The 53,018-nt window shown below is 56.5% G+C and carries 47 protein-coding genes and 1 pseudogene; 30 read left to right on the top strand and 18 right to left on the bottom strand.

Going from position 1 to position 53,018, the window contains the following annotated elements; genetic code table 11:
• Positions 1 to 125: 125 nt before the first annotated feature.
• The 5 genes from B5F76_RS09550 to rpsB form a co-directional block, all read right to left on the bottom strand.
• Complete coding sequence (locus B5F76_RS09550) at positions 126 to 659, bottom strand: helix-turn-helix domain-containing protein (RefSeq protein ID WP_087353736.1); 534 nt, start codon at positions 657 to 659, stop codon at positions 126 to 128.
• 38 nt (positions 660 to 697) lie between these two features.
• Positions 698 to 3,274: an ATP-binding protein gene (locus tag B5F76_RS09545; protein ID WP_087353733.1), complete on the bottom strand. Its 2,577-nt coding sequence runs from the start codon at positions 3,272 to 3,274 to the stop codon at positions 698 to 700.
• Positions 3,275 to 3,315: 41 nt separating this feature from the next.
• Complete coding sequence (locus B5F76_RS09540) at positions 3,316 to 3,684, bottom strand: Hpt domain-containing protein (RefSeq protein ID WP_087353730.1); 369 nt, start codon at positions 3,682 to 3,684, stop codon at positions 3,316 to 3,318.
• A 164-nt stretch (positions 3,685 to 3,848) separates the two neighbouring features.
• Positions 3,849 to 4,730, bottom strand: a complete 882-nt coding sequence (gene tsf, locus B5F76_RS09535) for a translation elongation factor Ts (protein WP_087353728.1) — start codon at positions 4,728 to 4,730, stop codon at positions 3,849 to 3,851.
• Between the two features lie 96 nt (positions 4,731 to 4,826).
• Positions 4,827 to 5,570 (bottom strand): 30S ribosomal protein S2, encoded by a 744-nt coding sequence (rpsB, locus tag B5F76_RS09530; protein ID WP_087353725.1) that lies wholly within the window; start codon positions 5,568 to 5,570, stop codon positions 4,827 to 4,829.
• Between the two features lie 228 nt (positions 5,571 to 5,798).
• Here rpsB and B5F76_RS09525 point away from each other — a divergent pair, with 228 nt between their 5' ends.
• On the top strand, positions 5,799 to 6,077 hold the full coding sequence (locus B5F76_RS09525) for a metal-sensing transcriptional repressor (protein ID WP_087353723.1): 279 nt from the start codon (positions 5,799 to 5,801) through the stop codon (positions 6,075 to 6,077).
• 23 nt (positions 6,078 to 6,100) lie between these two features.
• Here B5F76_RS09525 and B5F76_RS15360 read toward each other — a convergent pair whose 3' ends face one another.
• The 3 genes and pseudogenes from B5F76_RS15360 to B5F76_RS09515 form a co-directional block, all read right to left on the bottom strand.
• Positions 6,101 to 6,889 carry a type II toxin-antitoxin system HipA family toxin gene (locus B5F76_RS15360; protein WP_239407013.1) on the bottom strand — a complete coding sequence of 263 codons (789 nt, stop codon included), beginning with the start codon at positions 6,887 to 6,889 and terminating at the stop codon, positions 6,101 to 6,103.
• A 198-nt stretch (positions 6,890 to 7,087) separates the two neighbouring features.
• Positions 7,088 to 7,342 (bottom strand): annotated as a pseudogene (locus B5F76_RS15590) (HipA N-terminal domain-containing protein); the annotation flags it as partial.
• Positions 7,339 to 7,650 (bottom strand): helix-turn-helix domain-containing protein, encoded by a 312-nt coding sequence (locus B5F76_RS09515; RefSeq protein WP_087353716.1) that lies wholly within the window; start codon positions 7,648 to 7,650, stop codon positions 7,339 to 7,341. The pseudogene B5F76_RS15590 and the gene B5F76_RS09515, both read right to left, overlap by 4 nt.
• Positions 7,651 to 7,869: 219 nt before the next feature.
• Between B5F76_RS09515 and B5F76_RS09510 the strand changes: the two genes are divergently transcribed.
• The 4 genes from B5F76_RS09510 (at position 7,870) to B5F76_RS14550 (ending at position 11,741) form a co-directional block, all read left to right on the top strand.
• The gene (locus B5F76_RS09510) at positions 7,870 to 9,780 is read left to right on the top strand and encodes a heavy metal translocating P-type ATPase (protein WP_087353713.1); all 1,911 of its coding nucleotides are present in this window, start codon (positions 7,870 to 7,872) and stop codon (positions 9,778 to 9,780) included.
• Between the two features lie 198 nt (positions 9,781 to 9,978).
• Positions 9,979 to 10,488, top strand: a complete 510-nt coding sequence (locus B5F76_RS09505; RefSeq protein ID WP_087353710.1) for a hypothetical protein — start codon at positions 9,979 to 9,981, stop codon at positions 10,486 to 10,488.
• A gap of 1 nt (position 10,489) precedes the next feature.
• Positions 10,490 to 11,119, top strand: a complete 630-nt coding sequence (locus B5F76_RS09500) for a GDSL-type esterase/lipase family protein (protein ID WP_087353708.1) — start codon at positions 10,490 to 10,492, stop codon at positions 11,117 to 11,119.
• A gap of 94 nt (positions 11,120 to 11,213) precedes the next feature.
• Positions 11,214 to 11,741, top strand: coding sequence for a hypothetical protein (locus tag B5F76_RS14550; protein ID WP_144268452.1), 528 nt, complete (start codon positions 11,214 to 11,216; stop codon positions 11,739 to 11,741).
• Between the two features lie 157 nt (positions 11,742 to 11,898).
• On the opposite strand, the gene rdgB is transcribed toward B5F76_RS14550, so the two are convergent.
• Positions 11,899 to 12,543, bottom strand: a complete 645-nt coding sequence (gene rdgB, locus B5F76_RS09490; RefSeq protein ID WP_087353757.1) for an RdgB/HAM1 family non-canonical purine NTP pyrophosphatase — start codon at positions 12,541 to 12,543, stop codon at positions 11,899 to 11,901.
• Between the two features lie 256 nt (positions 12,544 to 12,799).
• Here rdgB and B5F76_RS09485 point away from each other — a divergent pair, with 256 nt between their 5' ends.
• The 4 genes from B5F76_RS09485 (at position 12,800) to B5F76_RS09470 (ending at position 18,278) form a co-directional block, all read left to right on the top strand.
• Positions 12,800 to 13,861, top strand: a complete 1,062-nt coding sequence (locus B5F76_RS09485) for an N-acetylneuraminate synthase family protein (protein ID WP_087353754.1) — start codon at positions 12,800 to 12,802, stop codon at positions 13,859 to 13,861.
• 107 nt (positions 13,862 to 13,968) lie between these two features.
• On the top strand, positions 13,969 to 15,681 hold the full coding sequence (locus tag B5F76_RS09480; protein WP_087353703.1) for an LIC12162 family transferase: 1,713 nt from the start codon (positions 13,969 to 13,971) through the stop codon (positions 15,679 to 15,681).
• A gap of 74 nt (positions 15,682 to 15,755) precedes the next feature.
• Entirely contained in the window at positions 15,756 to 17,162 is a 1,407-nt protein-coding gene (locus B5F76_RS09475; RefSeq protein ID WP_087353699.1) for a hypothetical protein, read from the top strand.
• A 57-nt stretch (positions 17,163 to 17,219) separates the two neighbouring features.
• Entirely contained in the window at positions 17,220 to 18,278 is a 1,059-nt protein-coding gene (locus tag B5F76_RS09470; protein ID WP_087353696.1) for a tetratricopeptide repeat protein, read from the top strand.
• A 3-nt stretch (positions 18,279 to 18,281) separates the two neighbouring features.
• Here B5F76_RS09470 and aroE read toward each other — a convergent pair whose 3' ends face one another.
• Complete coding sequence (gene aroE / locus B5F76_RS09465; RefSeq protein WP_162608791.1) at positions 18,282 to 19,097, bottom strand: shikimate dehydrogenase; 816 nt, start codon at positions 19,095 to 19,097, stop codon at positions 18,282 to 18,284.
• Between the two features lie 261 nt (positions 19,098 to 19,358).
• Here aroE and B5F76_RS09460 point away from each other — a divergent pair, with 261 nt between their 5' ends.
• Together B5F76_RS09460 and B5F76_RS09455 are read left to right on the top strand one after the other, a co-directional pair.
• Complete coding sequence (locus B5F76_RS09460) at positions 19,359 to 20,111, top strand: AzlC family ABC transporter permease (protein WP_162608790.1); 753 nt, start codon at positions 19,359 to 19,361, stop codon at positions 20,109 to 20,111.
• Positions 20,108 to 20,449, top strand: a complete 342-nt coding sequence (locus B5F76_RS09455) for an AzlD domain-containing protein (RefSeq protein ID WP_087353691.1) — start codon at positions 20,108 to 20,110, stop codon at positions 20,447 to 20,449. The genes B5F76_RS09460 and B5F76_RS09455 overlap by 4 nt, the downstream gene beginning before the upstream one ends.
• 88 nt (positions 20,450 to 20,537) lie before the next feature.
• On the opposite strand, the gene B5F76_RS14545 is transcribed toward B5F76_RS09455, so the two are convergent.
• From B5F76_RS14545 to hisI, 7 genes are all read right to left on the bottom strand, one after another.
• The gene (locus B5F76_RS14545) at positions 20,538 to 21,251 is read right to left on the bottom strand and encodes a hypothetical protein (protein ID WP_144268450.1); all 714 of its coding nucleotides are present in this window, start codon (positions 21,249 to 21,251) and stop codon (positions 20,538 to 20,540) included.
• Positions 21,235 to 22,533, bottom strand: a complete 1,299-nt coding sequence (locus B5F76_RS09450) for an AAA family ATPase (RefSeq protein ID WP_087353688.1) — start codon at positions 22,531 to 22,533, stop codon at positions 21,235 to 21,237. Before B5F76_RS09450 ends, B5F76_RS14545 begins: the two co-directional genes overlap by 17 nt.
• A 79-nt stretch (positions 22,534 to 22,612) precedes the next feature.
• Positions 22,613 to 23,824, bottom strand: coding sequence for a histidine phosphatase family protein (locus B5F76_RS09445; protein WP_087353686.1), 1,212 nt, complete (start codon positions 23,822 to 23,824; stop codon positions 22,613 to 22,615).
• 111 nt (positions 23,825 to 23,935) lie between these two features.
• A complete protein-coding gene (tyrS, locus tag B5F76_RS09440; RefSeq protein WP_087353683.1) occupies positions 23,936 to 25,129 on the bottom strand; it encodes a tyrosine--tRNA ligase in 1,194 nt (397 codons plus the stop codon).
• Between the two features lie 234 nt (positions 25,130 to 25,363).
• Complete coding sequence (locus tag B5F76_RS09435) at positions 25,364 to 26,161, bottom strand: YkgJ family cysteine cluster protein (protein ID WP_087353679.1); 798 nt, start codon at positions 26,159 to 26,161, stop codon at positions 25,364 to 25,366.
• 140 nt (positions 26,162 to 26,301) lie between these two features.
• Positions 26,302 to 27,192 (bottom strand): ATP phosphoribosyltransferase, encoded by an 891-nt coding sequence (gene hisG, locus B5F76_RS09430; RefSeq protein ID WP_087353748.1) that lies wholly within the window; start codon positions 27,190 to 27,192, stop codon positions 26,302 to 26,304.
• Between the two features lie 103 nt (positions 27,193 to 27,295).
• A complete protein-coding gene (hisI, locus tag B5F76_RS09425) occupies positions 27,296 to 27,679 on the bottom strand; it encodes a phosphoribosyl-AMP cyclohydrolase (protein ID WP_087353675.1) in 384 nt (127 codons plus the stop codon).
• 319 nt (positions 27,680 to 27,998) lie between these two features.
• Between hisI and B5F76_RS09420 the strand changes: the two genes are divergently transcribed.
• From B5F76_RS09420 to tsaB, 10 genes are all read left to right on the top strand, one after another.
• Positions 27,999 to 29,825 carry a DEAD/DEAH box helicase gene (locus tag B5F76_RS09420; protein ID WP_087353669.1) on the top strand — a complete coding sequence of 609 codons (1,827 nt, stop codon included), beginning with the start codon at positions 27,999 to 28,001 and terminating at the stop codon, positions 29,823 to 29,825.
• Positions 29,826 to 29,866: 41 nt separating this feature from the next.
• Positions 29,867 to 30,841: a bifunctional riboflavin kinase/FAD synthetase gene (locus B5F76_RS09415; protein ID WP_239407012.1), complete on the top strand. Its 975-nt coding sequence runs from the start codon at positions 29,867 to 29,869 to the stop codon at positions 30,839 to 30,841.
• 99 nt (positions 30,842 to 30,940) lie between these two features.
• Complete coding sequence (locus B5F76_RS09410) at positions 30,941 to 32,506, top strand: TerC family protein (protein ID WP_087353663.1); 1,566 nt, start codon at positions 30,941 to 30,943, stop codon at positions 32,504 to 32,506.
• Positions 32,507 to 32,750: 244 nt separating this feature from the next.
• Positions 32,751 to 33,464, top strand: a complete 714-nt coding sequence (gene pyrH / locus B5F76_RS09405) for a UMP kinase (RefSeq protein WP_087353661.1) — start codon at positions 32,751 to 32,753, stop codon at positions 33,462 to 33,464.
• A 134-nt stretch (positions 33,465 to 33,598) separates the two neighbouring features.
• Complete coding sequence (frr, locus tag B5F76_RS09400; protein ID WP_446717633.1) at positions 33,599 to 34,120, top strand: ribosome recycling factor; 522 nt, start codon at positions 33,599 to 33,601, stop codon at positions 34,118 to 34,120.
• Between the two features lie 97 nt (positions 34,121 to 34,217).
• Positions 34,218 to 34,970, top strand: a complete 753-nt coding sequence (locus B5F76_RS09395) for an isoprenyl transferase (RefSeq protein WP_087353741.1) — start codon at positions 34,218 to 34,220, stop codon at positions 34,968 to 34,970.
• 9 nt (positions 34,971 to 34,979) lie between these two features.
• The gene (locus tag B5F76_RS09390) at positions 34,980 to 35,783 is read left to right on the top strand and encodes a phosphatidate cytidylyltransferase (protein WP_087353654.1); all 804 of its coding nucleotides are present in this window, start codon (positions 34,980 to 34,982) and stop codon (positions 35,781 to 35,783) included.
• A gap of 41 nt (positions 35,784 to 35,824) precedes the next feature.
• The gene (gene dxr / locus B5F76_RS09385) at positions 35,825 to 37,147 is read left to right on the top strand and encodes a 1-deoxy-D-xylulose-5-phosphate reductoisomerase (protein WP_087353650.1); all 1,323 of its coding nucleotides are present in this window, start codon (positions 35,825 to 35,827) and stop codon (positions 37,145 to 37,147) included.
• A gap of 48 nt (positions 37,148 to 37,195) precedes the next feature.
• Positions 37,196 to 38,281, top strand: a complete 1,086-nt coding sequence (gene rseP / locus B5F76_RS09380) for an RIP metalloprotease RseP (RefSeq protein ID WP_087353647.1) — start codon at positions 37,196 to 37,198, stop codon at positions 38,279 to 38,281.
• A 573-nt stretch (positions 38,282 to 38,854) separates the two neighbouring features.
• Entirely contained in the window at positions 38,855 to 39,703 is an 849-nt protein-coding gene (gene tsaB / locus B5F76_RS09375; RefSeq protein ID WP_087353643.1) for a tRNA (adenosine(37)-N6)-threonylcarbamoyltransferase complex dimerization subunit type 1 TsaB, read from the top strand.
• Positions 39,704 to 39,784: 81 nt separating this feature from the next.
• Here the strand turns inward: tsaB and B5F76_RS09370 are convergent, their stop codons facing one another.
• Entirely contained in the window at positions 39,785 to 40,801 is a 1,017-nt protein-coding gene (locus tag B5F76_RS09370; protein WP_087353640.1) for a TerC/Alx family metal homeostasis membrane protein, read from the bottom strand.
• Between the two features lie 1,127 nt (positions 40,802 to 41,928).
• Between B5F76_RS09370 and B5F76_RS09360 the strand changes: the two genes are divergently transcribed.
• From B5F76_RS09360 to B5F76_RS09320, 9 genes are all read left to right on the top strand, one after another.
• Positions 41,929 to 44,832: an insulinase family protein gene (locus B5F76_RS09360; RefSeq protein ID WP_342633807.1), complete on the top strand. Its 2,904-nt coding sequence runs from the start codon at positions 41,929 to 41,931 to the stop codon at positions 44,830 to 44,832.
• A gap of 85 nt (positions 44,833 to 44,917) precedes the next feature.
• Positions 44,918 to 45,697: a cobamide remodeling phosphodiesterase CbiR gene (gene cbiR, locus B5F76_RS09355; RefSeq protein ID WP_144268449.1), complete on the top strand. Its 780-nt coding sequence runs from the start codon at positions 44,918 to 44,920 to the stop codon at positions 45,695 to 45,697.
• Between the two features lie 82 nt (positions 45,698 to 45,779).
• A complete protein-coding gene (locus tag B5F76_RS09350) occupies positions 45,780 to 46,790 on the top strand; it encodes a DHH family phosphoesterase (protein WP_087353630.1) in 1,011 nt (336 codons plus the stop codon).
• Positions 46,791 to 47,169: 379 nt separating this feature from the next.
• Positions 47,170 to 47,967 carry a 2-amino-3,7-dideoxy-D-threo-hept-6-ulosonate synthase gene (locus B5F76_RS09345; protein WP_087353627.1) on the top strand — a complete coding sequence of 266 codons (798 nt, stop codon included), beginning with the start codon at positions 47,170 to 47,172 and terminating at the stop codon, positions 47,965 to 47,967.
• A gap of 5 nt (positions 47,968 to 47,972) precedes the next feature.
• Positions 47,973 to 48,953 (top strand): 3-dehydroquinate synthase II family protein, encoded by a 981-nt coding sequence (locus tag B5F76_RS09340; protein WP_087353625.1) that lies wholly within the window; start codon positions 47,973 to 47,975, stop codon positions 48,951 to 48,953.
• A 4-nt stretch (positions 48,954 to 48,957) separates the two neighbouring features.
• The gene (gene pheA / locus B5F76_RS09335; RefSeq protein WP_087353623.1) at positions 48,958 to 50,139 is read left to right on the top strand and encodes a prephenate dehydratase; all 1,182 of its coding nucleotides are present in this window, start codon (positions 48,958 to 48,960) and stop codon (positions 50,137 to 50,139) included.
• Between the two features lie 146 nt (positions 50,140 to 50,285).
• Positions 50,286 to 51,668, top strand: a complete 1,383-nt coding sequence (locus tag B5F76_RS09330) for a 3-phosphoshikimate 1-carboxyvinyltransferase (RefSeq protein ID WP_087353620.1) — start codon at positions 50,286 to 50,288, stop codon at positions 51,666 to 51,668.
• Positions 51,661 to 52,455 carry a prephenate dehydrogenase/arogenate dehydrogenase family protein gene (locus B5F76_RS09325; protein WP_087353617.1) on the top strand — a complete coding sequence of 265 codons (795 nt, stop codon included), beginning with the start codon at positions 51,661 to 51,663 and terminating at the stop codon, positions 52,453 to 52,455. The genes B5F76_RS09330 and B5F76_RS09325 overlap by 8 nt, the downstream gene beginning before the upstream one ends.
• Before the next feature lie 263 nt (positions 52,456 to 52,718).
• Positions 52,719 to 52,931, top strand: a complete 213-nt coding sequence (locus B5F76_RS09320) for a DUF3737 family protein (RefSeq protein WP_087353614.1) — start codon at positions 52,719 to 52,721, stop codon at positions 52,929 to 52,931.
• Positions 52,932 to 53,018: the final 87 nt, after the last annotated feature.

The raw sequence follows: 53,018 nt of genomic DNA, 5'->3' as shown, positions 1-53,018 counted from the left end.
GTGCCTCAGAGCCAAGAAAGCCTTGTTTAGTTGAACCGCCGTGATACGTGACCCGTACGTCCGGTGGTGTGGGAGGTTGGGGCGAGCGATCGCCCCCGCCTACCCGATTGTGCTCGAAGGAAAGGCTACCTGTAGCCCAGCAGGGGCTGGTCGTATTCAAGCAGGGCCTCGTTGATTTGCACAACATCGTAGATGCCTCTCTCGATGAAAAAACGCACTATGATGTCGAAGTCCCTGCTGTTGGAAAGCGTATAGCCAGCCGCCTTCAGAAGCTCGGCTGTCTCCTCCAGATCCAGCTCAAGGGCAACGCAAAAGGCCAGCACAGTTTCCCTGGAGGGCTTGTACTCTGGATTGGAGCGGATCTTGGAGAAGAGCTTTCTGTCTACGAGGGCCCTTTTGTAGCACTCCGTCTGGCTCATCCCCTTCTCGTCTATGGTGCGCAAAAGAAGCTGCGAAAAGGACAGATCCTTTTGTTTGAGAAACTTGGCCAAAAGGCAGCGCGTTACCGAGGCTGTGGCTGCAGCCCCGCCAAGGCACTCCCCATAGACTATTCCAGCACCAACTCCTGCCCCGAACTTGTGGACTTCAGCAATGTAGCCTTGCAGATCCCTGAAAAGTTCCGGGTATTTCCTGGAAAACGCGTGCTTGTCCGTTTCCATGCCAAAACTCCTTTTCAGACCGGCACAAAAGCTCTTTCCTATTTTCCTCCGACAAGCTGGGCAAGGAGGCGTAACAGCTGCCCAAAGTCCAGGGGCTTAGAGACATGGCCGTTCATGCCGGCCTCGGTCGAGGCAAGGATATCTTCTGCAAAGGCGTTGGCAGTCACAGCCACAATGGGAACAGAGGCGTCCTCGCGCTTCAGTTCGCGTATGGCTCTGGCAGCTTCGCAGCCGTCCATGACAGGCATTCTCATATCCATCAGGATGATGGCGTAGTGGAAGGGGTTGCTCTGGGCAAAGAGATCCACTGCCTCTTTGCCGTTCCAGGCCTGGGTCACATGCATGTCCTGCATGGTCAAAACCTCGGTCACAAGCTCCATGTTTATGGCATTGTCCTCGGCAACCAGCACATGCAGGCCAGAAAGCACAGAAAGGTCGAAACCATCCTTCTTCTGGCTCTCTACGGAGCAAGACTCTTCAACCGCCTGTCCCGCATCGTCCTCCTGGACCAGGGCAAAGGGCAAAACCACGGTAAAGGTCGTGCCCGCACCCTCCTCGCTCTGCACGCTGATCTCGCCGTTCATCTGCTCCACAAGATGTCTTGTGATGGGCATGCCAAGGCCTGTGCCGACTGTCTTTCTGGCAGCAAAGCTGGTGTCGCGGCTGTAGGGAGTAAAGACCAGGGGCAGAAAGTCCTTGGACATGCCTGCCCCGTTGTCGCTGACAGCAATGCGGTACTTTGCCACACCCTCCTGAGGAAGACGCTCCACCTCGACCCTGATGGTTCCACCCTCGTCCGTAAACTTGAAGGCATTGGAAATCAGGTTGTTCATGACCTGGGCTATGCGCAGAGGATCCCCCAAGACTGTCTCCCTACTCTTCTCCATCTTGAAAAGAAAGGTCTTTTTTTCCGAAGTTGCCTGGAGAAAATAGGGTGCAAGGGCATCATTGAGGCACTGCCAGAGATTCAGGGGTTCGTTGTTCAGGGAAAACTTGCCCTGTTCCATGCGCGAAATCTCAAGGATGTCATCGATGAGATTCTTCATCTGCCGCCCGGAAAAACGGATTTGTTCAATGCAGTGGCGCAGTTTGTCCATGCTCTCGTCGGAGTTCTTCCCGTCGGCACTCCTGTCGTTGCGACTTTCTTCCCACTGTCCCAGCCTTTTCAGGGCAAGCTCGCTCATGCCTATGATGGCATTGAGCGGAGTCCGCATCTCGTGGGAGACATTGCTGAAGAAGTTCTGCTTGGACTTTTCGCTCTGCCGGGACATCTCCAGGCTGTCCTGCAAAAGCTTCCTCTCCCGCTGCTCCTTCTGCTTCTCGTCCTCTATGTCACGGAAGCACAGAACAACCTCTCCTGGAGCCAGAGAGTCGTCAAAGAGCAGGTATACGCTGGTCCAGCGGTAGACACCATCGCACATGCGCTGGAAGTCCCCCACAAAGTTGCGAACCTTCTGTTCCACCAGCTTGCGCATATTGGCAACCGAAAAGTTTTCCAGGAAAAGTTCCACGCCCTTGGGCTCGAAGTAGCCAACCACCACGTTGCGCAGATCGTCGTAGCTGCCGTTTTTCTCCAGTCTGGCCCGGGCGTAGGGCGTGCCCTTGATCATTTCGTAGGTATTTTTTTCGTAGTTGATGCGGTAAATGGCGGCGTAGTGATTGCCGAGCACGCCAATGGTAGCAATGGAGCGCTCCATGAGCCCCCTGGCACGCAATTCTCGCCAGGAAAAAAAGATAATGGCACTCATGAACAACAGTATGGCTATGCCCAGTATGCCATAGAGCAGATTGACATCCCTGACAATGTTTGACTGGGGCACTGTCATGATGCTGTACCAGCCGTTGTCGAGCCTTGTGTAGTAGACTGCCCTGCGCCTTCCGTCAAAATCGATCAGAAACGAATCATACGGATCGAATTTTCCTGCCTTGATTCCCTTTATGATCCAGCGCACATAATTCTTGAGAGCTTCTTCGTTCAGAGTAAGCGACGTACAGGCGTATAAGAGCCCCCCACTGCTGTCACTGAAGAAGAAGGATTCCCCGCTGCGCAGCATGGTCCTGTCGAAATAGAGGTCATAGATATCCGTGTACACGTCAAAGGCAATGACGTGATTGGAGTGACTGAACTTTTTGGCAATGGTAATGACTGGCCTGGAAGTTGCCTGCTCCCTGTAGACATCCGTGTAGCAAATCTCTCCACCCCGTGCGATTGTGTCCGCGTACCAGGCCTTTTTGGACATATCCTGACTGGTCATGGGATACTGCTCGCCAGATGACACGATGACACGGCCATCCTCTCCCACTATGTAGGGGGTCATGCTGCTGTCCAGCACTTTGCGTGCCTGGTCCATGAAGGGTCTCGCGATTTTTTCCACATGCTCCCGGCCCATGCCGACTTCTCCCTCCAGCAGGGCAACCCCGAATTTGAGCTGGCTTTCCATGATCATGAAGTTCCGGTGCACCTCTGCCGCAAAGTTGCTCGTGCTGACCATACCCACCTTCTGGGCGTTTTGCAGCGTGTTCTCCCGCAACACATGAACGGCAAGCACGCAGAAGATGGTGATGAGCAGAAAAACTGCAAATCTGAGGAAAATTTTGAGGGTACTGTTCTTCACGGGAACCTCGCAGAACAAAATCGGGTTATCGGGACCGTAGACTAGCCAATGGGGCCCAAAAGAGAGGGCAGGGCAAGCCGTGTTTCGGTATAGACAGCGCTTGCCTCGCCCAAAAGCTCCCTGGCTGCGGCAACATCCCCTCCACGCAAAAGGGTGAGCTCAGTCTCGAACAAAGTCTGCAGCCTTTTCATGGAGAGGTTGCCACACATGCCCTTGAGCGCGTGGGCAGCCGCTATGGCCTTTTCCGTATCGTTGACTGCCAGGGCATCGGTCAGGCTATCGTAATTCCTATCATCCACAAATTTGAGCAGCAGACGGCAGGCGAGCTTCTCGTTGCCCATGCAGCGTTCGAGAAGCTCTTCAGCGTCAATGCCGATCTCATGCAGGCGCAAAAGCGTTGTCTGGTCCATCTTGCCTCCATTGTGCTTTTAAAAGAGAGAAAAACAGTGCTGCTATCATAGAAAAAAAGCATTGCCCGGACAACGTGGGCCAGGAGAGGCTTCCCTTTTGCAGGGCAAAAAAAAAGAGAGGGATCCCGAAGGACCCCTCCCGAAAAATATGCCTTTGGGAAAGACTACTCGGCAGCTTCTGCCGGAGCTTCCTCCGCGACGAGCTCGATGCGCTCGAAGGACTTCACGGTAATGGTGTCGCCCACTGCCTTGCCGGTCTCCCTGACGAAATCGGAGATGCTCTTCTTGTCGTCACGAATGTAGGGCTGGTCGAGGAGGCAGACTTCCTTGCAGAACTTCACCACTGCGCCTTCGGCGATCTTCTCGATGATCTGCTCGGGCTTGCCGTCGTTGCGGGCCTTCTCGCGGTACACGTTGCGCTCGCGCTCGATGACTTCGGGAGCGAGGCTTGCGCGATCGAGGGCCATGGGACGCAGGGCAGCGACCTGCATGGCGATTTCGCGGGCAAGGTTCTGCACCTGCTCGTTGGCAGCGGTCTCGGGCTTGCCAACCTCAAGCACAACCATGACGCCCAGCTTGCCGCTGGCGGTGTGCAGGTACTGACCCACAACCTCATTGGCAGCGCGGTCGTACACGTAGAATTTGCCAAGGCGCATGTTCTCGCCAATCTTGGCAATGAGGTTGTTCACATCCTCGCCAACCAGGCCCTGCAGGGCTTCGGCGTCGGCGGGCTTGTTCTCGAGAACTGCGTTCACGACACGGGCAGCGAGATCCTTGAAGTCGTCACCGCGGGACACGAAGTCGGTCTCGCACTGCAGGGAAGCCATGGCAACCCTGGTGGCGTCGGCATTCTCGGCAAAGACCACCAGACCTTCGCTGGTGGCGCGGCCGGCCTTCTTGGCGGCCTTGGCCATGCCCTTCTCGCGCAGGTAGTCGACGGCCTTTTCCATATCGCCGCCCACTTCCACGAGGGCCTTCTTGCAATCCATCATGCCAGCGCCAGTTCTTTCACGCAGGTCTTTCACCATTGCAGCAGTAATGGCCATTGAGATCTCCTTGAATTTTCAAACAAAGGCAGCATCGTCCTTGGAAGACAATACTGCCTTTATGTGTCGGTTGTATGACTGTCGTCTAATCAGAAACTACTGGGCAGCTTCTTCTGCGCCCTTCTCCATGGCCTCTTCCTCGCTGCCCTTGTCGGCAGCTGCGGCCTCGCCCTCGAGGCAGGCTTCTGCAAAGGCACCCACGAAGAGCTTGATGGCGCGGATGGCGTCGTCGTTGCCGGGGATGATGTAGTCGATGAGGTCGGGATCGCAGTTGGTGTCGGTCACGGCCACAATCGGGATGCCCAGCTTGCGGCATTCCTTGACGGCAATGTCTTCTCTGTTGGGGTCGATGATGAAGGCCAGCTGGGGCAGGTGATCCATGTTCTTGATGCCGCCGAGAGCCTGTTCGAGCTTCTGCATTTCGCGCTCGTGGAGAAGGATTTCCTTCTTTTGGTAACGGTTGATGGAACCGTCGGCGAACATGGTCTCGAGCTTCTTCAGACGATCAATGCTCTTCTGAATAGTCACGAAGTTGGTCAGGGTGCCGCCCATCCAGCGGTTGCTGACGTAGAACTGGTTGGCACGGGTGGCTTCGGTAGCAATGGCTTCCTGGGCCTGACGCTTGGTGCCGATGAACAGGACCTTGCCGCCCTTGGCAACTGTGTCCACGACCTTGTCGTAGGCAACGCGGAACAGCTTCACGGTCTGCTGCAGGTCGATGATATGGATGCCGTTGCGGTCACCAAAGATGTAGGGACGCATCTTGGGGTTCCAGCGACGGGTCTGGTGGCCGAAGTGGACGCCGGTTTCCAGCATCTGCTTCATGGTAACGTATGCCATGATAAAACCTCCTGGGTTCATCTTCCATCGAGGCCCTAGCCCTTCTACCCTGGCTTTTGCCGGGCACCCCAGGCTGCTGCCCCGATGTGCTTACTTGATGTGGAGGGCCTGCATATCTTATTGTCGCGCGCAAGGCAAGCAAAAAGTTGCCCTTGTCCCCTTCATTCCTTGTCCGCACCTTTTTTTGCATGGTCACGGACCCGAAACACAACCCACAAAGGATTTCTCATGAAGCAGTGCATGGATGCGCCCAATCTCCACAGGCGCCTCAAAAAGATTCTGGGCCAGATAGAGGCCATAGACCGCATGGTCGACAAGGACGTGCCCTGTGAAGACGTCCTCGCCCAGATCAATGCTGCCAAATCCGCCCTGCACAGGGTGGGCCAGGTAGTGCTGGAAGGGCACATCCGTCACTGCGTGCGCGACGGCATTGAGCACGGGGACGCGGAGCAGACCATAGCCAGTTTCACCAAGGCAGTGGAGCGCTTTGCCAACATGAAGGGCTAGGACTTGACGGTCTGGGACCTGTGTCACAGGCTGTACTCGTAGGCTTCCTTCATGATCGCCATTTCCGCAGGCCTCGCGTTCACCCTCACTGCCTCCTGTCTCCAGAAGGAAACAGCCCTGCGTATCTCGGCAAGGCGCTCCTTTGCCTCGCTTGCTCGCAATCGGAAAAACTCTGCAATTTCCAGAGCAGTGTTCACATCGAGGACACTTTCCTCATCGATCATGCAGGTGTGCAGCATGGCCGCCTTTTCCCCGGGATATGAGTTTTCGAGGTCGTAGACAGGAGACAAGCGCCAGCCCTGTGCCTCGCGCAAAAAGCCGTGATTCCTGAGATGGTCGTCCACGTTGTAGACACAGATATTGAAAACCATCCGCGACCAGAGTTCACGCAAATCGTTGAATGGGGATGCGCCTTCCTCTTGTATTGCTGCAGCTATCTCCGCATAGCTTGAGTGCTCTCCATCTTTTGCCTGCAGGAGGCTCATGGCGGAGAGAAAGGGGATGCGTCCAAGATTCTGCCTGTCGCCTCCCTGTTCACAAACTCTGTCAAAGCGCTGTACGAGCAGGATACTTTTGTTAGCAATGCGTTGCAGCTGTACATCGGGAGTATTTAGACCTGCTCTGCGCGCAAGCTGAAAGGTTACGTATTCCCAGAGAGGAATGTCCCGTTCATCATCGGGCTTGGGAAACTTGGCGAGGAAAAGTTCCCCATTGACACCAAGGACAGACGCCTTTGGCCTGGCACCGCCGAGGGAAGCTCCTGGAGCAACCAAGAGCTGCAAATCAGCATCGCTGTCTGTCTGTTGGCTCACATGTTGCGCGGCACGAAGAAGTTTTGGCAAAGATACAAGGGGAGGGACTGATTCCGGGCCGGATTCCGCCAAAAAACTCTTTCCTTCATCTGCAGAAATACGTAAGGCGCCCTGCCGTGTACAGTCCTGAACGCGCAACAAATAATCTGATATAAGCAAAGCGTGTGGCTTGCGAGCTTCCCTGCGTGCATGCTGCCTTTCCTGGCGCTGGAGCAGAACCCTGCCCCAGCGATCGGGTGAGCAATCCTGAAAACATAAGAAGAGCTCTTTGCACGTCTTGGGATACTGATTGAGTGGAAGGTCTGGACTCAAGGCAAAAGCACCTGGCGTCCCGAGCCAATAAGCATCATCGGTGAAGGCCGAGGAGATATGTCCTCTTGTGTTACGTAGCCACAGAGTTCCGACCAATTCCAGCTTTCTGCGCTGGAGATAGATGCTATACCGTTCGCTCATGCAAAAGGCTCCTTTCTGGAAAGACGAGCCCGTTTGGGAAGGCGCCCTTCGTCAAGCAGAAGTCCGAAATTGTCGTTTTTCTGATCCAGGATGTCCGAAAAGGGTGTCCCCATGCCGAGTGCAGCGATAACTGCAGCCACATGGCCAATACTCACCCCTGTTTCGCCCTTTTCAAGGCTGCTCAGTGTCTTTACGGATATTCCGGCACGCTCGGCTACCAGGGACATGGGTAGTCTGCGACGAAGACGTGCGGATCTGATGTCTCTGCCAAGCTTTCGGATGGAGCGGATAACGACCAAATTGGGCATAATTTAACCGGAAATATTTTATCTGTTAATTAAATTTATCTGGAAATATACTTCCTTTTATTGGGCAACAAAAACAGGATAGCTAAAGTCATGAGTCCTGACAAGACAGCGCAAAGATTAGCCCTTGTCTTTTATCTAACTCATGGAACAGGACAATTTTCCTTGACCCATTCCTCTCCCTGCAATATACCTATACCCCCATAGGTATAGGAGACCACAATGAATCCTCTTGAAAAACTTCTCGAGCTTGGCGGGACCAAAAGGGACATCGTCTTTCTGGTCATTTCTGGGCTTGCCCTGATTGTCAGCGGCTTCGATCTTTTTTCCCTCCCCTTTGACGCTGCCTGGATAGCCATCATCCTCTGCGGTGTACCAATTATCCTGGCAGCCATAAACGGCCTTGTTACTGCCTTCGATATCAAGGCGGACGTTCTTGTTTCCATGGCACTTGTCGCGGCCGTCATAGTGGGCGAGGACTTTGCTGCAGGTGAAGTGGCCTTCATCATGCAGCTGGGCGCCCTTCTGGAAGAGCTGACTGTTGCCAAGGCCAGGGCAGGCATCGAGCGCCTTGTGCATCTCACACCCAGGACTGCCCGCATCGTGCATACGGATGGGACAGAACATGTTGTGGCAGCCGAAGAGGCAAGGGTAAACGATCTCATCCGAGTTTTGCCAGGCGAGACCATTCCCGTAGACGGCGTTGTCGTGACAGGCTCCACCTCCATCAATCAGGCTGTCATGACTGGCGAATCCCTGCCAGTGGACAAGCACCCCGGGGACACTGTCTTCTCCGGAACTGTCAATCAGTTCGGCGCCTTTGACATGCGCGCCCTCAAGGTAGGCGAGGACAGCTCCCTGCAGCGCATGATACGTCTGGTCCAGTCCGCGGACGCAAGTAAGGCCAAGATTGTGGGCCTTGCCGATCGCTGGGCAACCTGGGTCGTGGTCATTGCCCTCGTGTCCGCAATCCTCTGCTGGTTTGTCACAGGCGAAATCCTGCGCTCCGTGACCATCCTTGTGGTCTTCTGCCCCTGCGCCCTTGTCCTTGCTACGCCCACGGCCATCATGGCTGCCATTGGCAATGCCACAAGGCACCGGTTTCTTGTGCGCGAGGGAGATGCCCTGGAGCGCCTTGCCACAGTGAAGCACGTAGCCTTTGACAAGACCGGCACCCTGACACTGGGAACCCCTTCGGTCACGGACGTGAAAAGCCTTGTCTCCGACCTTTCGAAGGAAGATGTCCTGCGCCTTGCGGCAGCTGTGGAGCTGCGCTCCGAGCATCCCCTTGGCAAGGCTGTTGTCTCACACTGGCGCAAAACGAACAAAAATGCCGAGCCTGCCCTGGAAGATTTTGTCATGACTCCGGGCAAAGGTGTCTCGGCAACTGTCGAGGGGCACAGAGTGAGCGCTGGCAACAGGGATCTTGTGGAAAGTCTTGACCTGGCCCTTTCTCCCGAAGCGGAGAAACTCGCAGCCAGGCTCATTGACGAGGGCAAGAGTGTCATCCATGTGTGCGTGGACAATCATCTTTCCGGCCTCATTGCCCTTGCCGACACCATGCGCGAGGACGCACCATCCCTCATGCGCAGCCTCAAAAACGTGGGGGTTACACCAGTGCTTTTGACTGGCGACCACGCAAGCGCTGCCCGCACTGTTGCCGCAAGGGCCGGCATGGACGAGGTTCACCCGGACTGTCTGCCGGAAGATAAACTCTCCTTCATAGCTTCCCATGAAAATCAGGGCCATCCCGTGTGCATGATAGGCGACGGCATTAACGACGCCCCTGCGCTCAAGCGGGCAAGAGTTGGCATAGCCATGGGCGGCATAGGAAGCGACATTGCCATCGACGCCGCGGACATAGTCCTTGTGAACGACGACATCCGCATGCTGCCCCATCTTTTTGCACTCTCGAAGCGCACCATGCGAACCATCAAGGCCAATCTGGCCTTCTCCATGGTTCTCAACTTCGTTGCTATCATCCTTGCCATGACCGCTGTGCTCAATCCCGTCACAGGCGCCCTTGTGCACAACGCAGGCTCGGTCTTTGTCATTGTGAATTCCATCTTCCTGCTCAACTGGAAGAGTTCACACTCGGCCCTTGTTCCTGCTCAAACAGAACAGAAGGTCTAGCGGACACAACAGAGCAAGCCCTTTTCAGGCATCTCCTTCCTGTACAAAAGGCCCCGCAAGGGGTCTTTTGCGTTTTGCGAAACCCCGCATGCAATTGCACTGGCGTGTCGGGCAGGAGTCGGCTAGTATATGCGCCCTCATGGGACCTTCCCCCTCGACAATACCAAATCGGCAACGCCAATTCATCCGGAGCCATACATGCAAGTTATTCGCTCTCTTTTTATCCTGCTGCTTCTTCTTGGCTTCCTCATCCTGCCTGCCAGTAGCTGGGCTCGGACATCCTTTACCTGCGACTACTACGACATTATCGACATGCCCGATCAGTGGGACGTGTCCATGGCCCCTGGCCTCAATACCATAAAGAACTCCCTCGGCTACTACGTGAACAAGGAGAAGAACGTCTCGGTCCTTGTACAGGTGGGCGAAACAGAAGAGTATACAACCCTCGAGGAGGAAACCGAGAGCCTTTTGAAGCGCCTTGAGAAACAAGGTGTCACCATTCTCTCGGCTCCTGTACGCGAGGGCTATCTCATGCGCATCGAGGCCACGGCCACAGGTGCTCCGACCACCATCTGGGTGGGCACCAATGGCGATATTATTGCCCTAACCTTTGCCGCAGGCAACAAGGAAGACGCCTTCTCCTTCTTCGACTATATGCGCAACCAGGATCCCATGCTTTTGCCTTCAGCTTCCACCATAAGGCGCTAACATGGACGCGTTTGCCCGATTCCTTGTCTATGGAGATTCGAACACATGGGGCTATCAGCCAGGTGGCGGGCGCCTGCCATTGGATGCCATCTTCCCGTCAGTTGCCATGACTGTGCCAGGCTGCCCGACACTTGTGGCAGACGGCATGAACGGCAGAGCCTCGGTCTGGGAACACGAGCTCTTTCCCGGGGAGTTGCACGGCGGGGCAACCTTTGCCGGCATTCTTGAGAGCAATCTTCCCCTGCAGGGCCTAGTGCTCATGCTAGGCACAAACGACGTCATGGCACCCCTCAATCTTGCAGGCTCATCGATCGCGGACAACCTCATCCGCATGGCAAGGCTTGCCAAAAAGCGCTGCGGAGCGGACACGAAGGTTGTTTTCCTGAGCCCCCCGCCCCTTGCGCCTCACGGAATCTCAGATCTGTGCGCCACAGGCTACGGCAGTGCGGACATCCTTGGCCAAAACCTTGCCCACGACTTCAAGCTTGCTGCTCTTGAGGAGGGCTTCCTCTTCCTTGACGGATCGAAGGCTCTTGCCCACATGGACGCCATGGACGGCTACCATATGTCACAGGAAGGCCACAGGGCTCTTGGAGAACTCCTGGGACATTTTCTTGCAAGTCTCCAATAACACAGAAATAGCGTTTTTTCTTGGCTCAAAAACTATTTTCTTATGCAGTTTTTGTGCCAGCAAAACTTGTAATAGGTGATTATGGAGGTGGACAATGAAAAAACTTCCCAGAATCTCCCTTTTTCTCTTTTTACCATTTTTGCTATTAATTTTTTTATATGTAGGTTCAAACAAGACTTATGCAGCTGAACCAGTTTATGCAACCAATGTTTCTTCTCAAGCTGCAATGGATAGAATTCAATTAGGAAACTGGCATGTTGCAAATAAATTTGTATGTATTCCTGAAGATGGCAGTAAAAATACATTTCTTACATGTACTGAAAATGGAAAAACTGAAACAAGTCAAAATTATTCAGTAAGAACTAATATATTTGCCGTTTTTATAAACAATAAAGGAATTCCAAACAAGATGGAGTTTACACTAGCTTTTGTTGATGAACGTTTGCTCAACGATACAAAGTTAAACACACAAAATATCGTAGTTAGAATAGACAAGGGAAATCTGTATACAATCAAGAAATTCAAAAAAAGAGTAAATGGACCGACAATAACCTTTGAATGGGATACGAAAATTGCAAATATAATTTCTCAAGCCCAAAAAGGAAAAAAGCTCCATGTATGAATAGTTGTAAGCGGTATATTTTTACATTGCACGTATGATCTAAAAGATTTTAGTGGAGTATTGAACGCTGCTACATCCAGTAGGTAATCTCCAACACACCAGTTGAAAAGGCCGGGTGAAAACACCCGGCCTTTTCAATACGAAAAATTCCTGTCTGCTATTTGAGGGAGGCAAGCCACTTGGGCCACCAGGAGACAAGGGAGCGCACGGCAGCCCCCCTGTGGCTTCTTGCCATCTTCTCTTCCCGGGTAAGCTGGGCAGCGCTTCTGCCAAGCACAATGTCCGCGAAAACAGGATCGTAGCCAAAGCCGTTCTCTCCCATGGGTTCGTTCAGGATGCGGCCCTCCCAGGTTCCCTGCACCACAAGTGTTTCGTCGTCCTCGTAGTGTCCTGGCGCCACACAGGCCATGCAGCAGACAAAGCGGGCCTGACGGCGCTCGTAGGGCACGTCCTTGAGTTCGAAGAGCAGCTTTCTGTTGTTGCGCTGATCCCTTGTCTCGCCTTCCAGGGGAAGCTCGGAGTCCGCATAGCGCGCAGAATAGATGCCTGGGCGACCGTCCAATGCGTCCACTTCGAGGCCGCTGTCGTCGGCAATGGCAATAAGGCCTGTTGCCTCTGCCACTGTGTACGCCTTGATGAGCGCGTTTTCGGCGAAGGTCGCGCCATCCTCGACTATCTCGCCCACCTGCGGAAAGCCATCGAGGCCAACCAATTCCACGCCGAGAGCGGCCAAAGGCTCGGCCAGCTCGCGCACCTTGCCCTGATTGTGTGTTGCCAAAACGACCCTGAGAGGCTCAGCCATATCCGTCACTCCTTGATGTATTGCGCCTGCGAGCGCGAAGGCCTCTATACCCCGTGCGCGGACAAATTGCCAGACAGGGGCTTTTCCCCTTTTTTCAGCCATTGGCCCCCTGTTTCGGCCAGCATGCTCCCTTTGTGCTCTTTTGCCTTTCGGTTCTTTGTATGCTAGCAAGCCTTCTCGAAGGGCTGGGGCAATTGCGCGCCCTTCGTGACATACCCGTTTTGCAAAAGCACGCTACGTGAAGGACAAGACCATCATGCGCGACATACACGATTTTCTCACTCTTCCTGCCCAGGAAAAGTCCATTCCCATGCCCTACATCATCGCCGAGGCAGGCGTGAACCACGAGGGCAGCATGGACCTTGCAAAGCGCCTCATCTGCGAGGCCAAGGAAGGTGGTGCTGACGCCATCAAGTTCCAGAGCTACAAGGCCGGAACCCTTGCCTCCAAGGACAGCCCTGCCTACTGGGACACCAGCAAGGAACCCACTTTAAGCCAGTACGAGCTTTTCAAAAAGCACGACAGCTTCTGGAAAAACGAGTTCGAGCAGCTCAAGCGCTGGTGTGACGATGAGGACATTGCCTTCATGTCCACGCCCTTTGACGTGGAAAGCGCCAATTTCCTCAATCCCCTGATGGATGTGTACAAGATTTCCTCCTCGGACATCACCAACAAGCCCTTCATCGAATACATGTGCGGCTTTGGCAAACCCATCATCCTCTCCACCGGCGCCTCGGATCTGCACGAGGTGGCTGAGGCAGTGGAGTGGATAGGCGCAAAAGGCAATCCCCTGGCCCTTCTGCACTGCGTCCTCAACTACCCCACCATGGACGAGAACGCAGGCCTTGGCATGATCGTGGGCCTGAAGCGCCACTTCCCGGACCTTGTCATAGGCTACAGCGACCACACCCTGCCCATGGATATGCACACCCTGGTCACGGCAACCCTGCTCGGCGCCCGCATTCTTGAAAAGCACTTTACCTTTGACAAGACTCTGCCCGGCAACGATCACTACCATGCCATGGACAAGGAGGATCTCAAGCTCTTCAGGGAGAAGATGTCCCATCTCATCACCATGGTTGGCGACTTCAAAGTGCGCTCCTACGCCTCCGAAGCACCCGCAAGGTCCAATGCCAGGCGCTCCCTGGTTGCTGCGCGCAACATTGCCAGGGGAAGCCAGATCACGCCCGAGGATCTCACCTGGAAGCGCCCTGCCCACGGCATAAGCCCCCGCAACTTTGACGAGGTGCTCACCATGCGCGCTCGCAGGGACATCCCCGAGGACACTGTTCTCTCCTGGGCAGACCTCGATCGCTAGGCTGTGTTTTGGGGCAAAGTGCCCAAACCCAATCTTTCTCTCACTCATTCTTCTGGTCGCTGCTCTCCTCCAAGGGGGCAGCGACAATATTTCCCAAAGCCAAAAAAATGAAAAAGCTTGTGCTTGGCCCCATGGCCGTGCCTTCAGACGGAACAGACATCATAGCCGCTGGCCCCTGGTGCTTTGCGGCAGAGGAAGACTTCTTCCCCTACTGGGAGGAACATTTCGAGATAGCCCCTGAGCCCTTCACAGATCGTGAGCTGCAAAAAAGGGCCATTGGCGAAGCCTTTGCCCTGGCAACGGACATGATCCCGCCCCTTGCCCACCACCTTGCTCCAAAGGTAGCCCTTCCCGACGTCTACTGGGAAACCCTGCTTGCGCCCTACTGCATCAATGTTGCCAAGATTCTGGTCGAGTTGACGTACAGGGTCCGGGCCATGGTGGACACCTATGGCGCAAGCTCAATCTCGGTTGCCCTTCTTCCGGACAACTGTTCCTTTGACATGGGCTGCGATCAGGATGTGGTCCTGCACGGCTGCCTCAATCCCGTCTGCCTGCACTGGCTGTGCTCGCTGCTTTTGCGCCCCATGCTACCAGGGGCCTGGCATGTGGTGGAAGCTGACGCCGTGAGGGAGGACTACCCCCTGCACAAGCCCGAGAGTTTCGGGGAAAGGATGCGCGAAAATTTGCGCAATCTCGCCCTCTCCCTGCCCTGCCCACCCCTTAGGGGCATGTCCATGGCAAGGGCCATGCGCTACTCCCTGGCCCTCTTGCACAAGAGCAGGGGCGAGGATCACTCGCGCAGCCTTCGCGACCACTACTCATCCAAAGTCACCGGGGCGCACATTGATCTGCCCCTTGACCCCATGCCCATCTTCCTGGCCCTTTTGCCCAAGAGCATACGCTCCCTCAAACACCCAAAGCATGCGCCAGGCCCGAAGCACAAGACTCGCGTGGCTCACATTCTCATGTACGAGGACGCGCACTACAGGCAAAAGCTTGCCCTCTGGCGCGCCAGGGGCGGAAGGCTTGCCTGCGTTCAGCACGGCGGAAACTACGGCATGATGCGCCACATCTGCGCCATGGAGCTTGTGGAGTATACCCAGCACGCCTTCATCACCTGGGGCTGGAAGCATCAGGAATCGGCTGTGGAAGGAAAGTGCGGCAAGGCCAACTTCCTGCCCCTGCCCCCGGCCCAGCTTGCCAATGTCTCCAACTGCTGGCGGGGTGGCTCAAACAACCTCATTTTGGTTGGCACGGAGATGCCCACAGTGGGCTACCAGCTGGACTGCCATCCCACACCCATGCAAAACCTCCAGTACAGGGAGGACAAGCAGTGGTTTGTGGAATCTTTGGGACACAAGATACAGTCCCAGACGCTGTACAGGCCCTACTTCCCTGTTCCGGGAACGCTGGACGACGCACCCTGGCTGCTTTCGCGCTTTCCCCGCCTGCGTTTGTGCACAGGCCCCCTCATGCCACAGCTTTTGCACTGCCGCCTGCTGGTCCTCGATCACCACGGAACCACCATGCTTGAAGCCATGGCAGCTAACATTCCCACCATCTGCTACTGGGATCCCACCTGCTGGCCCATCGACGACGACTTCCACGCCATGCTACTGAAACTGGGGGAGGCCGGCATCTGGCACTCGAGCGCAGAGGATGCGGCAGTCCATGTTGTCCGCGTCTGGGACGATCCTTCAAGCTGGTGGCGCGACAAAAAGACGCAGGCTGCCAGGGAAGCATTCATGGATGCCTACGCCTGGGTTGCTCCCCGCCACAGGGATGCGCTTTGGACTGGCACATTGCGCCGCCTGTAGCGGATTTTGTCAGTTCAAAATTTTGAACTATAGATAGTTCAAAAAGGTACAAAATTTTTCGGAGAATTTGTCCCATGGGTGTTCCTCAGGACATACGAGCAGTTCCAAGGCCCAAGAATACCGTAGTGATCGACACGGGTGGCAAGGGGCCATTGCGCTATTGCGTGCGCGCAAGGACCAAGGCCGTTCGCACGGCCAAGGGTTTTCAGCCGCGCAACGGCAAGGTCATAGGCCACATTGTGGACGGCGCCTTTGTTCCGGTTAGCTCCAGGATGAAGGCAAAAGAAAGGCGCACTCTCGGCTGTGCGCTGCTTGTGGCAGACTTAGACGCCGATTTGCGCGCAAGGCTTGCGGCGCATTTGGGCGACAAGGACGCAGACCTTGTCCTTGCCCTGGCAAGCCTAGGCATCCTGCACCCGGACCTTGGGGAAGATTTGCGTGCCGCACAGTACAAGGCATCTCTTGCCTCTCTTGTCTTTCCCGGACTCGACCTTTCCGAAAAAAGCATCCATGCACTGTATGCTAAGATTGGCAAAAAGGGGGCAGACGAATTGTTCCGCTCCCTCGGGCAAGCAAAAGGCTCGGACACATCCTCGTATCTTTTGCTGATGCCGATGGAATGTCCCGCAACACTTGCAGCTTTTGGGAAAGATGCCTGCAAGGACAATGGCCCTGGCCTTTGCCTTGCACTGCAGGGTGGCGACACCGGCTTCGAGCCCGTGTACGGACGACTTCTCGACATGAAAGGAGAGAGCCTTCCCCGCGCAGCCACATGCTGTGACACAGGCTGCACACTCTTCACCGCCCGTGAAGCGTCCAGCGAATCCCTTCGCTTCCTCGCAAGGGAGAGGGGCCTGCACTACCTTGTCCCTGTGAAATGGGACGACAAGCTTTGCAAAAAGCTTTCCTTCGACGGCCTTGAGGTTGTGGATGGCGCAGACACCCCCTGCAGGAAAAAGCGCAGCCCGGACGACGAGTATCTCTACGCCTTTGCAGGCAGCCCCGCTGCGCCAGCCAAACAGGCCCAAAGCCAGACTCAGGGCAAGAAAAAGAAGAACAAAAAGGCCAGGGAGAACGTCAGAGTCTTCCGCTCGGATGTGGACCTTCCCCTTTCCTGCATCCCTGCCCTTGCGCACGAGGAAGCTCTCTGGCAGCGTATTCTTGCCCACTTGGCTCCCCTTCTCCTGTCCGCTTGCTCCCTGAAGGAGAGGGAGCGCGAAGGTGCGGGCCTTGTTTTCCTTGTCACTGCCCTTGTCCTGCGCAGGATTGTGCAAAGGGCCCATGATACGGGGCTTCTTGGAAAGACGCACATGGGCCGCATCCTTGCCGCCCTTGGCCTTCTTCAATGCCACGTTGAAAAGGGTGAGCCGGATTCTTGGTCATGCTCGGACTTTCGCCCTGCCCTCTCTTGCGAGACAGCCTCGATGCTGCAAAAGCTTGGCTTCACGTTACCAGAGGTCGCGGAAGACAAGCCCATATAGACACGGTACCTTTCCACCCGTTTCCCGATTCCTCCTTGCCTTCTGACGGAGTCCCATATGTCAGACCTTCATACAAGCAAATCCCTGAACCGGAGTGCCCTTTCCCTTCTCCTTTCCGCCTTCCTCTGCCTGTCTCTCGCCCTGCCTGTCCACGCTGTCGAAACAGGCTCCCAGGACATTCAGACATCCGCCCAAAGTGGCGTCGACGAGGACGACGCTGTCCTTGTCAAGGTACAAAAGGCCCTGGACGCCCAGGACTACCGCACGGCTGTCGATCTGCTCACCCCCCTTGCCAACAGGAAAAACGGCGAGGCAGCCTATGTTCTTGGCAGGCTCATCCAGACAGGACAGGGCATACGCAAGAGCCGCACCCGCGCTGCCCAGTACTTCAAGATTTCTGCCGAACAGGGCGACGCCAGAGGACAGAATGCCTATGGTGAGGTTTTGGCCATGGGTGCCGGCGTGCGCCGCAACTTCCTCGAAGCCTCGCGCTGGTTTGCCAGGGCTGCCGAACAGGGCCATGCCACGGCCCAGTTCAACCTGGGCTATCTCTACGCCCAGGGCAGGGGTGTGAAGAGGGACGAGGCAAAGGCCATTGACTGGTACTCAAGGGCTGCCAATCAGGGGCTGGCAGAGGCCCAGTACAGCCTTGGCTGGATCTACATGAATTCCAAGGGCCAGTTCCAGGACGACACCAAGGCCGTGCACTGGCTGGAGAAGGCTGCGGAACAGGACCTTCCCAAGGCCCAGAACAATCTTGGCTTCATGTATTCCCAGGGCAGAGGCTACGCTTTGGACTACACGAAAGCTCTCATGTGGTACCAGAAGGCTGCAGACCAAGGCTATGCGCCTGCCCAGTACAACATGGGCTTCATGTACGAGCAGGGACACGGCGTTGCCCAAGACTACGCAAAGGCAGTCGAGTGGTATCGCAAGGCAGCGGAAAACAACGACGCTGCAGCCCAGTACAGCCTTGGCCTCATGTACGAGCAGGGAACGGGCGTTCCCTTGAACATCACAGAGGCCCAGCGATGGTACACACTGGCAGCGGACAATGGCGACCCGGACGCCAAGAAGGCCTTGCGCGACTTGAAGCGCGCAAGAGGCAAGAAGTAGGTATCAGCTCCTTGCGGCAAGGGCTGTGCGCACAACCGTGTAGGCGCTCTCCTTGGGCATCTCAAGGCCTGTCCAGAGCCTGAAGGATGCCCTGGCCTGCTCCACAAACATGGCAACACCGCTCTGCGTCTGCCAGCCAGCGGCCTCGGCCTCGCGCAAGAATCTCGTCTTCTCCGGCGTGTAAACAATGTCATAGGCAAGGCCTGTGCCTCTGAACAAGGGGTAGGGGGTCATGTCCTCGCGCTCGCCCTTCATGCCAAGGCTTGTGGCGTTGATGACAAGGTCTGCCTCAAGGCCAGAGCGCTCCTCCCAGGGCGAGCAGCCTATGCCGAATTCCTCTGCCAGGGCCTGAGCTTTTTCAGGGCTTCTGTTGGTTATGGTGATTTTTTTGACCTGCATTTCCTGCAGGGCGCAGATGGCTGCCCGCGAGACACCACCGGCACCGAGAATCAGGGCGTGGGCAAAATTCTTGCCCTCAAGGGGTACCCGAAAGCCGATAACATCCGTGTTTTCGCCAATCAGGCGCCCCTCTCTCCAGTAGAGGGTGTTGATGGCGCCAAGCCTTTGCGCCCTTTGGCTTGCCTCATCCACAAGACTTAAGGCAGCTACCTTCAAAGGCAGGGTAATGTTGCAGCCTGCATGGTGGGCAGAACGAAACTCCGCAAAAAAGTCCGCCAACTCTTCCACTGCCACTTCCCTGGCACTGTATGTCCCTTCAAGGCCCAGTTCCCTTAGGGCCTGATTGTGGATGAGCGGGCTTAGGCTGTGCGCTATGGGCTTTCCTATGACAAAATACTGTCCAGACTTGTGCGTTTCCATGTGCTGCCTCCGAGATTCGAAAATCTTTGCAGGAAGGTTGATCCCATCCCGCGCATGGCGCGCACTATAGTTCCCAGTGCCTTCGGAAACAAGACAAACCACCTTCCCTCCCATACTCTTGTCGAACTGAGCATGGGGGATTATACATGCGCGGCCGCTGGCTGGTTGCCCACACATGCGGCATTTGGACTGCCGGCCTGTGCCAGGCAGGACTTATACCTGGCATGCCCCCAAACAATTCACCCAAACAATTCATTCTACATGGACGCCACCACTTCCCCCGAAACGCTCAAGGCCGTACGAGTTGGCTTTGCAAGAGCCTTGCCCATCATGCTTGGCTATGCGCCCGTGGCCTTTGCCTTTGGCGTGCTTGCCACCCAAAGCGGCATGCCCATCTGGCTTGCCACAGCCACCTCCATCCTCATGTTTGCAGGATCCGGCCAGTTCATTACCATTTCCCTCTGGTTCGCAGGAGCAGGCCTCATCTCCACTGCCTTGGCGGTCTTTGTCACCAACCTGCGCTACTTCCTCATGGCCGTGGCCCTGGCACCCCATGTCCGCCCCTTGAAGGGCCTTGCGCGCCTCATCTATGGCTGGCAAATAACGGACGAGCTCTTTGCAGTGCATATTACAGCCTTCCAGCAGGGCTGGGAGCTCAACAAGACCGCCATCTTCACGGCCACGGGCTGTGCCCAGTTTGCCTGGGTGATGGGAACGGTTGTCGGCGCCCTGTGCGGAAGCATGGTGAGCGACGTTCGCCCTCTTGGCCTTGACTACGCCCTGTGCGGCATGTTCATAGCCCTGCTCATTCCCCAGTGCACGGACAGGCTGCACATCATTGCCGCAATCCTCGCAGCCCTTTTCTCCATTATGCTGCGCCTCGCAGGCCTTGGACAGTGGAACGTGGTTCTCGGAACCATCATTGCCGCAACCATCTGCGCCATTGTGGAGACCAAGATGTCGCAAAAGGGCAAATTCGGGGATTCCGATCCCGGCAAGGAGGTTCAGGCATGAACCCTACGTCCCTTGGCAATATGATGATCTGCGTGGGCGTTTGCGTCCTTGCCACTGTTCTCCCCCGCATCCTTCCTCTGTACGCCTTTTCAAGAGAGCTTCCGGCCTTCGTAAAGACCTGGCTCAACTACATACCGGCAGCCGTCATGGCAGCCCTCGTGGCTCCGGATCTGCTGTTCTACGGGGGGAACTTCAACCCCGATCCCCTGAACAACGTTTTCCTTGTCGCTGGCATAGCCAGCATGATCTTCGCCATAGTCAGCAAGAACTTCTTTGCGACCATTGTCTTTGCCATGGCCTTTGTGGCCGGCATGCGCTATTTCGGGCTCTATGTCTAAGATCCTTCGTGTCTTGCAGGAACGCAGGAGGGACGGTTGAACATCGTGTTCGACCGTCCCTCTTCTGTATACGGGCAAGAATTATTAGTCACAATCTAATTTTACGCCTTTTTGTTAAAAAATAAATTGCAACTCCTGCATATTCTTGTAGTCTTCCATTTCTGTCTGGTGAACACCATTTTTCTAGAATAGAATCAATCTGTCTTGAAGGAGCTCTATTTTTTAATTGATTCAAAGTGTCAATTATTTTATTAATTACATCTGCCCTATTAGACATTAACTTAGAACAATTAAGATTAAGAATGCCTTCATTTGTATTTTTTTCATATTCTATTTTTTCATCCCCAAGTTGTTCATTAAAATCACTATCTTCTGATTCAATTTTACCTGTACGAAGATATTTTATTCTAAGTTTATTATAATGATCTGGGTTTGCCGGATTATATAATAGACGTTTATTACCTTTCTTTGTATCACAATGTTGAAGATGTGATTGCTTTCCTTCTTCACCTTTACAAACTGCCAACAAATTTTTATAGTCTATAGAATGTTGTCTATTAGCTTCTTTTTCCTCAGACGAAAGTTCACATCCTTCATTGTCAGGATTTTGTGGCAACCAATGTTCAATCTTCATTGAATTTTCGTAAATACGTGACATACAATAGGCGCATAAATAACCTTGTTCTTTGAGAAGACTTGCTTTTAGCTCCTTCTTAGGAAGTCTGTTGTCATCATATGTAACACCAGGAATCCTTTCAAATTCCAATAATGGATTTTCTTGATTTTTATGAATGGGTATCACGTTCTTCATCCTCTATATCTGCCTGTTCTTCTCCCATCATGGTCAAGTAGCTGTTTGCTGCGTATATAGCAGGAATTTTTCCAGTGACACTTGCCAATTTTCGTATAGCAGCTCTAGCCTCATCAAATTTTTCTGCATCAATGAGGCGATCTATATCCTCAAGGGCTGTTGTCACGGCTTGTGGACGGCTTTGTGTTCCCATGATTTCTCGAAGCAACTCCGACGCTTCCATTCCATAGGAGCGCTCGGGGTGATAGGGGGCACATTCATCCTGCATTATCCAAATACTGTCAGCTTCAACACTACTTAAGACAAGAGGCGAATGAGTTGTGACAATGAATTGGCAATTAGGAAATGTTTTCAGCAATTTCTCTATAAGAGTACTTTGCCACGCAGGATGAAGATGAAGGTCCAGTTCATCAATTAGGACAACTCCATCGCCTTCCAATGGATTATCCAGTGCAGGATTACAAATCGCAAGTCGCTGCGCGAGGTCTCCCAGCAAAGCGATCAAGCACTTCTCTCCATCAGAAAGTTGCAAAAAATAGAACTGTTTTTCTTTTTTTAGTATAGATATTTTAAATGGATTTTGTGTAACGTGTAATTGTCCAAATTCTGGGATCACTGTGCTGATAGCTGTATTTACTGCCTGTATCTGTTTTGCTTTCCATTGAATATATGGATCGTTATTCTGTTTAGTTATTTTTGCATAATTTTCACTCATGCGGAGGAGAGCAATAAAAGAGCGAAAATCAAGATTACTTTCAAGTGCATTATCAAGGGCATCAACAGGATTTACTGCTGGCTTAAATCCTCTTATACGCTCAGGAATTTCGAGAATTGCTCTATTTGTTGGATAGGAAACAACTAAAGGGAAATTCTTTTTAAAAGGAATGACACCCTCTTCGACCTCTTTCCTCAGCTGAAAAAGAGGACCATTTTTTTCATTGCTATCGTTGAATTCACCTGAAAAATTTTCAAAATATTTTGATTTTTTTTCATTTTCACTATATGAATAACTTGCTATAACATAAGAGTTTTCATGTTTACATTTTATTTTTCCATTAAACTCATTACTTTCATTATTAATATCTGAATATTTACAAGATAATTCATATTTTGTTATATTTCTACATTGTGAAACCATCAACGCTATAAAATAAAGTATACTGGATTTTCCAGTGCCATTATTACCTATAAATATATTTAATCTTTTATGTAAGTCCAAGGAGAAGTCTGGGAGACCTCTGAAATTATGACCTTCAATATGCTGTACAAACATAGATTTCCCCTTTTAAACTGTCTTACCTTGGAGTGAGAGGCTGTTCACTGTCCTCTGTCTAGCCCTCTTGCCCTACACCTTACTTGGGCAGATACGGGATGCGTTTGACCAGCCGCACGCGCGGTGTGCACTCTATGCGGTAGTACTGGTTTTGCGGCACGAACATGTAGGGAATGTCCTCTGTGCGCTGGCGCATGAACATGGAAAGAACCACGCGGTTTATGGCCTGATGGCCCACTATGCAGGTGGGCGCGCCTGCAGAGAGGAAGAGTGCCCTGCGCAAACCCCGCAAGACGCGCTGCATGACCATGGCGTAGCTCTCGCCCCCGGGGTAGCAGAAATTGAACTTGTCCGCATTGCGCCCCTTTGTCACCTCGGGCATTGTCTCGCGTATTTCCTCGTAGCGCATGTTCTCGCACATGCCTGCGTTCAGCTCGTCGAATTCGGGCAGGGCATAGATGCGCACATCGGGCCTTGTCTTCGCCAGGAAGGCTGCGGTCTCCCCAGAGCGCCTGCGGGTCGAGGTAAAGATGTAGTCAATGCGCGTGTCCTTCATGTGCTCTGCAAGCTGGGCTGCCTGCATGCGCCCCTTTTCCGAAAGAAGCGGATCCCCGCCAATGCGGCCCTCGGCGTTGAACTCTGTCTGGCCGTGGCGCACAAGATAGAGTTCCCTGGCCCAGGTGGTCACGATGAGTTCGCGGATGGCAGGATAGTAGGGAGATCCTTCCATGGGGCGTTCCGCCATGATGCGGTTTGCCATGGTGTCCACGCACAGGTAGAACTTTTCCTCGTCCAGGTGTTCGTAGATGGAGTTGTAGTAGGCTATGCGTGCCTTGAAGCTCTCTACCGCATCCTCCTCGCTGTAGGAGGCGTACTCCGGCAAAAGGGCCTTGCGGCGTATGCAGGCCTCGTGCAGGACAGGGTCCTCATTGAGACACTCTATGAAGAGCAGGGGATGGTCGTTCAGAGTCTCCTCAAGGAGTCTTCTGCGCTTGCGGCTGCCGTTGGTGGCGTCAAGGACTGCCACATCCCCGCCTTCTGCGAGGAACTTCCTGGCCTCCTGCATGTTGGCAAGGGCGATGTGTTCCCTGATCTCCCGCCCCTCGATGTTGTCCGGCGCGTACCAGGAGGACTCTGTCGAGGCTGGCCCAGCAATCTTTCTGCGCAGTTCGCCATTGTTGAAGATGGCGCAGTTGATGCCCTCATCCACAAAATCGTCGCGTATTCTCTTGGCCAGTGTGGATTTGCCGCTGGCAGGAAGTCCTACCAGGGCGACATAAAGCTTGCTCATGACACCAATCCCTCTGGTGCTGTCCAAAACAGTGTCCGACAAAACAATGCCTGTCAGATACGGAAAGGGCCCCGCAAATGGGGGCCCAACAAAAACCTTTGCGCGCTGCCCTTAGCGAACAGTGAGCTTCAGGAACTTCTTCTTGCCAAAGCGGATGACGTAGCTTCCGCTTGTCAGGGGCGTCTTGTCGTCCTTGACCTGGGCGCCATCCACGTAGAAGCCACCCTCGGCTATCTTGCGCCTGGCTTCGCTGCGGCTCTTGGCAAGGCCGAAATTGGCCAGGATGGACACGGGGTCGGCGTCCTTTGCGTCCATCTCGCCGGAGGGGGCGTCTGCCGGAACACCACCGTCCGCAAAGACTGCGTTGAAGTCGGCCCTGGCCTCGTCTGCTGCCTTTTCGCCATGGAACCTTGCCACAAACTCGTGGGCCAGCTCCTCCTTGACCTTCTTGGGATGCAGGGAGCCATCGGCCACCCCCTTCTTTAAGGCGGCAATCTCGTTCATGTCCTTTGCGGAAAGAAGCTCGTAGTAGGACCACATGAGATCGTCGGAAACGCTCATGGTCTTGCCGAAGATCTGCGAGGGAGCCTCGTCGATGCCGATGTAGTTCTTGTAGGATTTGCTCATCTTGCGCACGCCGTCGAGGCCCACGAGCAGGGGCATGGTGAGAATGCACTGGGGCTCCATGCCGTAGTGGGACTGGAGGTTGCGGCCGACAAGCAGGTTGAATTTCTGGTCCGTGCCGCCCATTTCCACGTCTGCCTTCAGGGCGACGCTGTCGTAGCCCTGGCAGAGGGGGTAGAGGAATTCGTGGATGGCAATGGGGGTGTTTTCATGAAAACGCTTGGAAAAGTCGTCGCGCTCCATGATGCGGGCAACTGTGTAGCTGGAGGCCAGACGGATGAAGTCCGCGGCGCCCATCTTTCCGAGCCAGCGGGAGTTGAATTCCACGATGGTCTTCTCGGGATCCAGGATCTTGAACAGCTGCTTCTTGTAGGTTGTGGCGTTGGCGTTCACTTCCTCTTCGGTGAGCGGAGGCCTTGTGGCAGACTTGCCGGAAGGATCGCCGATGCGGCCGGTGAAGTCGCCGATGAGGAAGATGATCGTATGGCCGAGGTCCTGGAAATGACGCATTTTCTGCATGATGACAGTGTGGCCCAGGTGCAGATCGGGGGCTGTGGGGTCAAATCCGACCTTGACGCGCAAGGGTGTGCCCTTCTCAAGCTTCTTGCGAAGTTCGCCCTCGTCGATGATTTCGGCTGCACCCCTCCTGATGAGGGCCATTTGAGAGTCAATATCCTGCATCAATGCTTCTCCTTGTACATATGGCGGGCCCAGGAAAAATCTGGGCTTCTCAACCTCACAGCATACCGTGACCTTTCAGCAATTGCAAACAGTTGCCCTGCTTGCCCGCACTTTTTGCCACAGCCAAGGTATACAAAATTTCATCTATTATCCCAAGATGTTGAGTGCCAGACAGAAGGCATTCCGTCTGGCACCACCAACAAAAAATATCCAGGCTGCTTCTGCGGACAAAAACTATGCCTGTCCCTTCTTCTTGAGTCCCTCGCTCTGACCGAAAAGCACAAGCTCAACCCAATCGTAGCCGAATTCGAGGGCAGCTTCATCGCTTTCCATGATGGCCTTCTGGCGCTCCTCGTCCACTTCCACGCGCTTGAAGATGTTCATGGTGGTGATGAATTCGCGGAATCTGTCGAGCTGATAGAGGCACAAAAGTGCCATGTTGCCCATCTTCTCGCTTATGGGAGAGCCGGAGGCTGTGATCATGGCGCCAAGGCGCATGTAGCGATCGTTTGAGACATTGTAGGGCTCAAGGCCCTCGTGCTCGAACCATTCCCTGGCTGTCCAGTCGCGGCCATCGTCAAAGCCGTGGCAGTGGGGCTCCTGCACAAGGTAGAAGGTCTCGCTCACGCCGTTGCGGGAAAGCTGGGTTCCGCGGCCCAGGGGATAGCTGCGACACGCGCTCGGCCTGTCTTCGTAGACATGACAGCCAGCGGGTGTCACGAAGGGACAGGTTTCGTCCGGATCTTTCAGCATGTTCAGCATGACTATGGGCAGGCCGGAATCCGGAAAGGTCTTGAGCTTTGCAAAATTGTCCAGAAAGACATCCGACTTCATGCCAAGCCTGCGGCACAGGCGCATCACGTCGTAGGGCGTGAGCGGCAAGGTGAGCTGCCTGCAGCAGCGGTTGAAGCAGGGCATGTCGGGGTTGCACTCAAAACAGAAGGTCTGGCCTTCGCCCACGGTGGGCAGGGAATCGAGCCAGTCCTGGGCCTTTTCCTCGTCAAACAGGGGTTGGGTTTCCTTGCCGCTCATTCATTTCTCCTTTGCGACGCAAGTCCTTGTGCCTGCGCCTTTGTGCGAAAAAAGGCGCTCGAAGGCGCCCTTGAAATTTGGGTTGTGCACGGGCTGCCCCAAGGGGTAAGCCCGAACATGCCCGAAATTTGCGAAATTCGCTAGATAACCTTGTTCAGGGTGTATTCGATGATGCCCTCGGCACCGGCTTCCTTCAGCTGAGGAATGAGGTCGCGGACAACATCCGTGCGCACAACGGTTTCCACAGAGAACCAGGTGCCGTTTTGCAGGGGAGAGACCGTGGGGGAGTTGAGGGCAGGCAGCATGGCCTCCACCTTGGCGAGATTCTCCTTTGCCACGTTCATCTTGATGGCCACAAGGCTCTCGGCACGCAGGGCACCTTCGAGAAGAAGCTGCAGCTGTTCGATCTTGCGGCGCTTTGCCGGATCTTCCCAGGCTTTCTTGTTGGCCACAAGCACGGGGTTCGAGCACATGACCTCGTCGATGATGCGCAGGCCGTGGGCGCGGATGGTGGTGCCGGTCTCGGTCACTTCCACGATGCCGTCGGCAAGGCCTTCCACAACCTTGGCCTCTGTTGCACCCCAGGAATAGAAGATGTTTACATCAACGTTCTTTTCCGCGAAATAGCGCTCGGACAGATGCTGCACTTCGGTGGCAATGCGCTTGCCCTGCAGATCCTCTGCCTTCTGGTAGGGGCTGTCGCCGGCAACTGCCAAAACCCAGCGGCTCTGGCGCAGGGAATTCTTGGAGTAGACAAGATTGCAGACCTGCACCACCTCGTCTTCCAGATCCATTTCGCGCAGCCAGTCCAGGGCGGAGATGCCGGCGTCCAGGATGCCTGCTGCCACATAGCCGCCGATTTCCTGCACGCGGCTCAAGCTCAAGACCATCTCGCTGTCATTCACTTCGGGAAAGTAGTTGCGCTCGTGCTTGTAGATCTTCCAGCCTGCGCGTGCGAAAAGGTCCTCGGTGGCGTCCTCGAGCGACCCCTTGGGCACGCCGAATTTCAGAATCGGATTCTTCTTGTCCATTGTTTTCCCCCAAACAAATTCTTTTTTGCAGGCGCGCATGTCCTTGTAAAATGTCGTGCGCGTCACAGCTGATTTGCCTTGTGATGTGGTGTCTCTCCCGATACTACTTCTTGTAGACCTTTTCGGGATCGAAGATCTGGGGAGAGCAGATGCTCTCGCCGGTCTCGTCCCACTTGCGGTAGAAGCAGGAGCGTCTGCCCGTATGGCAGGCCGCATCGCCAATCTGCGTGACCGAAAGCAAAATGGTGTCAAGATCGCAGTCTATGCGTATGGAGTGGACCTTCTGCACATTGCCGCTGCTTTCTCCCTTGTGCCAGAGCTTCTTGCGCGATCTGCTCCAGTAATGGGCCTCGCCTGTTTCAAGTGTCTTTATCCAGGCGGTTTCGTCCATATAAGCCAGCATGAGCACTTCGCCGTCTTTGGCATCCTGCACGATGGCCGGAACAAGACCCTTGGAAAAATCGGGAACAAAGCTGGGTTTTTGCATGTAGTCCTCCTGATGTGCCCCTGATGCACACCCTTTGATGCACACCTTCTGCCCCATGTGTGACAATACGGTCACGCCGGCAGATGAGCGGAAGCAAAACTAAACTCAAACCCGTTCGGAGGCAAGAAGCATTCTTGTGACAAAGCGGCAAAGATACTGCGGCAAAGGGACTCCCTGCAGGCTTTCTGCACGCCCCTTGCCAGCATGTCGGCTTTATGGCACATTTCGGGCCGCATTCACCTCCTTCCCATTACAATGCCCCTTCTCCCTCTTTGCGGAATTGGCCGGCATCTTCCTACTTTTTACGCGGATCCTACCCATGCCCGACTCAAGCGACAAAGCACAACCGCATCTACTGAATCAACAGACAAATCCCCAGGACATCTCCGCCCAGGAAAGCGTACCAGCTCCCGACGCAGACAGTCTTGAAATTACCCATCCGGACAATCCCCTGGCTCCAGTGGTCCTGGAAGAGCTTCCCCCGAGCATGCAGGCAGCCTGCGCAAGGGCCGGCTGGGACAGGCTCATGCCAGTGCAGTCCCTTGCCCTGCCCTACCTCATGGACGGGCGAGACATCATGATCCAGTCGCGCACAGGCTCCGGCAAGACCGGCTGCTACCTTCTGCCTCTGGTCCCTGCCCTGAGGCCAGCCTACACATGCACCCAGGCCATGGTCCTTGTGCCCACGCGCGAGCTTGCCCTGCAGGTGGCAAAGCAGGCCGAAGTGCTCATGGAAGGCACAGGCCTGAACATAGCCGTCCTCTACGGCGGTGTGGGCTACCACGCCCAGCGCGAGCAACTGCGCAAGGGAGCGCAGCTTGTCATAGGCACCCCCGGCCGTATCCTGGACCATCTCTTGCGCGGAACCCTCTCGCTGGACAACCTGCGCGCCCTGGTCTTTGACGAAGCGGATCGCATGCTCTCCATAGGCTTCTATCCGGACATGAAGCAGGTGCAGCGCTATCTTCCGAAGCGCCGCATCTACACAAGCCTCTTTTCCGCCACCTACCCGCACCACGTCCTGAACCTTGCAAAAGAGTTTATGCTGAACCCCTGCCTGCTTTCCCTCTCGCAAAAGCAGGTCTACGTGGCCGAGGTGCAGCACTGTTTTTGCGCTGTGGATCGCATGGACAAGGACAGGGCCCTCATCCGCCTCATAGAGATGGAAAACCCTGCCTCTGCCATTATCTTCTGCAACACCAGGGCCAACGTGCACTACGTGACAGGTGTCTTGCAGGGCTTTGGCTACAACGCGGATGAACTGAGCGCTGACCAGAGCCAGAACGCCCGCGAGGACGTCATGCGCAGGGTGCGCGAGGGCAAGGTGCGCTTCCTTGTGGCTACCGACGTGGCAGCGCGCGGCATAGACATTCCAGCCCTCTCCCACGTCTTCCTCTACGAACCGCCCGAGGATCACGAAAGCTACATCCACAGAGCAGGCCGGACAGGTCGGGCCAATGCTGCAGGGACAGTCATCTCCCTTGTGGACATCATGGAACGCATGGAGCTTGACCGCATTGCGCGCCACTACAGCCTGAGGCTTCAGGAAATCCCCAACCCCACGGACGACGAGGTGGCCCAAGTGGTTTCCGGGCGTCTGCTCACCCTGCTCGAATCCCACTACCGCGGTCTTACCTCGCTGCAGAAGGTGCGCTCGCGCAGGTACGTTGAACTTGCAAGGGAGCTTGCCAGCCTTGCGGAGGGCGAGGAGAGCGAGGGCACGGGCGCAAGCCTGCTTGCCATGCTGCTCGACGCCTTCCACCACAACACCCTGAACGAGCTTGCCCTGCCCTCCGGCAAAAAGGCCGGACGGGATGGAGGCGAGATCTCTTCCCCGACAAAGGAGGGCGAGGAGAAAAAGCGCAAGAGCAAGAGGCGCAGGGGCAAGGGTCGCGACAAGGCACAGGATGCCGCTGGCACACAGGGCAAGCCTGAAGAAACCAGGGAAGCAGCCCCGGTTGCGGAAACGTCTGCTGACACGGACGCAGGAAGCAGCGCCGAAGCCGGCACGGATGCAGCCGAGCGCCAGTCTGATCGCAGCCGCAGGCGTCGCCGCCCGAGACGGCGCAAGAGCTCGCGCTCCGGCAAGGCCGACAGCGCCCAGACAAGCCCGCAGCCCCAGGCTTCAGGGATTGGCGACGACTAGTTTCACAGATTTAGGGATACAAAAAGGAAAAGGACAGACAAATGCCCCAAGGCGACACTGCCCGGGACACACAGGATCCGGACAAGGCCATGCACACCATTCCAGTACGCCCTGCCAACGGCAGGAAATGTGCTGTCACCATAGGCAATTTTGACGGCGTGCACCGCGGACACCAGCTTTTGGTTGGAACGACCCTAGGCTTTTGCAAGGAATACGATCTCGACAGCGTGGTCGTGACCTTTTCGCCCCACCCAAGGGCGCTCTTTTCGGGAAAGCACATGCCGCCCCTGGCAGATTTGCAGACCAGAAGGCGTCTTTTGGGGTCTCTTGGGGTGGAATTTCTCATGGAGCTCAACTTCACACGGGAAATCGCAGCCCTGAGTCCAGAGGAATTCTACCTGGGCTACCTTGCGCCCCTCAAGATGGAAATCCTTGTGGTGGGCTACGACTTCTGCCTTGGCAAGGGCAGGAGCGGGGATTTTGCCGCACTCTCAAGGCTCGGGGAAAAGTACGGCTTTGCGGTCCACCAGGTGCCCCCTCTTCTCTTTGAGGAAGCCCCCATCAGCTCCACGCGCATACGCAAGACCATCGAGGAAGGCGATATGGTGGCAGCCCGGCACATGCTCGGCCGCCCGCATACCCTGCAGGGCATGGTTATCCACGGGGACGGCAGGGGATCCGGCCTTGGCTTTCCCACTGCCAACCTTGAGCCGGCAGAAGTGCTGCTCCCCCCGGACGGCGTCTACGCCACAAGGGTGGTGCACAGGGGACAAAGCTACCCTGCTGTCACCAACATAGGCTTCAAGCCCACCTTTGAAGGAAAGGGCAGAACCATCGAAAGCTTCCTTCTCGACTGTGACATCAATCTCTACGCAGAGCGCGTTGAAGTGCAGTTTCTGCAGCGCCTGCGCGCGGAAAAACGCTTTGCCTCTCCAAAGGAGCTCGTGGCCCAGATAGATTTGGACGTAGCCGAAGGCAGACGCATCAACCACGACTTCGAAAGGGAAGGCCGCTAGTCCTCTCTGTACCCATGGGGTACGCCCTGCCTGCACGCGCAGCAGGGAAAAGACAAAAAAGTATCGTATACAACGCGGCAAAAGCCGCAAGGAAAAACAATGCCCGTTTTGGAATTTGCCTGGGTGACAGACCCTTCAGCCTGGGCCGGCCTGGGAACGCTCATACTTATCGAAATTGTTCTGGGCATAGACAACATCGTCTTCATCTCCATTCTTTCCACCACCCTGCCCCACTCGCAGCGCAGGCACGCCTTCTTGGTCGGCCTTGGCCTTGCCCTTCTGACACGTCTTGCCCTCCTCGCTGCCGTAGCCTGGGTTGTCACCCTGACAGAGCCACTCTTCGCCTTTCTGGGTCACAACTTCTCCTGGCGCGACATCATCCTGATTGTGGGCGGCATCTTCCTGCTTCTGAAGGGCACCATGGAGATGCACGAAAGGCTTGAGGGCCAGATCTTCGATCCCACGAAGAAGGCGGAACACCACGCGGCCTTCTGGCAGGTCATAACCCAGATAGTCATCCTGGACGCCATCTTCTCCCTGGACTCTGTCATCACCTCGGTCGGCATGGTGCAGCATTTGAGCATCATGTACATTGCTGTCATCTGCGCAGTGGGCTTCATGCTCATGGCGTCAGGGCCACTTGTGAGCTTCATTGAGCGTCACCCCACAGTCATCATCCTCTGTCTGGGATTCTTGCTCATGATTGGCTTAAGCCTCATTACAGAAGGCATTGGCCTGCACATCCCCAAGGGCTACCTCTACAGCGCAATCCTCTTCTCTCTTGCCATCGAATTCTGCAACCAGTACGCCCTGCGCAACCGTCGCCGCAGGGTGAGCATGCGTGACATGCGCGAGGCAACGGCCCGCGTCATCCTGGGCCTTCTCGGCGGCAAGACCACCACGGACTCGGCCTCCATGGACGCCATGGCCCTTGGCGCTGTCACGGACGGCACGACCTTTGCTCCCGAGGAGCGCGACATGGTCGGGCGCGTCATCCGCCTTTCCGGCAGGACCGCCCGCTTTATCATGACCCCCTCCCAGAGGGCACCCTGGCTTGATGCGGACGCAGACCTTGCCGAAGCCCAGCGCTTTGCAGCGAAAACCGGCATGGCCTGGCTTCCTGTGCGCGATGCGGAAACGGACGACGTTTTGGGTGTTGTCCCTGTGGTCAGGCTTCTGGAAGCGCAGGAAAAAAATGCCTTTTCCCTGAGAGGCCTTGCCCAGCCTGCGCCCACTGTCCTTGAGCACGCCTCGCTGGCCGATGTTCTTGCGGACTACCGCAGGCAGCCCGTGCCCCTGCTCTTTGTGGTGGACGAGTACGGAAGCGTTGTCGGCCAGATCCTGCCCTCCAACCTGCTCTCTGTCCTGGCAGGCCAGATGGGCGACATGCCCACAAACCCCGATTCCTGCCGCATGCCGGACGGGTCCTGGAAGCTGCCCGGGCGCCTGAGCGTCGATATGGCCACCTCCTGGCTTGGCATAAATCTGCCCCAACAAAGCGAGTCCGCCACCCTGGCAGGCCTTATCCTCGAACAGCTGCAGCACATCCCCCAGACAGGGGAAAAGCTCCAGCTCCAGGGCTGGAACATGGAAATCACCCGCATGGACGGCAAGAGAATCGACGAGGTTCGGGCCGTGAAGGCAAGGCCGCGCTCCCTGGTCTAGGCGCACCCTCCTCTCTTGCGCAATCCGGGCTTGCACAATCCTGGCCCCTTTCCCAGATCCGCTCTTTTTGCTACATTTTTGCGGCTCAAATCAGGGGCGAGAGGCCTTTTTGCGAGTATTTCCCTGCAAAAAAGCACGACCAGCAGCCCGACAACTCACGTCTCAACCGAAAATTGTCCAAAGTACCCGTAGGTATGGCGCCCTGTACAAAATGCAGGGCGACAGCCTTCGGATGGAGGCATGTATGGAAGATCTCCGGTTCAAACGCGTCCTCATAAAGCTCAGCGGTGAAGCCCTTGCCGGCGAACAGGGTTTCGGCATCAGGCAGGAAACCGTGCAGGAAATCTGCAAGGAACTGGGCGAAGTGCTCGACTACGGCGTGCAGATGGCCCTGGTCATCGGCGGCGGCAACATCTTCCGCGGCCTCTCTGGCTCTGCCCAGGGCATGGAGCGCTCCTCCGCGGACTATATGGGCATGCTTGCCACAGTGCTCAACGCACTGGCTGTCCAGGACTATCTGGAAAAGCTCGGACACCCCACCAGAGTGCTTTCCGCCATCTCCATGCGCGAGGTCTGCGAGCCCTTCATCCGCCGCAGGGCCCTGCGCCACATGGAAAAGGGTCGCGTTGTCATCTGCGCTGCCGGCACCGGCAACCCCTACTTTACCACGGACACCACTGCTGCCCTGCGCGGCATGGAGCTTCAGTGCGACGCCATCGTGAAGGCCACCAAGGTGGACGGCATCTACGACAAGGATCCGGCAAAATACCCGGATGCAGTCAAGTTCTCCACCATCACCTTTGACGAGACCTTGAACCGCCACATTGGCGTCATGGACGCCACGGCCTTTGCCCTTTTGCGCGACAACAAGGTCCCGATCATCGTCTGCCGCATGCTCGGCGGCGACATTCTGAAGGCCGTCAAGGGCGAGTCCGTTGGCACCATAGTCACAGGCTAGGCAACAGGCAAAACGACCATATTGACAAAAACATACAAACCGACCAGGGCAGTCGCTGCCGGCTGTCTCCTGCTCGATCGTGAAGGAGAAATCCCGTGGATCTCGACGAACTGTTTCTTGATTGCGAAGACCGCATGTCCAAGGCCGGCACTTCCCTGGAAAAGGAATTTGCCAAACTGCGCACAGGCCGCGCGACTTCTGCCCTTATTGACGGCGTGAAGGCCGACTACTACGGCACCCCCACCCCCATCTCCCAGATGGCCTCCATCACTGTGCCAGACAGCCGCACCATCACCATCCAGCCCTGGGACAAGTCCGGCTTTGCCGCAGTGGAGAAGGCTATCCTGAAGTCCGATCTCGGCCTCACTCCCGTGAACGACGGCAAGATCATCCGCATCACCATCCCCGCCCTCACGGAAGAGCGCAGAAAGGAACTGGTAAAGGTGGCCCGCAAGTACTCGGAAGACGCCAAGGTGGCTGTGCGCAACGTGCGCCGCGACACCAACGACCAGCTCAAGAAGATGGAAAAGGAAAAGCTCATCTCCGAGGACGAGCGCAAGAAGAGCGAGGAAGACGTCCAGAAGCTCACCGACAAGTACGTGGGCGAGATAGACAAGATCACCTCTGCCAAGGAAAAGGAAATCCTGGAAATCTAGTTCTCTTGAAGCCCGCTTTCGGGGCAGGAAATGCGCCTGAATGCGGGCTTTTTGCCCTGGAAAACGCTTGGACACAGCAACAACAGGCAAGGCACTCATGACATCCCAGACCACCCCCACCCTTTCCCCCGAAAGTCTGCCAGGGCATCTTGCCATCATTATGGACGGCAATGGCCGCTGGGCGCAGGCAAGGGGCATGAGCCGCAGCGAAGGCCACAGGGCAGGTGCGAACACGGTGCGTGACATAGTCACCCGCTGTCGCGAGATCGGCATCCGCCATCTGACTCTCTACGCCTTTTCCAGCGAAAACTGGAATCGCCCGCAAAGCGAGGTCACAACCCTGTTCTCCATCCTGCTGGAATTCATTCAGACAGAAGTCCCGCGTATGCTGCGCGAGGGCATTTCCCTCAAGGTCTTTGGCGACATAGACGGCCTGCCACTGGCTGTGCGCACTGCCCTCAAGCTCGCCATCAAGACCACTGCCAGGGGAAGGGACATGGACTTGAACCTGGCCTTGAACTACGGCTCCAGGGGCGAGATTGTCCGGGCTGTCAAAAACATGATGGCAGATGGCCTGAAGCCGGAAGACGTCACGGAAGAGCGCATAAGCGCCTATCTGTATTCTGCCGGCCAGCCGGATCCGGATCTTGTCATCCGCACCAGTGGCGAACAGAGGCTGAGCAACTTTCTGCTCTACCAGTGCGCCTACTCGGAATTCTATTTCACCTCCAAGCCCTGGCCGGCCTTCGACAAGGAAAGCCTGGACCAAGCACTCTACGACTATGCCCACCGCCAGCGCCGCTTTGGCAAGACACAGGAGCAGGTGGACGAGCAAAAGGGCCGTGTGTAGGAGCAACATATGAGCGCCAATCACAAGACAGACATCGTTCGCATAGGCACAGGCCTTGCCATGGCAGCAGTCATCGTGGCTGCGCTGTATTTCAGGGGCTATTTCCTCCTGGGCATCATCCTTCTTGTCTGCGCCCTTGCCCTGTGGGAATTCTTCTCCATGTTCTGGGGCCCGGGCCAGCGCATCCCCTCCCGTCTGTGCGGCATAGCCCTTGGCTGGGGCATGCTCATCCTCACCTGGATGAACAGGCCGCAGGATGCCCTGGTCTGCCTTGGCGCAGGCTTTGTGCTGGCAGCCCTCATCTTCCTCTTCCGCTGGCGCGTTGTTGAGGAAGCCTTTGAGCCGAGCGGACTTTTCATGGCAGCCCTTGCCTACATTCCCCTTCTGCTTTTGCCTGCAACCTACCTTTCCACAGTGAAGCTTGTCTTCATCATCGCGGCTGTCTCCATCTCCGACACCTGCGCCTATTTCGTGGGAACGCGCTTTGGCAAACACAAGCTCTGGCCCAGCGTGAGCCCCAACAAGAGCTCCGAGGGAGCTGTGGGAAGCCTTGTTGGCTGCGTCATCTTCTGCACCATCTACGGTGCCATATTCGGCAAGGTGAACTTTTTGGCCTTTATTCCGCTGGCCATAGTCATCAACGCCTTTGCCCAGCTTGGCGACCTTTTTGAGTCCGCACTCAAGCGCTCTGCCAAGATCAAGGACAGCAGCCATCTTCTGCCCGGACACGGCGGCATTCTCGACAGGGCGGACAGCCTGCTCTTTGCCATGCCTGTGTTTGCTGTTGTCGACCAGTGGTTCTTCTTCTTTTAATGGGCAGGGGGCGCAAGGCCCCCATTTTTGAGGTTTAAGCCATGTCCAACCTGTGGCCGGGCCGCAAGGGCCCAGGCATACGCTACATCACCGACATGCCGTCTGAAGGGTGGCAAAAAAAGCCCTGTCGCTCCCTGGTCATTCTTGGTTCTACGGGAAGTATCGGGCGCAGCGCCCTTTCCATAGCGCAGGCCAATCCCGCGACCATACGCGTCCTTGGCCTTGCCTGCGCACGCAGCGTGAACCGCCTGGCAGAACAGGCGGAACAGTTCCGTCCAGACCACCTGGCTGTCCTGGACGAGGACTCCGCGGCAAACCTCAAAAAACTGTTGCCTTGCGGCTACACCCCGCACATACACGTGGGAAAGGAGGGCTACCGCACCCTGGCCTCCCTGCCAGAGGCAGACACTGTGCTCTCCTCCCAGGCCGGAACTGCCGGCCTTGCGGGAACCCTTGCGGCATCCCTGGCAGGCAAGGTCATCTGCCTTGCCAACAAGGAAAGCCTAGTGCAGGCAGGGGATCTTTTGCGCCTTGTGTGCGCGAAGACGAAGGCAAGCATCCTGCCTGTGGACAGCGAGCACTTTGCCCTCTTCGACTGCCTGTGCGGCAGGGAAGACGATGCCGAGGCGCTGGTGCTCACGGCTTCCGGAGGCCCCTTCAGGGGCAAGGGCGCCGAAGACCTTGAAAGCGTGACTCCTGCCCAGGCACTGAAGCACCCCAACTGGAACATGGGCGCAAAGATCACCATCGACAGCGCGACGCTCATGAACAAGGCCCTCGAACTCATTGAGGCCTGCCAGCTCTACGGTCTTTCCCCGGACAGGGTGCAGGTGCTTGTGCACCCCCAGTCCATTGTGCACTCCCTTGTCCTTTTCAAGGACGGCGGCCTGCTCGGACAGTTTGCCACGCCGGACATGCGCCTGCCCATAGGAAACTGCATCCTCTGGCCCAGAGTGGAAAAAAGCCACATTGCTCCCCTGTCCCTTGCAAGGATTGGCACGCTCACCTTCTCCGAGGTGGACAATGCCGTCTTTCCTGCCATAGAGCTTGCCCGCAAGGCCATGCAGGTACGCTCGGGCATGAGCATAGTGCTCAATGCCGCGGACGAGGCAGCGGTCGAGATTTTTCTGGAAGGCAAGTGCTCCTTCCCCGATATTACGCACAGCGTGGCCCAAGCCATGGAAAACCATCTCATGGAAATCCGTGCAGGTGACAAGGGCAGGCAAACGCCCTTCTGCCTCTCAGAAACCATGCTTGCCCTGGAAGGCGAGGCCCTGGCGGACGCCTGCTGGCAGATGCTTGAAACCATGGACAGGCTGCAGCAAAGGACTGCCGCCTTTGTGAGGGACTTTCTCACGGCCTAAGCCCCCGCAGGCTGGCAGATAAGACATACAGAAACGAGGTACAAGCAGGTGCTTTTGAGCATACTAGCCGTAGTCATAGTCTTTGGCGGACTCATCTTCTTTCACGAACTCGGCCATTTTTCCGTAGCCAGGGCCCTGGGCATGGGTGTTTCCACCTTTTCCCTGGGTTTTGGGCCCAAGATACTGAAAAAGAAGGTCGGCAAAACCGAATACGCCCTCTCCCTTGTCCCCCTTGGCGGCTACGTGGCCCTGGTGGGGGAAAGCCATGACGCGGAACTGCCGGACGGTTTCACAAAGGAAGAGAGCTTCAGCCTGCGCCCGGCCTGGCAGCGCCTTCTGGTTGTCCTGGCAGGCCCTGTGGCCAACATCGTTCTGGCACTCTTTTTGTGCATCGTGGTGGCCTTGGGCTGGGGTGTCACAACCCTTCTTCCCGCAGTTGGCGATGTCCAGCAGGGAACTCCTGCAGCAAGGGCAGGCCTTATGAAGGGCGATCTCGTGCTCAGCATGGACGGGGTTGCCGTGCCCTCCTGGACGGATCTTTCCGACCGCATTTCCCGGGGCAATGGCGCACCCATAGTCTTCGAGATAAGCCGCAAGGACGATACGGGCCAGGAAACGGTCTTCGAGACCACCATCACGCCAGAGCGCAACGAGCGCAAGACCATCTTCGGCGAAACGGAAATTGCCTGGCTCATTGGCATCCGCTCTGCTGGCCTCTTTGTCAACGAGGACGTGGGCCTTGTGGATGGCATCAAGGCAGGCTTTACCCAGTGCTGGAACATGCTCTCGCTGACCTGGCAGGGCTTTGTGAAACTGGTGGAAAGGGTTGTGCCAGCGGATCAGGTGGGCGGGCCCATCATGATCGCGCAGATCATTGGCGAGCAGACGGACAACGGCCTTGTGGGTCTGCTTGGCCTTGCGGCACTCATCAGCATCAACCTTGGCATCCTGAACCTTCTGCCCATACCTGTCCTTGACGGCGGAACAGCCCTCTTCTGCCTGTGGGAAATCATCTTCCGCAGACCCATCAATACCAAGGTGCTGGACTACAGCGTGCGCGTGGGCGTGGCCCTGCTCGTAGCGCTCATGATCTTTGCCACCTTCAACGACGTCATGCGCCTTGTGCGGGGATAGTCCAAAGCGCAGCAAAGAATACGGCAAGCGGGGCATGCATAAGCAATGCATGGCCCGCTTTTCATATGTGTCAGGCAAGGGACTGTCTTGCCAATGCCAAAACTTTGCGCAGATCCTTCAGTTCCATACTTTCCAACTCACTTTGCGGTTGGAGCCAATGCGCCTGATGAGCCCTGCGTCCTTCAGCCCCGCGCGCCTACCGTTTTTTTTGCGACTGCCTGGGCTCTGCCAGCTGCGACACAGTAGAGCCTGGCTCTTGCTCCAACAGGCGCAAAAATTCCTGTCCCCGATCAGTCACCTCCAAAGACCCTATTTTCCTGTTGGGAAATTCCATCCTTTTGGCAAGCCGAGCGGCTCTTCTCTTTTCTCCTCCCCCAGCTCCCGATCAAACTTGTCAGAAGGGCATCGCCTTGCGTGCCCACCCCTTTTCCCCTATTGTGCGGGGCACTTGTTTTTTTGCTGGTCCGCGCACCCTGCCCCTGGGCTGTTTTCAGACCTTTTGCAGGGACACTTCCAGGGTACCTTGCGGACCCTTCCCGGCCTTGCAACAAGCCCCGGACAGGAGAACGTGTCATGGTCAAAAAATGGAAGAAATACTCGACCGGGCTCGAACTTGTGCTCTGTTCCTGTGAGCGCGAACTTTTGTGCGTGCTCACCGATGACGAGGAGCTTGTCTTCTCCTTTGTCTGGGCTTTGCAGGACAGGGCATCCGAGCTGCTTGCGCCAACCCTGAAACAGATGTTCGATCTTTCAGGACACAGTTTTTCCGAACTGCGCCGCATAGGCTGCGTGCGCGGGCCTGGCTCCTTTACGGGCATACGCCTTGTGCTTGCCACGGCAGCAGCCTTGCGCAGGACAACAAGAGCGCAGCTTGCAGCCCTCGACTACATGCAGGCGCTTGCCACAAGCCTTGCCATGAACGAACAGCTTCTTTTCGGGCGCAAGATATGGATTGCCACCCACGCAAGAAGGGATCTGGTCCATCTGGCAGGGTACGTCTCCTACGGCCCAGTCATACCTGCGATCTGCCTTGAACCGGTGCATCTCATCTCTCCCGAAGGTGCCTGCGAGAAGCTCCAGGCAAGCCTTGAGAACGAGACAGAACAGGTGCTTTTAGCTGGCTCTGCCCTTGCCCGCCACAAGGAGCTCTTTGAAAAATTCGAGGCAAGCACGCAAGGCAGACTTGCCACACGCACCCTTGCAACACCAACCATCGACGCTTTGCGCCTGCTTGGGCGGCACGGGGACTATTTCCCGAAGGATGTGGAGCCTCTCTACATCAGGCCCTGCGACGCAGTGGACAATCTGCCTGAGCTTTCGAGGCGTATGGGTCAGGACGCGGACAGGGCGACAGCCGAGCTCGATCGCCTCTTGCACAGCGAGGTCCGCGACCTCAACGAGGAAAGGCACACAGAGGAATAGCACAGACACAAAGCACACTGCACAAAGGCCCGCGCGAGAGTGTCTCGCACGGGCCTTTCCTGTCTGCAAAAAAGTGCTTGCTTACTTTTGTTCAGGCTTTCTGGTGGCAAAGAGTGAGGCCACGATGCCGATAATCAGAACACTCAAGACAATGACCAGGGACTGATTGGGCGTGATGTCAAAGCCCACGCCAAAGATGTGGTTGCAGCCGGACAAAAGCAGCTTGGCAGTGATGAAGAAGAGCAGGACCACAACGGCCTTTTCCAGGTAGACAAGCCTGTTGCTCAAGGATTCAAGCACAAAGTACAGGCTTCTGAGCCCCAGAATGGCGAAGATCATGGCAGAGTAGATGATCAAGGGCTCGCGGCTCACGGCAATGACTGCAGGCACGGAGTCGAAGGCGAACATGACGTCGCTCACTTCAATGACTGCCAGGCAGACAAAGAGCGGGGTGACAGCGTAGGCAGCCTTCCTGCCAAGGCCGTCGAGCTTGATGTTTTCCTTCCTGGACTCTTCCTCGGCCCAGGAGCTCTTCACAAAGAAGTCATGCCCCTTGATTCTGGGCCAGACAGGGAAGATCTTGCGCACCATGCGCACGGCAATGTGGTTGGAATAGTCCTTGATTTCCTCGGTCTCGCTGCGCTTTTTGAGCATCATGACGGCCGTGTAACCGACCAGGGCCGCAAAGACCAGTTCCATGTAGGGGCCAAAGGAGAGCAGCTCCGTACCTATGGCCACAAAGATGCCGCGGAAGACAATGGCACCCAGCACACCCCAGTAGAGCACACGGTGGCGGTACTTCTCGGGCACAGAGAACCAGGAGAAGATGGCCATGATGACAAAGAGGTTGTCTACGGAAAGCACCTTTTCAAGCACATAGCCTGTGAAGAAGAGGCTTGCCATCTCGGCGCTGTGGTGGAAGTAGAGGTACAGGCCAAAGGCCACGGACAAGAGTATCCAGAAGATTGTCCAGGCGCAGGCGCTTTTCAGGGTGATGTCCTCGTCCTTTTTGTGGGCATAGAGGTCCAGGAAAAGGGAGGCGAAGACGACCACGACAAAGATGACGACTGTTTCGGTAGGAAAGCCTATGTGTTCCATGGTTGAAAGGAGCCTTGGGTCTGGCAATGCGCAATGCCAGGCTGGAGGAAGGGGATGATTGACGTATGCTGTGCTTGAATTGCCGCTGGTGTACGGCGCAGGCCGCAAGGTACAGGCTGAAGCCCTTTTTCGCAAGGTTTGTGCAGGGCTTGAGCTGCACAGGGGTCAGACTTTCCAGGGGCAGGATCCCAAAAGCCCGCTTCCTCTTGGGAGGGAAGCGGGCAGGGAGGCTTATGTTTGGAGGAGAGATGGAATGTTTCGGGAGTATCCCGTTGGTTGAGTCTTTGAGGTTATTGGGAAAGGAAAGGAGAGAAATGGCTTGCACCCAAAAACGTCACTTGGGTTGGTTGAAAGGGATAATGCACAATGCGTGCCAAAATCTGAAATTTTATGCCACAGGGGCCATGCAGGCCGTTTTTACACATCCTGCCCCGCCTGACAGTGCCTTTTTTTCACACAGGCCAGCTTCTCGCTGCATACCTTTCGCACACCCCTTGCCGCAAACTGTCTGATTTCTAGACAGGCTGGGGAAAGGGAATACTCCACATCCTGTGGTATCAGGGAAATCAGAAAGCAAAAAGTACAAGCAATCTCAAGTTATTGGCAATAACATCTCCTGTTTGGCACACATCCTGCAGATACACAGACAAAGGGGTTCAGCCAGAATCTGCCTTCACACTGCCCACAGACCTCCTCATCATCCAGACAGATTCACTCCTTCTTCCCGGTGGCTGAAGCCTCCCATGTTTCTCCTCTGGTGGCGGCGTGACTGCCCAAGGCACGCCGCCACACCCAAGACCAGAACAACGTCCGTATCCCGCAAGACGGGAACAGAGACTGCATATACAAGCCCAACCAGACATCCTGAACCAGCAAGCTTCCTCCTCACGCTTTTTCATTTCTCCCCTTTCAAGACCCGAAGACAACCTTCGGGTCTTTTCTTTTGCCTGCAGGGCTGCCCCGAACCAGTCCTTGAGGCGGTGTCTTTGGGCCTTTTCTGTCCTGTGGACAGAGCGGCCAATAGTTGGCAAAAAACGTCCTGAACCAACAAACCGAACATCCGATATCGGGGCCCACTTGCGGATGCTTGTGGCGTGCGCAAGGGCCCTGCTTCCAAGGAGATTCTCTTGAATACGGAATTTACACTTGTCGAAGAGCGCAGCATGGCCGAGGTCAACGGCACTGCCCGTTTCTACAGGCACAATGCCACAGGCGCCCAGATAGTGTCCGTCACCAACGACGACGAAAACAAGGTCTTTGGCGTGACCTTCCGCACTCCGCCCAAGAACAGCACGGGTGTTGCCCACATTCTCGAACACTCCGTCCTGTGCGGGTCGAAAAAATATCCCACCAAGGAACCCTTCCTTGTTCTTCTGCAAAGCTCCCTGCAGAGCTTCCTCAACGCCTTCACCTTCCCGGACAAGACCTGCTACCCAGTAGCCAGTGCCAATCTGCAGGACTTCTACAATCTGATCGACGTCTACATCGACGCTGTCTTTCACCCCATCATCAGCGAAAACATCTTCCGCCAGGAAGGCTGGCACCTGGAAGCAGAGACCAGCGACGGTCCCTGGCTCTACAAGGGCGTAGTCTACAACGAGATGAAGGGTGTCTACTCCTCTCCAGACTCACGTTTGAGCGAGGAAAGCCAGCACGCCATCTTCCCGGACACCCTCTACAGTCTGGACAGCGGCGGCCGCCCGGACGAAATTCCCTCGCTCAGCTACGAGGAATTCAGGGACTTCCACAGCCGCTACTACCATCCCTCCAACTCCCGCTTCTTCTTCTGGGGAGACGATCCGGAAGAAGAGCGCCTGGCAATAGTGGCAAGGGCCCTTGCCGGCAAGGGGCACTGCGACGTGGATTCTTCCATTTCCCTCCAGCCGGCCTTTGCGGCCCCGACCCGCGTGACAAGGGCCTATCCTGCAGAAAAGGGCGCAAAGTGCCTCTTTACCGTGAACTGGCTCACAGGCAAGCGCGGGGATCTGGAACGCACGCTGACCTTGGAGATGCTGCAGCACATTCTGGAAGGCATGCCAGGCTCGCCCCTGCGCCGCGCGCTCATAAGCTCGGGCCTTGGCGAGGACACCACTGGCGACGGCCTGCAGATGGATCTTGCCCAGACAAGCTATTCCACTGGCCTCAAGGGTGTGGCCGAAGAAGATCTTCCAAGGGCCGAAGAGCTCATATTCTCGACACTGAAGGAGCTGGCCGAGAAGGGCATAGACAAATCCCTTGTTGAAGCAGCAGTGAACACTGTTGAGTTCAGCTACCGCGAGAGCAATACCGGAAACTTTCCGCAGGGCCTTGCCGCCATGCTGCAGTGCCTTGCCACCTGGCTCTACGACGAAAATCCCCTGGACTCCCTGGCATGGGAAAAGCCCCTTGCAAGCATCAAGGAGCGCCTTGCCAAGGGAGATCCCGTCTTCGAGGAAGCCATCCGCACTCTCTTCCTTGAAAACCCCAGTCGCGCCACAGTCGTCCTGACCCCGGACGAGGGCCTTGCCGCGCGCATCGAGGAAGAGGAAGCAGCACGCGTGAGTGCGGCACAGGCAGCCATGAGCCTCAAGGAGCGCGAAGAGGTTGTGCGCATAACAAGGGAGCTTCAAAAGGCGCAGGCAACCCCGGACACACCCGAGGCTCTCGCCTCCATCCCAAGCCTTGGCCTTGGGGATCTGCCCAGCCACAACAGGCTGACCCAGCGTGCCATACAGGAAACTTCCGACTTTACCATGGTAGGCCACGAGCTTCCCACCCGCGGCGTGGCCTACATGAATCTTCTCATTCCCCTGCCAAAACTCCCGGTGCGGCTTGTTCCCTCCTTAAGCCTCTTTTTGCGCACCTTCAGGGATGTGGGCACAGCCAGGCGCGACTACACCGAACTTGGCGCGCTCATTGCCGCCAAGACCGGCGGCCTTGGCGCAAGCCTCACCATGGTGAACCACACGGACGGGAACTTGCGCTGCTACCTGAACCTGACAGGCAAGGCCGTAAGCTCCAAGGTGCAGGACCTTTTCGACATCCTGAACGAAATCCTGCTGGAGCCCATTAAGGACAAAGACGTGCTTTCCCAGCGCCTCAAGGAAATGCTCCTCGAGGACAAGGCAGGCCTTGAGCAGGATCTGGTGGCTTCCGGCCACAAGGCGGCCTCCACGCGCGTGCTCACGCACTTTTCGCCAGCAGCTGTCATTGGCGAGGCCATGGATGGCATACACTATCTCAACACCCTGCGCTCACGCCTCGACAACTGGGACACTGCCCTGCCCCAGCTTCTCGAGGATCTTGATGAATTGCGCAGACTCCTTGTGGTGGCACGCCCGGGGGTTGTGCACTGCGTGGGAAGTACTGACGATATGGAAAACGTGGCCCGTCTTGCCGAACATGTCTGGCACGCCCTGCCAGGCGGAGCAAGGGTGGACGGAACCCAGTGCATTTCGCTTGCGGCACCAGTGGGCGCAGAGGTCTTCGCAACGCCGAGCCAGGTGAACTACGTTGCCAAGGGCTGCAATCTGAAGGCTCTTGGCTACAGCTACCACGGCTCGGCAGCTGTCATCATGCGCCACCTTGCACGCAGCTACCTCTGGGAACAGGTCCGCGTCCTTGGCGGTGCCTACGGTGCCTTCTGCTCGCTCGACAGGACGAGCGGCAACTTTGTCTGCTCAAGCTACCGCGATCCCAATGTGGAAAAGACCGTTGCGGTATACGACTCCATGGCTGACTACCTTGCCGGCATCTCCCTCACAAGGGGAGATCTGACAAGGGCCATTGTGGGCACAATAGGCGATCTGGATCTTTACCGCCTGCCCGAAGCCCGCGGCGCCTACTCCCTTGGCCGCTGGCTTGCCGGTGAAAGCGACGAGGCCCTGCAAGCCTTGCGCGAGGAAATCCTTTCCACTACCAACGACGATTTCCGTGCCTTTGCGCCCATCCTCAAGGAGGCAGCGAGCAAGGGCGAAACTTGCGTCATAGGCGGAGCCAACGCAGCGCGCGCAGCCGAAGAAAAGGGCTGGCGCTGCACGCAGCTTCTCTAATCCTTCCTTTTTGAAAAGACTTGCGCGGCACGAGGCTTTCTCCCGTGCCGCGCCCTGTTTTTGCCCCAAACTGGTCCATCTCGCCATGCAGGAAAAACCCGTCTTTCGCTGGGCAGCCCCCTCCTGGGTTGTGCCAGGATCCGTTTCCCAAAACTGCAGCTTTCTCCAAGGCAAGGCCCCCGAGGTTGCACTGTGCCTTTTCGAGACTAGTGCCTGCCTTGCCTACGGGCCTGAGGATCTGCCCGAGGCACCCCGTGATCTGGCCTTTCATGCGCACCTTCCCCTGGATCTGCCCTGGGAAAAGGACCTTGCGCCCGGCATGAACGCAAAAGATACAGGCAAAAGGACAGCCCAAATTTGCCTTGAGCTGTATGCACAAGTTGCGCACCTTGCCCCCTGGTGCGTGGTCCTGCACCCGCCAAAAGACATGGCTGCGGCCCCTGCCATGCTTGAAGCCTTTTTCGGGGTCTGGCGCGAGGGGTGTGCCTGCCCTGTGCTTTTAGAAAACACAAGATACTGCAATACGGCTCATATTCCGGGGGCTTGCCTTGATCCTGCAAGCCTGGGCGCAGACGGCCTTTGTCTGGACCTTGGACACCTTCTGCGCTACCATCAAAAGGATCTGCTAAAGCCGTGTCTGCTTGCCAAAGCGGCCATGGTGCACTGGAATCTGGCGGATTCAGCGGGCAGGCATCTGCCACTCACTGCCATGAGCAAGGAAGAGGAAGGCCTTTTGGGCCATGTCATGGAGCACGTCCCTGCGTCTGCCGTGCATGTGCTGGAAATCTTCGACTGGCAGGGTGTCGAGGCAAGCCTTGCTATCGTGCAGGATTTGTGGCGCAGGGTGCACGACAAGCTCGCCTAAAAGACGCGCCTTTCCCATTTCCCCAAAAACGTCTCCCAAGACGTCTCCCCGAACGGTCCGGCTGCCCGGACAAGGCAACACAATGGCTCAACGAGGAAAGATCCTGCAGGCTTTGAAGGACTGGCTCAAGACCGTGAACAGGAATCAGCGCTGGTGCATTCTCATCAACGCCGACCCGGACGCCATGGGCTCTGCAGCGGCCCTGAAACGCATCATGGCAAGCCGCACAAGCGCAGACATGTACCGCATCAACGAAATTACAAGGCCGGACAATCTGGCCATGCTGCGCTACCTGCACCTCAACATTCCCATGTGGGAGGAGAGCCTCAAGGAAAAGTACACCCACTTTGCCATTGTGGACAGCCAGCCCCATCACTCGAAGGCCTTTGCAGACATTCCCTTCTCGGTCATCGTGGACCACCATCCTGCACCGCGAGCTGAATGCCAGCCGGACTTTCAGCCGCAGTTTGTGGACATACGCCCCCACATAGGTGCCACCTGCACCATCTTCTGCTCCTACCTGCGTGGCCTTGGCCTGCGTCCAAGCCCCACACTCGCTACAGCCATGACGCTTGGCATACGCACGGACACGGCCCTTTTCGAGCGTGGCGGCGGCAAGGACGACCTCGATGCTTACCAGTGGCTCTCGGGCAAGGCAAACCAGCAGCTCCTGCGCCGCATCATACGCAGCGAATATTTGCGCAACTGGCTCCCCCTCTTTGCCAGGGCCTTCCGCAACCTCTCCGAATGCAGGGGCTCCGGCGCCCACGCCTGGGTGGGAGACGTCACCAACGCAGACCTTCTGGTTGCCATTGCGGACTTCTTCACCCGCGTGCACGGGCTCAAGTGGATAGCAGTCAGCGGCCTTGTGCTCAAGAAGACCGTTGTCGTCATCTTCCGCGGGGACGGCAGCAGGGACATAGGAAGGCTTGCGGACGCCTGCTTTTACGACGTGGGCACTGCCGGCGGCCACCGCACCCTTGGCAGGGCAGAGTTTCCCTTCGAGAATGTCCCCGAGGGCAAGAGCTGCATGGAATTTGTCCAGGAAAGGCTGCAGAAAAGAAAGCTCAGACCGCGCGCCAGAGACAAGTGATGAGTGGCTTTTGGGGCCTTTGGGGAAAGGAGCATTCCCCTTGTGCGTGAAAAAAATCCCGCACTCCCTTGACAAGAACAGGCCTTTGGACGTATGCACTTGCTGCAAACTTCAATGGAAGTTTGCCAACTATTTTTTCGTATCGGGACGAACATGAACGCTGCTTCCACCACAATCTCCTCCGCAAACATGGCCGGCATGTGCTGGTTTTACTTTGCGTACTTTAGAAGAGCCTGTGGTCGGGAGCTCGGCTGACGCCCCAAGAAAACTGAGCTCAACAAGGCCGCAGGCTTATCTTTCAAGCCGGCGGCCTTTTTCTTTTGCCGCCGGAAAACCACGCAGATTTCATCCCGCATGAAGCAGGGAAAGGAGCAGTCCAATGTACTTCGGCAAACAAATCCGCCTCGAACGCATCATCAACCGCAACAACGGCCGCACCATCATCGTTCCCATGGACCACGGTGTTTCCATGGGCGCAGTCCCCGGTCTCATGGACATGAAGGAAACCGTCAACGACATGGCCCAGGGCGGTGCAGACGCAGTGCTCATGCACAAGGGGCTTATCCGCTGCTCCTACAGAAGGGCTGGCTCTGACATCGGCCTCATTGTCCATTTGTCCGCCTCCACCGACCTTTCTCCCCAGTGCAACTACAAGGCCCTGGTCTCCTCCGTTGAGGAAGGCATCCGCCACGGCGCTGACTGCGTGTCCATCCATGTAAACCTTGGCGACCCCAACGAGGAAAAGATGCTCGCCGACTTCGGCCGCGTTGCCGAAGCCTGCGACAACTGGGGCATGCCTCTGCTCGCCATGATGTACGGCCGCGGACCCAAGATCAAGAATTCCTACGCTCCCGAAGTCGTGGCCCACTGCGCCCGCGTGGGTGTCGAGCTTGGCGCAGACATCGTCAAGGTGAGCTACACCGGCGACATGTCCAGCTTCGCCGACGTTGTTGCCTCCTGCTGCGTGCCCGTGGTCATTGCCGGCGGCCCCCGCATGGAATCCACCCGCGACGTGCTCAACATGGTCCACGACAGCCTGAAGGCCGGCGGTTCCGGTCTCTCCATGGGCCGCAATGTCTTCGCCCATCCGAGGCGCGTACAGATGGTCCGCGCCCTGCGCGCTCTCGTGCACGAGGACGCAGACGTCGAAACCGCACTCAAGATCGTGGGAGAATAGCTCCAATGGCACAGATTCTTTTCAAGGCCATCCCCTACTCCAAGGAAGACGTCACCCTGGCCCTGGAGTCCGGCGTCGACGCAGTCATTGTGCCTGCCAAAGAGGTCGAGCTTGTGTCCGGCCTCTCCCGCTGCAAGGTCCTTGCTGCCGAGGATGTGCCAAGCATTGCCCTCACGCAGAAGGAAGACGAGGCAACCTATCTTGAGGCTGCAAAAAAGGGCCTTGCCACCCTTGCCCCTGGCTGGGAAATCATCCCTGTCGAAAACCTCCTGGCCCAGAGCGATGCGGTCTATGCCGAGGTGAGAAGCCTCAAGGAAGCAGAGCTTGCTTCCGGCATTCTCGAGCGCGGTGTTACCGGCATTGTGGTCCTGCCGGAGGCATTGGCCGACTTGAAGGCCATTGTTGCCAACTGCAAGATCTGCCTCGAAAACGAGTGCCTTTGCGAGGCAGAGGTAACTGCAGTCGAGCAGGCTGGCCTTGGGCACAGGGTGTGCTGCGACACCATTGCCATGCTGCGCCGCGGCCAGGGCATGCTGGTGGGCAATTCCTCGGACTTCACCTTCCTTGTGCATGCTGAAACCGAGCACAACGAATACGTGGCAGCCCGTCCCTTTCGGATCAACGCTGGTGCAGTGCACGCCTACACAAGACTTCCCCACGACAAGACCTGCTATCTTGAGGAGCTCAAGGCTGGCCGTGAGGTCCAGATCGTGGACCAGGACGGCAAGACCATGATCACCACCGTCGGTCGGGTCAAGATTGAGGTGCGCCCCATGCTCCTTGTCAAGGCAAAGGTGCAGACACCCGAGGGCGAAAAGCAGGGCGCAGTTTTCCTGCAGAACGCAGAGACCATCCGCCTCACTGCTCCTGGCGGAAGACCTGTCAGCGTTGTGACCTTAAAGCCCGGAGACAAGATACTCTGCCGCATCGACGAGGCAGGCAGGCACTTCGGCATGCGCATCAAGGAAGAGATCGCCGAGGTTTAACTTCATGGCACAGCAAGAATCTGCCCCCGCCCTGTCCAGGGAAGAACTCTTGTCCAGGACCAGGGCCCGCATCGACGAGATCGACTCAAGACTTCTGGATCTCTTGAACGAGCGCTCGACTTTGAGCAGGGAGGTTGGCCGCATCAAGGCCGACGACAAGAGCTCCATCTTCAAGCCCCAGCGTGAGCAGGAAATCCTGGAGCGCCTGTGCGCGCGAAACACGGGTCCCTTGCCCGAATCTGCCCTTCGCTCCATCTGGCGGGAGATCATGTCCTCCTCAAGGGCCCTGCAGCGCCCCCTACGGGTCGCCTACCTTGGGCCAGAGGGAACCTTCTCCTACTTCGCAGGCCTGGAATTTCTGGGCCACAGCGCAAGGTACCGCGCCTGCGTGGACCTGCCGGCTGTCTTCGAGGAAGTGAACGCCACCACCTGCGATCTCGGCATAGTGCCACTGGAAAACTCCCTGCAGGGAACCGTGGGCATAAGCTTTGACCTCTTTTTGAAGTTCCCTGTGGTCATCCAGGCAGAGCTTTTCTCGCGCATCTCCCACTGCCTTTTGAGCCGCGAAGAAAGCTTTTCGGACATCAAGACTGTCTACTCCCACCCCCAGCCCCTTGCCCAGTGCGCCTTCTGGCTGCGGGCCCATTTGCCCGGAGCGGCACTCATTCCTGCAGAAAGCACTGCAGCTGCTGCCCGCAAGGCAGCCGAGACACCGCATGCAGCCTCCATCGGCAACGGCAGCCTCGCCAACCTTATCGGCATGAACGTCCTTGCCAAGCGCATCGAGGACTCTCCCGGCAACTGGACGCGCTTTGTGGTCATTGCCCGCGAGGGCGAACAAAACAGGCTCGGAAGCCTGCCCCTGAACAAGAAGCCTTTGACAAGCGGCCACAAGACCTCCATTCTCTTCACCCTTGCCGACAAGCCTGGCTCCCTTTCCTCCGTGCTGACGCTCTTTGCCAAGAACGGCATCAACATGCGCAAGCTGGAATCGCGTCCCCTGCTCGGAGAGCGGTGGAAGTACGTCTTCTTCGTGGACGTGGAAGAGGATCTTATGCGCGAGGAATTCAGGGCACCTGTCCAGGAGCTGAGCGATATGTGCAACACCTTCCGCATCCTGGGCTCCTATGCCACAGGCCCGCAGCTCGACCGCGTCTGGGAGCCTGAAGACAGCGTAGACGACTAGGGGCCTCCTCTCTCTTCGCTTCCGACCATTGTCTTGTCCTGCGGACTCCCCCGACCAGTCAGTGCCAGCCCCAACAAGGAATGCCCTGTATGGCCGGGGGAGCCCGGTGTTCGACCAGAAAGATATTTTCAAAGGACCCTTTTTCAATGATTGAAGTAACAGCTCCTGCATCCAAGTCCTTCAGCCACCGCTATCTCATAGCTGCGGCCCTTGCCAGCGGGACAAGCACCATACACAACGTTCTGGACAGCAACGACACCACCTGCACAAGGGAAATCCTTTCCCTGGCAGGGGCAAGATTCACTCCCCTTGCCGGCGGAAGCTGGCAGGTGCAGGGGACAATGGGCAAGCTCCTAGGTGGCAAGACAGAGCCTCTTTCCTGCTACGTGCACGAGTCCGGGACGACCTGCCGCCTTCTGACTGCGGTCCTTGCCTCGGGCAAGGGCAATTTCCGCATACACGGGGCACCGCGCATGCACGAGCGTCCCATGGGCTTTCTTGTGAATGCCCTGCGCGCCCTTGGCTGCGACATTGTCTGCGAGGAAAGGGAAGGCTTTGCGCCTTTGCAGATCCGCACCCGCGGCATTAGGGCAAACAACCTTCCTGCCCAGGAACACGTAGGCATGCATGCCCTGGCAGTGAGCATGGACGAGTCGAGCCAGTACTTTTCCGGCCTTTTGCTGGCAAGCCCCCAGGCAGAGGAAATGATAACCCTGGTCCTTGGCGGAAGCCACGTGGTCTCCTGGCCCTATATCGGCCTCACCCTGCAGTGCATGCACGACTTTGGCGTCAAGTTCCTGGTCGAGACAAGGGAGCATGTGGACGACGACTGGCTTGCAGCGGACTGGCGCACCTTGAGTCACGTCGAGCCCATGTGCCTGCGCGTCAAGGTTCAGCCCGGTCCCTACAGGGCAGGCGACTTCTATGTGGAAGGCGACTGGTCCGGGGCATCCTACCTTGTCGCTGCCGGAGCCCTTGGCAGGCAGGCCACGCGCGTCAAGGGCGTTCGCACAGACTCCCTGCAGGGCGATCGCGCCCTTATCAACATCATCCAGGACATGGGCGCCAAGCTAACGAGCTCGGACAATGGCATCACCATCACTCCCACCCCCCTGCACGGCGTTGACGTGGACATGTCCCAGTGCCCGGATCTTGTGCCCACAGTTGCCGTTTTGGCAGCCTTTGCCAATGGCACAACGCGCATCTCCAACGTGGCCCATCTGCGCATCAAGGAAACGGACCGCATCAAGGCTCCTGCCAATGCATTAAGAAGCATTGGCGTCAAGGTGGAGGAAAAGGAGGACGGGCTTGTCATTGAAGGCATGGGCAGCGATGTGCGCCTGAATCTCCAGGGCAAGCGCTTTGCAACCAGCAACGATCACCGCATGGCCATGAGCCAGGCGCTCTTTGCCCTGAAGGCCAATGACGTGCGCGCACCGGAAATGTTCCGCCTCATGGACGATCCCAAGGTGGTCAACAAGTCCTTCCCGGATTTTTGGAAAACATTCGAGGCTTTCGTCGATGACTAGCACCAATGCCTGTTCCGCCCTGCTTGCGCCCTCAAGCGTGGTCATCGTGGGCTGCTTCGGGCGCATGGGGGGGATGCTCTTTCGCGAGGCAGGATCAAAAGGGTACGGAGTGCGTGGCATAGACAAGCCCTTTGACGATCTTGAGCCCCTCTCACGGGCAAGCCTCGTCATTGTCTGCATTCCCGCAGCCTTTTTCGAACAGACCCTGCACAGGCTCTGCCCGCACATGAGAGAGGACGCCATTCTCTGCGACATCACCTCGGTCAAGGTGGCGCCCATGCAGCAGATGGAAAACATCTGGCAGGGGAGCATCGTGGGAACCCATCCCCTCTTCGGGCCTCAGCACGGCATGGACGAGGATCTGCCCATAGCCCTTGTGCGCGGCAAAAACTGTACAAACACGGCCTTCGAGCTTGTCCGGGACTTCTTTGTCTCCCTGGGTTACCGCGCCTTTGCCACGGATGCGGACACACACGACAAGGCCATGGCCCGCATCCAGAACATGAACTTCATCACCTCCCTTGCCTACTGCGCACAGACAGCGGACGACGAGACTCTGAAGGAGTTCATCACCCCCTCCTTCAGGCGCCGCCTCAACGCGGCAAAGAAGCTTCTGACAGAGGACGGAGCCATGTTTGCCGGCCTTTTCGACTCAAATCCCTACAGCATGCAGGCAGTGCGCCAGTTCTCGAAGCTCTTGAGCCTGGCCTCTGCAGGAGACATAGACCTGCTTTTGAACAAGGCACAGCGCTGGTGGAAGGACGATCACGCCCGTGCAGGCAACTGAAGACTTTTCTCTTTCCTTCCCTTTTGGCCCCCGTTACGGGGGCTTTTTTTGCTCTTCTTGCGCACCAGGAAGCCCCAGGAAGCCTCAAAGCACAGTGTCGGGAGCCCTTTCGCACAGGTTCACGAAAATGGCAATCATCCCTCCTTGCTCGTCTCTTGCGAATTTTGGGCAAGAAAAAGCCCTCCCTGTCCTTGAAGGAATCCGGGGGGAAGTTCTACATATTGCGCACAAAACAAGGCCAACTCAAGCAAGGAGAGAACAAAATGGAAATCATACAAGGCAAGAGCTTTGACGAGGAGCGCGCACTCTACGGCAAACAACACCTGCATCTCATAGACTGCGCCTTCACAGGCGAGGCTGACGGCGAGAGTGCCGTGAAGGAATGCAGCGACGTGATTGCCGAAAACTGCCTGTGCAACCTGCGCTACCCCTTCTGGCACGTGCACGGACTTGTCTTGACATCCTCCCCCGCCTAAAGGCGGAGGATTCCCAGCGGAAACAAGCTAGCTTGATCCCTGGGCGGGTTCCGCTTCAACGAGGCAAGGAGCCTCTCCACAGGCTGT

Source organism: Desulfovibrio sp. An276 (genome assembly GCF_002159665.1).
Taxonomy (GTDB): Bacteria; Desulfobacterota; Desulfovibrionia; order Desulfovibrionales; family Desulfovibrionaceae; genus Desulfovibrio; species Desulfovibrio faecigallinarum.
The sequence above is the reverse complement of the archived record's forward strand: the minus strand, read 5'-3'. Positions and strand labels throughout refer to the sequence as shown.

Coding starts and splice junctions, on each gene's coding strand:
- B5F76_RS09445 (WP_087353686.1), bottom strand. CDS start 23,824: ATGAGCAAGCTTTATGTCGCCCTGGTAGGACTTCCTGCCAGCGGCAAA.
- B5F76_RS09500 (WP_087353708.1), top strand. CDS start 10,490: ATGGACGCGTTTGCCCGATTCCTTGTCTATGGAGATTCGAACACATGG.
- B5F76_RS09460 (WP_162608790.1), top strand. CDS start 19,359: ATGGACGCCACCACTTCCCCCGAAACGCTCAAGGCCGTACGAGTTGGC.
- B5F76_RS09320 (WP_087353614.1), top strand. CDS start 52,719: ATGGAAATCATACAAGGCAAGAGCTTTGACGAGGAGCGCGCACTCTAC.
- frr (WP_446717633.1), top strand. CDS start 33,599: ATGTCCAAGGCCGGCACTTCCCTGGAAAAGGAATTTGCCAAACTGCGC.
- aroE (WP_162608791.1), bottom strand. CDS start 19,097: ATGGAAACGCACAAGTCTGGACAGTATTTTGTCATAGGAAAGCCCATA.
- B5F76_RS09395 (WP_087353741.1), top strand. CDS start 34,218: ATGACATCCCAGACCACCCCCACCCTTTCCCCCGAAAGTCTGCCAGGG.
- B5F76_RS09350 (WP_087353630.1), top strand. CDS start 45,780: ATGGCTCAACGAGGAAAGATCCTGCAGGCTTTGAAGGACTGGCTCAAG.
- B5F76_RS14550 (WP_144268452.1), top strand. CDS start 11,214: ATGAAAAAACTTCCCAGAATCTCCCTTTTTCTCTTTTTACCATTTTTG.
- B5F76_RS09415 (WP_239407012.1), top strand. CDS start 29,867: ATGCCCCAAGGCGACACTGCCCGGGACACACAGGATCCGGACAAGGCC.
- B5F76_RS09410 (WP_087353663.1), top strand. CDS start 30,941: ATGCCCGTTTTGGAATTTGCCTGGGTGACAGACCCTTCAGCCTGGGCC.
- B5F76_RS09325 (WP_087353617.1), top strand. CDS start 51,661: ATGACTAGCACCAATGCCTGTTCCGCCCTGCTTGCGCCCTCAAGCGTG.
- tyrS (WP_087353683.1), bottom strand. CDS start 25,129: ATGCAGGATATTGACTCTCAAATGGCCCTCATCAGGAGGGGTGCAGCC.
- B5F76_RS09515 (WP_087353716.1), bottom strand. CDS start 7,650: ATGCCCAATTTGGTCGTTATCCGCTCCATCCGAAAGCTTGGCAGAGAC.
- B5F76_RS09450 (WP_087353688.1), bottom strand. CDS start 22,533: ATGTTTGTACAGCATATTGAAGGTCATAATTTCAGAGGTCTCCCAGAC.
- hisG (WP_087353748.1), bottom strand. CDS start 27,192: ATGGACAAGAAGAATCCGATTCTGAAATTCGGCGTGCCCAAGGGGTCG.
- B5F76_RS09330 (WP_087353620.1), top strand. CDS start 50,286: ATGATTGAAGTAACAGCTCCTGCATCCAAGTCCTTCAGCCACCGCTAT.
- B5F76_RS09540 (WP_087353730.1), bottom strand. CDS start 3,684: ATGGACCAGACAACGCTTTTGCGCCTGCATGAGATCGGCATTGACGCT.
- B5F76_RS09525 (WP_087353723.1), top strand. CDS start 5,799: ATGAAGCAGTGCATGGATGCGCCCAATCTCCACAGGCGCCTCAAAAAG.
- B5F76_RS09345 (WP_087353627.1), top strand. CDS start 47,170: ATGTACTTCGGCAAACAAATCCGCCTCGAACGCATCATCAACCGCAAC.
- B5F76_RS09480 (WP_087353703.1), top strand. CDS start 13,969: ATGAAAAAGCTTGTGCTTGGCCCCATGGCCGTGCCTTCAGACGGAACA.
- B5F76_RS09510 (WP_087353713.1), top strand. CDS start 7,870: ATGAATCCTCTTGAAAAACTTCTCGAGCTTGGCGGGACCAAAAGGGAC.
- B5F76_RS09420 (WP_087353669.1), top strand. CDS start 27,999: ATGCCCGACTCAAGCGACAAAGCACAACCGCATCTACTGAATCAACAG.
- B5F76_RS09550 (WP_087353736.1), bottom strand. CDS start 659: ATGGAAACGGACAAGCACGCGTTTTCCAGGAAATACCCGGAACTTTTC.
- rdgB (WP_087353757.1), bottom strand. CDS start 12,543: ATGGCTGAGCCTCTCAGGGTCGTTTTGGCAACACACAATCAGGGCAAG.
- B5F76_RS09470 (WP_087353696.1), top strand. CDS start 17,220: ATGTCAGACCTTCATACAAGCAAATCCCTGAACCGGAGTGCCCTTTCC.
- B5F76_RS09455 (WP_087353691.1), top strand. CDS start 20,108: ATGAACCCTACGTCCCTTGGCAATATGATGATCTGCGTGGGCGTTTGC.
- hisI (WP_087353675.1), bottom strand. CDS start 27,679: ATGCAAAAACCCAGCTTTGTTCCCGATTTTTCCAAGGGTCTTGTTCCG.
- B5F76_RS09370 (WP_087353640.1), bottom strand. CDS start 40,801: ATGGAACACATAGGCTTTCCTACCGAAACAGTCGTCATCTTTGTCGTG.
- B5F76_RS09475 (WP_087353699.1), top strand. CDS start 15,756: ATGGGTGTTCCTCAGGACATACGAGCAGTTCCAAGGCCCAAGAATACC.
- B5F76_RS09390 (WP_087353654.1), top strand. CDS start 34,980: ATGAGCGCCAATCACAAGACAGACATCGTTCGCATAGGCACAGGCCTT.
- rpsB (WP_087353725.1), bottom strand. CDS start 5,570: ATGGCATACGTTACCATGAAGCAGATGCTGGAAACCGGCGTCCACTTC.
- B5F76_RS09485 (WP_087353754.1), top strand. CDS start 12,800: ATGCGCGACATACACGATTTTCTCACTCTTCCTGCCCAGGAAAAGTCC.
- tsf (WP_087353728.1), bottom strand. CDS start 4,730: ATGGCCATTACTGCTGCAATGGTGAAAGACCTGCGTGAAAGAACTGGC.
- dxr (WP_087353650.1), top strand. CDS start 35,825: ATGTCCAACCTGTGGCCGGGCCGCAAGGGCCCAGGCATACGCTACATC.
- B5F76_RS09505 (WP_087353710.1), top strand. CDS start 9,979: ATGCAAGTTATTCGCTCTCTTTTTATCCTGCTGCTTCTTCTTGGCTTC.
- pyrH (WP_087353661.1), top strand. CDS start 32,751: ATGGAAGATCTCCGGTTCAAACGCGTCCTCATAAAGCTCAGCGGTGAA.
- B5F76_RS09340 (WP_087353625.1), top strand. CDS start 47,973: ATGGCACAGATTCTTTTCAAGGCCATCCCCTACTCCAAGGAAGACGTC.
- B5F76_RS09435 (WP_087353679.1), bottom strand. CDS start 26,161: ATGAGCGGCAAGGAAACCCAACCCCTGTTTGACGAGGAAAAGGCCCAG.
- pheA (WP_087353623.1), top strand. CDS start 48,958: ATGGCACAGCAAGAATCTGCCCCCGCCCTGTCCAGGGAAGAACTCTTG.
- tsaB (WP_087353643.1), top strand. CDS start 38,855: ATGGTCAAAAAATGGAAGAAATACTCGACCGGGCTCGAACTTGTGCTC.
- cbiR (WP_144268449.1), top strand. CDS start 44,918: ATGCAGGAAAAACCCGTCTTTCGCTGGGCAGCCCCCTCCTGGGTTGTG.